Source organism: Actinoplanes aureus (assembly GCF_015704865.1).
In the GTDB taxonomy this organism is placed as follows: Bacteria; Actinomycetota; Actinomycetes; order Mycobacteriales; family Micromonosporaceae; genus Actinoplanes; species Actinoplanes aureus.
On the sequence record NZ_JADQTO010000008.1, the window covers coordinates 207317 to 262845 of the forward strand.

At 70.2% G+C, this 55529-nt stretch carries 57 protein-coding genes (1 of these 57 cut by a window edge); 33 read left to right on the forward strand and 24 right to left on the reverse strand.

Annotated elements, in window-relative coordinates:
• Positions 1–96: 96 nt before the first annotated feature.
• The 4 genes from I4J89_RS19210 to tkt all read right to left on the reverse strand — a co-directional run bounded on the left by I4J89_RS19210 (position 97) and on the right by tkt (position 5965).
• Positions 97–1080, reverse strand: a complete 984-nt coding sequence (locus tag I4J89_RS19210) for a glucose-6-phosphate dehydrogenase assembly protein OpcA (protein ID WP_196415361.1) — start codon at positions 1078–1080, stop codon at positions 97–99.
• Positions 1077–2594 carry a glucose-6-phosphate dehydrogenase gene (gene zwf, locus I4J89_RS19215; RefSeq protein WP_196415362.1) on the reverse strand — a complete coding sequence of 506 codons (1518 nt, stop codon included), beginning with the start codon at positions 2592–2594 and terminating at the stop codon, positions 1077–1079. Before zwf ends, I4J89_RS19210 begins: the two co-directional genes overlap by 4 nt.
• 78 nt (positions 2595–2672) lie before the next feature.
• Positions 2673–3809, reverse strand: coding sequence for a transaldolase (tal, locus tag I4J89_RS19220; protein ID WP_196415363.1), 1137 nt, complete (start codon positions 3807–3809; stop codon positions 2673–2675).
• 38 nt (positions 3810–3847) lie between these two features.
• Positions 3848–5965, reverse strand: coding sequence for a transketolase (tkt, locus tag I4J89_RS19225; RefSeq protein ID WP_196415364.1), 2118 nt, complete (start codon positions 5963–5965; stop codon positions 3848–3850).
• 264 nt (positions 5966–6229) lie between these two features.
• Between tkt and I4J89_RS19230 the strand changes: the two genes are divergently transcribed.
• The 3 genes from I4J89_RS19230 to I4J89_RS19240 all read left to right on the forward strand — a co-directional run bounded on the left by I4J89_RS19230 (position 6230) and on the right by I4J89_RS19240 (position 8545).
• Positions 6230–7174, forward strand: coding sequence for a heme o synthase (locus tag I4J89_RS19230; RefSeq protein WP_196415485.1), 945 nt, complete (start codon positions 6230–6232; stop codon positions 7172–7174).
• Positions 7175–7373: 199 nt separating this feature from the next.
• The gene (locus I4J89_RS19235) at positions 7374–7667 is read left to right on the forward strand and encodes a hypothetical protein (protein ID WP_196415365.1); all 294 of its coding nucleotides are present in this window, start codon (positions 7374–7376) and stop codon (positions 7665–7667) included.
• Positions 7667–8545 (forward strand): ATP-grasp domain-containing protein, encoded by an 879-nt coding sequence (locus I4J89_RS19240; RefSeq protein ID WP_196415366.1) that lies wholly within the window; start codon positions 7667–7669, stop codon positions 8543–8545. Before I4J89_RS19235 ends, I4J89_RS19240 begins: the two co-directional genes overlap by 1 nt.
• A 261-nt stretch (positions 8546–8806) precedes the next feature.
• Here I4J89_RS19240 and I4J89_RS19245 read toward each other — a convergent pair whose 3' ends face one another.
• The gene (locus I4J89_RS19245; protein ID WP_196415486.1) at positions 8807–9733 is read right to left on the reverse strand and encodes a COX15/CtaA family protein; all 927 of its coding nucleotides are present in this window, start codon (positions 9731–9733) and stop codon (positions 8807–8809) included.
• 195 nt (positions 9734–9928) lie between these two features.
• Between I4J89_RS19245 and I4J89_RS19250 the strand changes: the two genes are divergently transcribed.
• From I4J89_RS19250 to I4J89_RS19290, 9 genes are all read left to right on the forward strand, one after another.
• Positions 9929–10663, forward strand: coding sequence for a helix-turn-helix transcriptional regulator (locus I4J89_RS19250; protein ID WP_373688141.1), 735 nt, complete (start codon positions 9929–9931; stop codon positions 10661–10663).
• Positions 10656–12077 (forward strand): Fe-S cluster assembly protein SufB, encoded by a 1422-nt coding sequence (gene sufB, locus I4J89_RS19255; protein ID WP_196415367.1) that lies wholly within the window; start codon positions 10656–10658, stop codon positions 12075–12077. Before I4J89_RS19250 ends, sufB begins: the two co-directional genes overlap by 8 nt.
• A 45-nt stretch (positions 12078–12122) precedes the next feature.
• A complete protein-coding gene (gene sufD / locus I4J89_RS19260) occupies positions 12123–13250 on the forward strand; it encodes a Fe-S cluster assembly protein SufD (RefSeq protein ID WP_196415368.1) in 1128 nt (375 codons plus the stop codon).
• Complete coding sequence (locus tag I4J89_RS19265) at positions 13250–13582, forward strand: non-heme iron oxygenase ferredoxin subunit (protein WP_196415369.1); 333 nt, start codon at positions 13250–13252, stop codon at positions 13580–13582. The genes sufD and I4J89_RS19265 overlap by 1 nt, the downstream gene beginning before the upstream one ends.
• The gene (sufC, locus tag I4J89_RS19270; RefSeq protein WP_196415370.1) at positions 13579–14337 is read left to right on the forward strand and encodes a Fe-S cluster assembly ATPase SufC; all 759 of its coding nucleotides are present in this window, start codon (positions 13579–13581) and stop codon (positions 14335–14337) included. The genes I4J89_RS19265 and sufC overlap by 4 nt, the downstream gene beginning before the upstream one ends.
• Positions 14338–14351: 14 nt before the next feature.
• Positions 14352–15581, forward strand: a complete 1230-nt coding sequence (locus tag I4J89_RS19275) for a cysteine desulfurase (protein ID WP_196415371.1) — start codon at positions 14352–14354, stop codon at positions 15579–15581.
• Positions 15581–16036 (forward strand): Fe-S cluster assembly sulfur transfer protein SufU, encoded by a 456-nt coding sequence (gene sufU / locus I4J89_RS19280; protein WP_196415372.1) that lies wholly within the window; start codon positions 15581–15583, stop codon positions 16034–16036. Before I4J89_RS19275 ends, sufU begins: the two co-directional genes overlap by 1 nt.
• A 43-nt stretch (positions 16037–16079) precedes the next feature.
• Positions 16080–16589, forward strand: a complete 510-nt coding sequence (locus I4J89_RS19285; RefSeq protein WP_230859193.1) for a metal-sulfur cluster assembly factor — start codon at positions 16080–16082, stop codon at positions 16587–16589.
• 69 nt (positions 16590–16658) lie between these two features.
• The gene (locus I4J89_RS19290) at positions 16659–17411 is read left to right on the forward strand and encodes a maleylpyruvate isomerase family mycothiol-dependent enzyme (protein WP_196415373.1); all 753 of its coding nucleotides are present in this window, start codon (positions 16659–16661) and stop codon (positions 17409–17411) included.
• Between the two features lie 170 nt (positions 17412–17581).
• On the opposite strand, the gene I4J89_RS19295 is transcribed toward I4J89_RS19290, so the two are convergent.
• Positions 17582–18472, reverse strand: coding sequence for an alpha/beta fold hydrolase (locus tag I4J89_RS19295; RefSeq protein ID WP_196415374.1), 891 nt, complete (start codon positions 18470–18472; stop codon positions 17582–17584).
• A 513-nt stretch (positions 18473–18985) separates the two neighbouring features.
• Between I4J89_RS19295 and I4J89_RS19300 the strand changes: the two genes are divergently transcribed.
• On the forward strand, positions 18986–19717 hold the full coding sequence (locus I4J89_RS19300; RefSeq protein WP_196415375.1) for a bleomycin resistance protein: 732 nt from the start codon (positions 18986–18988) through the stop codon (positions 19715–19717).
• Positions 19718–20035: 318 nt separating this feature from the next.
• On the opposite strand, the gene I4J89_RS19305 is transcribed toward I4J89_RS19300, so the two are convergent.
• Together I4J89_RS19305 and I4J89_RS19310 are read right to left on the reverse strand one after the other, a co-directional pair.
• Positions 20036–21277, reverse strand: coding sequence for an MFS transporter (locus I4J89_RS19305; protein WP_196415376.1), 1242 nt, complete (start codon positions 21275–21277; stop codon positions 20036–20038).
• A 5-nt stretch (positions 21278–21282) separates the two neighbouring features.
• Positions 21283–21972 carry a histidine phosphatase family protein gene (locus tag I4J89_RS19310; protein WP_196415377.1) on the reverse strand — a complete coding sequence of 230 codons (690 nt, stop codon included), beginning with the start codon at positions 21970–21972 and terminating at the stop codon, positions 21283–21285.
• A gap of 227 nt (positions 21973–22199) precedes the next feature.
• Here I4J89_RS19310 and I4J89_RS19315 point away from each other — a divergent pair, with 227 nt between their 5' ends.
• The gene (locus I4J89_RS19315; RefSeq protein WP_196415378.1) at positions 22200–22799 is read left to right on the forward strand and encodes a LysE family transporter; all 600 of its coding nucleotides are present in this window, start codon (positions 22200–22202) and stop codon (positions 22797–22799) included.
• Between the two features lie 4 nt (positions 22800–22803).
• Here I4J89_RS19315 and I4J89_RS19320 read toward each other — a convergent pair whose 3' ends face one another.
• A complete protein-coding gene (locus I4J89_RS19320; protein WP_196415379.1) occupies positions 22804–23484 on the reverse strand; it encodes a DNA alkylation repair protein in 681 nt (226 codons plus the stop codon).
• Between the two features lie 32 nt (positions 23485–23516).
• Here I4J89_RS19320 and I4J89_RS19325 point away from each other — a divergent pair, with 32 nt between their 5' ends.
• On the forward strand, positions 23517–24152 hold the full coding sequence (locus I4J89_RS19325) for an acVLRF1 family peptidyl-tRNA hydrolase (RefSeq protein ID WP_196415380.1): 636 nt from the start codon (positions 23517–23519) through the stop codon (positions 24150–24152).
• Here the strand turns inward: I4J89_RS19325 and ypfJ are convergent.
• The gene (gene ypfJ, locus I4J89_RS19330; protein WP_196415381.1) at positions 24149–25048 is read right to left on the reverse strand and encodes a KPN_02809 family neutral zinc metallopeptidase; all 900 of its coding nucleotides are present in this window, start codon (positions 25046–25048) and stop codon (positions 24149–24151) included. The genes I4J89_RS19325 and ypfJ overlap by 4 nt on opposite strands.
• Positions 25049–25309: 261 nt before the next feature.
• Here ypfJ and I4J89_RS19335 point away from each other — a divergent pair, with 261 nt between their 5' ends.
• From I4J89_RS19335 to I4J89_RS19360, 6 genes are all read left to right on the forward strand, one after another.
• The gene (locus I4J89_RS19335; protein ID WP_196415382.1) at positions 25310–26914 is read left to right on the forward strand and encodes an ABC-F family ATP-binding cassette domain-containing protein; all 1605 of its coding nucleotides are present in this window, start codon (positions 25310–25312) and stop codon (positions 26912–26914) included.
• 407 nt (positions 26915–27321) lie between these two features.
• Positions 27322–27549: a helix-turn-helix domain-containing protein gene (locus I4J89_RS19340; protein ID WP_014441759.1), complete on the forward strand. Its 228-nt coding sequence runs from the start codon at positions 27322–27324 to the stop codon at positions 27547–27549.
• Positions 27546–28337, forward strand: coding sequence for an enoyl-CoA hydratase/isomerase family protein (locus I4J89_RS19345; protein ID WP_196415383.1), 792 nt, complete (start codon positions 27546–27548; stop codon positions 28335–28337). The genes I4J89_RS19340 and I4J89_RS19345 overlap by 4 nt, the downstream gene beginning before the upstream one ends.
• A 95-nt stretch (positions 28338–28432) precedes the next feature.
• A complete protein-coding gene (locus tag I4J89_RS19350; protein ID WP_196415489.1) occupies positions 28433–30352 on the forward strand; it encodes an ABC transporter ATP-binding protein in 1920 nt (639 codons plus the stop codon).
• Complete coding sequence (locus I4J89_RS19355; RefSeq protein ID WP_196415384.1) at positions 30349–30567, forward strand: hypothetical protein; 219 nt, start codon at positions 30349–30351, stop codon at positions 30565–30567. Before I4J89_RS19350 ends, I4J89_RS19355 begins: the two co-directional genes overlap by 4 nt.
• 60 nt (positions 30568–30627) lie before the next feature.
• Positions 30628–31023, forward strand: a complete 396-nt coding sequence (locus I4J89_RS19360) for a RidA family protein (protein ID WP_230859194.1) — start codon at positions 30628–30630, stop codon at positions 31021–31023.
• On the opposite strand, the gene mug is transcribed toward I4J89_RS19360, so the two are convergent.
• The 3 genes from mug to I4J89_RS19375 all read right to left on the reverse strand — a co-directional run bounded on the left by mug (position 31020) and on the right by I4J89_RS19375 (position 33191).
• The gene (gene mug, locus I4J89_RS19365; RefSeq protein ID WP_230859258.1) at positions 31020–31559 is read right to left on the reverse strand and encodes a G/U mismatch-specific DNA glycosylase; all 540 of its coding nucleotides are present in this window, start codon (positions 31557–31559) and stop codon (positions 31020–31022) included. The genes I4J89_RS19360 and mug overlap by 4 nt on opposite strands.
• A gap of 110 nt (positions 31560–31669) precedes the next feature.
• Positions 31670–32431 carry an SDR family oxidoreductase gene (locus tag I4J89_RS19370; protein ID WP_196415385.1) on the reverse strand — a complete coding sequence of 254 codons (762 nt, stop codon included), beginning with the start codon at positions 32429–32431 and terminating at the stop codon, positions 31670–31672.
• Positions 32412–33191 carry a helix-turn-helix domain-containing protein gene (locus I4J89_RS19375; RefSeq protein WP_196415386.1) on the reverse strand — a complete coding sequence of 260 codons (780 nt, stop codon included), beginning with the start codon at positions 33189–33191 and terminating at the stop codon, positions 32412–32414. The genes I4J89_RS19370 and I4J89_RS19375 overlap by 20 nt, the downstream gene beginning before the upstream one ends.
• 86 nt (positions 33192–33277) lie before the next feature.
• Here I4J89_RS19375 and I4J89_RS19380 point away from each other — a divergent pair, with 86 nt between their 5' ends.
• The gene (locus tag I4J89_RS19380; RefSeq protein WP_196415387.1) at positions 33278–33634 is read left to right on the forward strand and encodes a nuclear transport factor 2 family protein; all 357 of its coding nucleotides are present in this window, start codon (positions 33278–33280) and stop codon (positions 33632–33634) included.
• 75 nt (positions 33635–33709) lie between these two features.
• On the opposite strand, the gene I4J89_RS19385 is transcribed toward I4J89_RS19380, so the two are convergent.
• Positions 33710–34288, reverse strand: a complete 579-nt coding sequence (locus tag I4J89_RS19385) for a TetR/AcrR family transcriptional regulator (RefSeq protein WP_196415388.1) — start codon at positions 34286–34288, stop codon at positions 33710–33712.
• A gap of 163 nt (positions 34289–34451) precedes the next feature.
• Here I4J89_RS19385 and I4J89_RS19390 point away from each other — a divergent pair, with 163 nt between their 5' ends.
• Positions 34452–35099, forward strand: coding sequence for an HAD family hydrolase (locus I4J89_RS19390; protein WP_196415389.1), 648 nt, complete (start codon positions 34452–34454; stop codon positions 35097–35099).
• Positions 35100–35251: 152 nt separating this feature from the next.
• Positions 35252–36169: a serine protein kinase RIO gene (locus I4J89_RS19395; protein WP_373688142.1), complete on the forward strand. Its 918-nt coding sequence runs from the start codon at positions 35252–35254 to the stop codon at positions 36167–36169.
• Positions 36170–36194: 25 nt separating this feature from the next.
• Here I4J89_RS19395 and I4J89_RS19400 read toward each other — a convergent pair whose 3' ends face one another.
• Together I4J89_RS19400 and I4J89_RS19405 are read right to left on the reverse strand one after the other, a co-directional pair.
• A complete protein-coding gene (locus I4J89_RS19400) occupies positions 36195–36440 on the reverse strand; it encodes a DUF2630 family protein (RefSeq protein WP_196415390.1) in 246 nt (81 codons plus the stop codon).
• Positions 36441–36453: 13 nt separating this feature from the next.
• Entirely contained in the window at positions 36454–37164 is a 711-nt protein-coding gene (locus I4J89_RS19405) for a hypothetical protein (protein WP_196415391.1), read from the reverse strand.
• Positions 37165–37264: 100 nt separating this feature from the next.
• On the opposite strand from I4J89_RS19405, the gene I4J89_RS19410 reads away from it, so the two are divergent.
• Both I4J89_RS19410 and I4J89_RS19415 read left to right on the forward strand, forming a co-directional pair.
• Positions 37265–37855 carry a sugar O-acetyltransferase gene (locus tag I4J89_RS19410; protein WP_196415392.1) on the forward strand — a complete coding sequence of 197 codons (591 nt, stop codon included), beginning with the start codon at positions 37265–37267 and terminating at the stop codon, positions 37853–37855.
• On the forward strand, positions 37855–38250 hold the full coding sequence (locus I4J89_RS19415) for a VOC family protein (RefSeq protein ID WP_196415393.1): 396 nt from the start codon (positions 37855–37857) through the stop codon (positions 38248–38250). Before I4J89_RS19410 ends, I4J89_RS19415 begins: the two co-directional genes overlap by 1 nt.
• 151 nt (positions 38251–38401) lie before the next feature.
• Here the strand turns inward: I4J89_RS19415 and acnA are convergent, their stop codons facing one another.
• Positions 38402–41188, reverse strand: a complete 2787-nt coding sequence (gene acnA, locus I4J89_RS19420) for an aconitate hydratase AcnA (RefSeq protein ID WP_309238371.1) — start codon at positions 41186–41188, stop codon at positions 38402–38404.
• A 206-nt stretch (positions 41189–41394) separates the two neighbouring features.
• Here acnA and I4J89_RS19425 point away from each other — a divergent pair, with 206 nt between their 5' ends.
• The 3 genes from I4J89_RS19425 to I4J89_RS19435 all read left to right on the forward strand — a co-directional run bounded on the left by I4J89_RS19425 (position 41395) and on the right by I4J89_RS19435 (position 45705).
• Positions 41395–41784: a DUF6841 family protein gene (locus I4J89_RS19425; protein WP_196415394.1), complete on the forward strand. Its 390-nt coding sequence runs from the start codon at positions 41395–41397 to the stop codon at positions 41782–41784.
• Positions 41785–41839: 55 nt separating this feature from the next.
• Positions 41840–45118, forward strand: coding sequence for a pullulanase-type alpha-1,6-glucosidase (gene pulA / locus I4J89_RS19430; protein WP_196415395.1), 3279 nt, complete (start codon positions 41840–41842; stop codon positions 45116–45118).
• Between the two features lie 83 nt (positions 45119–45201).
• The gene (locus I4J89_RS19435) at positions 45202–45705 is read left to right on the forward strand and encodes a hypothetical protein (RefSeq protein ID WP_309238372.1); all 504 of its coding nucleotides are present in this window, start codon (positions 45202–45204) and stop codon (positions 45703–45705) included.
• Here the strand turns inward: I4J89_RS19435 and I4J89_RS19440 are convergent.
• From I4J89_RS19440 to I4J89_RS19450, 3 genes are read right to left on the reverse strand one after another with little or no spacing between them, the layout of a single operon-like run.
• Positions 45702–46184, reverse strand: a complete 483-nt coding sequence (locus tag I4J89_RS19440; RefSeq protein ID WP_196415397.1) for a hypothetical protein — start codon at positions 46182–46184, stop codon at positions 45702–45704. The two genes, I4J89_RS19435 and I4J89_RS19440, sit on opposite strands and share 4 nt — an antisense overlap.
• 32 nt (positions 46185–46216) lie before the next feature.
• A complete protein-coding gene (locus I4J89_RS19445) occupies positions 46217–47668 on the reverse strand; it encodes an aminopeptidase P family protein (RefSeq protein WP_196415398.1) in 1452 nt (483 codons plus the stop codon).
• A 34-nt stretch (positions 47669–47702) separates the two neighbouring features.
• Positions 47703–48275 (reverse strand): superoxide dismutase family protein, encoded by a 573-nt coding sequence (locus I4J89_RS19450; protein WP_196415399.1) that lies wholly within the window; start codon positions 48273–48275, stop codon positions 47703–47705.
• A gap of 128 nt (positions 48276–48403) precedes the next feature.
• On the opposite strand from I4J89_RS19450, the gene I4J89_RS19455 reads away from it, so the two are divergent.
• On the forward strand, positions 48404–49342 hold the full coding sequence (locus I4J89_RS19455) for a carbohydrate kinase family protein (RefSeq protein WP_196415400.1): 939 nt from the start codon (positions 48404–48406) through the stop codon (positions 49340–49342).
• A gap of 173 nt (positions 49343–49515) precedes the next feature.
• Here the strand turns inward: I4J89_RS19455 and I4J89_RS19460 are convergent, their stop codons facing one another.
• Genes I4J89_RS19460 through I4J89_RS19475 form a run of 4 tightly spaced genes read right to left on the reverse strand, consistent with a single transcriptional unit; the run spans position 49516 to position 52361 of the window.
• Complete coding sequence (locus tag I4J89_RS19460; protein ID WP_196415401.1) at positions 49516–49908, reverse strand: thioesterase family protein; 393 nt, start codon at positions 49906–49908, stop codon at positions 49516–49518.
• Between the two features lie 9 nt (positions 49909–49917).
• Complete coding sequence (locus tag I4J89_RS19465; protein ID WP_373688143.1) at positions 49918–51603, reverse strand: PH domain-containing protein; 1686 nt, start codon at positions 51601–51603, stop codon at positions 49918–49920.
• The gene (locus I4J89_RS19470; protein ID WP_196415402.1) at positions 51600–52112 is read right to left on the reverse strand and encodes a PH domain-containing protein; all 513 of its coding nucleotides are present in this window, start codon (positions 52110–52112) and stop codon (positions 51600–51602) included. The genes I4J89_RS19465 and I4J89_RS19470 overlap by 4 nt, the downstream gene beginning before the upstream one ends.
• 9 nt (positions 52113–52121) lie before the next feature.
• Positions 52122–52361, reverse strand: coding sequence for a hypothetical protein (locus tag I4J89_RS19475; protein WP_196415403.1), 240 nt, complete (start codon positions 52359–52361; stop codon positions 52122–52124).
• Positions 52362–52674: 313 nt separating this feature from the next.
• On the opposite strand from I4J89_RS19475, the gene I4J89_RS19480 reads away from it, so the two are divergent.
• From I4J89_RS19480 to I4J89_RS19490, 3 genes are all read left to right on the forward strand, one after another.
• The gene (locus tag I4J89_RS19480; protein ID WP_196415404.1) at positions 52675–53898 is read left to right on the forward strand and encodes an AAA family ATPase; all 1224 of its coding nucleotides are present in this window, start codon (positions 52675–52677) and stop codon (positions 53896–53898) included.
• A gap of 76 nt (positions 53899–53974) precedes the next feature.
• Complete coding sequence (locus tag I4J89_RS19485) at positions 53975–54964, forward strand: DUF58 domain-containing protein (RefSeq protein WP_196415494.1); 990 nt, start codon at positions 53975–53977, stop codon at positions 54962–54964.
• On the forward strand, positions 54961–55529 hold the 5' portion of the coding sequence (locus tag I4J89_RS19490) for a VWA domain-containing protein (protein WP_196415405.1). 382 nt of this gene lie beyond the right edge of the window; the window shows 569 of its 951 coding nt (coding positions 1–569); its start codon is at positions 54961–54963; its stop codon lies off the right edge, out of view. The genes I4J89_RS19485 and I4J89_RS19490 overlap by 4 nt, the downstream gene beginning before the upstream one ends.

A 55529-nucleotide genomic window follows, 5' to 3' on the forward strand; every position in this document is an offset into this window, starting at 1 on the left:
CACCCCCCCCCCCCCCGGCCCCCCCCACAGCGTTCACTCCGAAGGACGGGCCCGCCCGCCGCGGTGCGGCGGGCGGACCTGTAGGTATTTCTGTTGTCAGGCGGGCGAACCGGCGATCGCGGCGAGCGTCGGGTCCTTCCAGACGTGGACCCGCATCGGGTTCCGCTGGTCCAGGCCGCCCACCCCGGCCATGGCGCCGAGCGCGTCCGCGTAGATCTGGTCGGCGTCCAGCCGGCGCAGCTCCTCGGCGAGCTCGTCACCGACCGGCCGCTTCGGCAACGGCATGTACCGATCCTCCTGGCCGGTACGGCTGAACAGCGCCGTGCCCTCCTCGCGGGTGACCCGGACACAGTCGCCGTTCTCGCACTGCAACTCCACCGAGTGCATCCGGGGAGCCCGGTCGGTGTGCTCCAGTACCGGCTCGATGCCGAGGCGGGACTTGAGCCAGCCCAGCATCAGCCAGGCGGTGGGGTCCTTCTCCGGCGCCACGATCCGGGCGCCGGTGACCCGGGCATCGGCGGAGTCGAACGCGCCGGCCACCAGGGTGCGCCAGAGCGTGATCCGGGTCCAGGTCAGGTCGGTGTCGCCGGGGGCGTAGTCGACCGCCCGCTGGCGCAGCGCGGCCACCGGGTCCGGCGACTGGGCGGAGTCGGTGATCCGCCGGTCGGCGACGACACCGAGGAAGTCGTTGGCGATCATGTCCGGCGGTTCCTCGTGCCACCACGTCACCACCGGAACGTCCGGCGCGAGCAGCGGCATCACCACCGACTCGGCGTGCAGGGCGAGCCGCCCGTACATCCGCATCACGACCGCCTCGGCCGGGCCGAGACGCCCGCCCACGACGATCTCCGCGTCCAGCCGGCTGCGGCCGTCCAGATCGGAGCGGACCACGATCAGCAGCCGGCAGGGGTGCGCGGCCGCGGCGATGGTGGCCGCCGCCTCGGCCTCGCGTACCTTCTTCTCCTCGACGATGGAGACGAGTGTCAGTGCCAGGCCGGAGGCCACGCCGCCGGCGCTGCGCCGCTCGGCCGCCAGGGCCTTGACTACCTCGTTGCCGGTGGTGTCCCAAAGACCGATCATGCCCGCCTCCAAGCGCGACCCTCGCGTGCCAGCAACTCGTCGGAAGCCCGCGGGCCCCACTCACCGGCCCGGTACGGCTCCGGTGTGGTGCCCGCCCAGGCGGCTTCGAGGGGGTCGATGACCCGCCACGACTGCTCCACCTCGGCCGCGTCCGGGAACAGCGTCCGGTCGCCGATCAGGACGTCCAGGACCAGCCGCTCGTACGCCTCCGGGCTGGACTCGGTGAACGCCTCGCCGTACTGGAAGTCCATCGCGATGTCGCGGACCTCCATCGAGGTGCCGGGCACCTTCGACCCGAATTTCAGCACCACGCCCTCGTCCGGCTGCACCCGGATGACCAGCTGGTTGTTGCCCAGCATCTCCACGTCGGCCGGGTCGAACGGCAGGTGCGGTGCCTGCTTGAAGAGGATCGCGATCTCGGTGACCCGGCGCGGCATCCGCTTGCCCACCCGCACGTAGAACGGCACACCCGCCCACCTGCGGTTCTGGATGCCGAGGCGGACCGCCGCGTAGGTCTCGGTCCGGGAGTCCGGCGGAATGTTCGCCTCCTCCAGGTAGCCCGGAGCGCGCTCGCCGGCCACCCAGCCGGGGAGGTATTGCCCGCGGACGGAACCGGTGGCGATGTCCGCCGGGAGGCTGATCGCCTTGAGGACCTTGAGCTTCTCCGCGCGTACCTCCTGCGGGTCGAAGCTCGTCGGCTCCTCCATGCCGACCAGCGCGAGCAGCTGAAGCAGGTGATTCTGCAGCACGTCGCGTGCGGCGCCGGAGGCGTCGTAGAACGCCGCCCGGGTGCCGATGCCGACGTCCTCGGCCATGGTGATCTGGACGCTGTCCACGTACTTCGAGTTCCACACCGGCTCGAACAGGCTGTTCGCGAAGCGAAGCGCCATGATGTTCTGAACCGTCTCCTTGCCGAGGTAGTGGTCGATCCGGAAGACGTCCTGCGGAATGAACACGTCGTCGACGAGCTCGTTGAGCTGCACAGCGCTCTGGTAGTCGTGACCGAACGGCTTCTCCACCACCACCCGGCGCCAGCCACCGGACTTGGCGCTGTCCGCCATCCCGGTGCGGTTCAGCTGGTTGAGCACCAGCGGGAACGCAGCCGGCGGGATGGAGAAGTAGAAGGCGGCGTTACCCGTGATGCCGTTGCGCTCCTTCAGCTCGTCCAGGGTGGCCGCCAGATTGTCGAAGGCGGCGTCGTCGTCGAACGAACCGGGAATGAAGTGGAACTGGCTGTTGAGACGTTGCCAGACGTCCTCCCGCCACGGGGTGCGGGCGCCCTTCTTGGCGGCGGCGTACGCCAGCGACTCGAAGTCGCCGTCGCCCCAGTCCGGGCGGGCGAAGCCGACAACCACGAAACCGGGCGGCAGCAGACCACGGTTGGCCAAGTCGTACACGGCCGGGATGAGCTTCTTTCGGGACAGGTCACCGGTGACCCCGAAAATCACCAGAGCGCAGGGCTCCGGGATCCGCGGAAGCCGTCGGTCCTGTGCGGTACGCAGCGGATTACCCACGGTGCCATCCTGCCAGTTTTTCGAGGGAAGAACGGCCTGTCGCGGTAGACCCCGCGACAGGCCGCAGATGGCGCTACGTCACGCGGCGTCGCTCGGGTGCTCCGAGCCGGACGCGGCTGCCTTGAGCGACTTGCCGACGCCCTCCAGCAGCTCGTTCCAGCTCGCCTCGAACTTGTCGACGCCCTCTTCCTCGAGGACCTTGACGACGTCGTCGAAGTCGACACCGATCGCCGCGAGGTCGGCGAAGACCTTCTTGGCGTGGTCGTAGTTGCCGGTGATCGTGTCGCTCTTGGTGGTGCCGTGGTCCTCGAACGCGAAGATCACCGACTCCGGCATGGTGTTCACCGTGCCGGGCGCGATCAGCTCCTCGACGTAGATCGTGTCGGGGAAGTCCGGGTTCTTCGTGGACGTGGACGCCCAGAGCGGCCGCTGCGGGTGCGCACCGGCGTCCTTCAGGGCCGTCCACCGGTCACCGGAGAAGACCTCCTCGTACGCCTCGTACGCCAGCCGGGCGTTGGCGATGGCTGCCTTGCCCTTGAGCGCCTTCGCCTCGTCCGAACCGATCTTGTCGAGCCGCTTGTCCACCTCGCTGTCCACGCGGGAGACGAAGAACGACGCGACCGAGCCGATCTTGGACAGGTCGTGGCCGTTCGCCTTCGCCTGCTCCAGGCCGGCCAGGAACGCCTCCATGACCGCCCGGTAGCGCTCGAGCGAGAAGATCAGCGTGACGTTGACGCTGATGCCCTCGGCGAGGGTGCTGGTGATGGCGGGCAGGCCGGCCAGCGTCGCCGGGATCTTGATGAACAGGTTCGGCCGGTCGACCAGCCACCAGAGGGTCTTCGCCTCGGCGACGGTGGACTCGGTCTCGTGCGCCTTGCGCGGGTCGACCTCGATGGAGACCCGGCCGTCGACGCCGGCGGAGCGGTCGTACTCCGGCCGCTCGACGTCGCACGCCCAGCGGACGTCCCTGGCGGTCATCAGGCGTACGGCCTCCTCGACCGTCACCTTCTGCGCGGCCAGGTCACGCAGCTGCGCGTCGTACGCGTCCGCGTCCGAGAGCGCCTTCTGGAAGATGCTCGGGTTCGTGGTCACACCGACCACGTGCTGCTCGCGGCGCATCTTGTCCAGCGATCCGCTGGTCAGACGTACCCGGGAGAGGTCGTCGAGCCATACCGCGACGCCCGCGGCGGACAGCTCGGCCAGCCTGTCGGTCATTTCCCTCAACTCCTGAATGAATGTCGCAGAAATAGAAGTCAGTTACCGGTCTTGTGGCCGGTGATCGCGCCGACCCTGGCGAGGGAGGCGTTGGCCTTCGCGACGACGTTGTCAGCGGTGAAGCCGAACTGCTCGAAGAGGATCTTGGCGGGGGCGCTGGCGCCGTAGTGCTCGATGCTCACGGCCTCGCCGGCGTCGCCGATGATGCGGTCCCAGCTCATCCGGATGCCGGCCTCGACGCTGACCCGGGCCTTGACGCCGTTCGGCAGCACCTGCTGCTGGTACGCCGTGTCCTGCTGGAAGAACCACTCCTGGCAGGGCATGGACACGACGCGGGTCGGGGTGCCCTGAGCCTCCAGGCGCTCCTGGGCGGTCAAGGCGATCGACACCTCGGAACCACTCGCGACCAGGATGACCTTGGGGGTGCCGGTGGACGACTCGGAGAGGATGTAGCCGCCCTTGAGGGTGCCCTCGGCCGACGCGTACTTCGAACGGTCGATGGTGGGCAGGTTCTGCCGGGACAGCGCCAGAGCGGTCGGCCGGTCGTTGTGCTCCAGGGCGCCGCGCCAGGCGTACACGGTCTCGTTGGCGTCGGCCGGGCGGACCACGTCGAGGCCGACGATGGCGCGCAGCGCGGTGAGCGTCTCGATCGGCTGGTGCGTCGGGCCGTCCTCGCCGAGGCCGATCGAGTCGTGCGTCCACACGTAGATGACCGGCGCCTTCATCAGCGCGGAGAGCCGGACGGCGCCGCGCATGTAGTCGCTGAAGACCAGGAACGTGCCGCCGTACGGGCGGGTGCGGCCGTGCACCGTGATGCCGTTGAGGATCGAGCCCATGCCGTGCTCGCGGATGCCGAAGTGCAGCGTGCGGCCGTACTCGTGACCGGGGAACTCCTTGGTCGCGTACTCGGCCGGGATGAAGGACGGCTCGCCCTTCATGGTGGTGTTGTTGCTCTCCGCCAGGTCGGCGGAGCCACCCCACAGCTCGGGCAGCACCGGCGCGAGCGCCTCCAGGACCTTGCCGGACGCGGCGCGGGTGGCCAGGCCCTTCTCATCGGCCGGGAACTCGGGCAGCGCGGCGTGCCAGCCGTTCGGCAGGGTACGGGTGTCGAGCCGGTCGAGCAGCGCCTTGCCCTCCGGGTTGCCGGCGGCCCAGGCGTCGAAACCCTTCTGCCACTCGGCGCGGACGGCCTTGCCGCGCTCCACGACCTGCTGCGCGTGCTTGAGGACCTCGTCCTCGATGGCGAACGGCTCGTCGGCGAAGCCGAGGATCTCCTTGGTGGCGGTGATCTCGGCGGCGCCCAGCGCGGAACCGTGGATCTTGCCGGTGTTCTGCTTCTTCGGTGCCGGCCAGCCGATGATCGTCTTGAGCACGATGAACGACGGCTTGTCGGTCACCGCCTTGGCGGCCTGGATCGCGTTCCAGAGCGCCTCGACGTCCTCGTTGTAGGTGCCGTCGTCACCGCGCCAGTTCACCGTCTGGACGTGCCAGCCGTACGCCTCGTAGCGCGCGCCGACGTCCTCGTTCTTGGCGATCCGGGTGTCGTCCTCGATGGAGATCTCGTTGTCGTCGTAGATCAGCACGAGGTTGCCGAGCTTCTGCACCGCGGCGATGGCGCTCGACTCGTGGCTGACGCCCTCCTCGATGTCGCCGTCCGAGGCCATCGCGTAGACGTAGTGGTCGAACGGCGACTCACCGGGTGCGGCGTCCGGGTCGAACAGACCGCGCTCGCGGCGGCCGGCCATCGCCATGCCGACCGCGTTACCCACGCCCTGGCCCAGCGGGCCGGTGGTGACCTCGACGCCCGGCGTGTGGCCGTACTCCGGGTGACCCGGGGTCAGCGAGTCCCATTGCCGCAATGACTTCAGGTCATCGAGGGACAGGCTGTAACCATTGAGGAACAACTGAATGTAGAGGGTGAGGCTGGAGTGACCACAGGACAGTACGAAGCGGTCGCGTCCCGCCCACTCCGGATCCGTCGGGTCGTGCCGCATTACGCGGTTGAACAGCAGGTAGGCGGCCGGGGCCAGGCTCATGGCCGTACCGGGGTGGCCGTTGCCGGCCTTCTCCACGGCGTCCATGGCCAGCACCCGGGTCGTGTCCACCGCCTTGCGGTCGAGGTCGGACCAATTGAGAGCGGGATCTGTGGCAGCCACGTCGGTTGTGCTCCTCGGGCAAAATAATGGAACCCTTTTCGGCTTGACCCTATCCAGTCGGGTTAAACACGTGCGCAGTGAACGCCCTAGGCACATACGCTGTGAGCGGACACGGCGGTTCAAGACGTGTGACCGCCTGCACCTGAACCGGGTGCCCCGAGCAGCGGAGACGGCTGCGCGTAGGCTGTCCGGGCGGGCCGCCGGGTAGATCCCTGGCTACGGCCGCGAGTCAGAGCCGATGCCGGAAGGTGGCTGTCCGTGAGCATGATCACCGAGCGTCCCGTCCCCGGACGGCCGCCCGGCGTGGCGGAGCGTGCGCCACGTGTCGAAAATCGCCGCGACCGGGCCGCCGTGTTCCGGGCGTACCTGGCGTTGACCAAGCCGGCGATCGTCGAGCTCCTCCTGGTCACCACCGTCCCGACGATGATCCTGGCGGCCGGTGGCTGGCCGGACCCGGTGACGTTCTTCGTGGTCCTGGTCGGCGGTGCGCTGGCCGGCGGCGCGGCGAGCGCGCTGAACTGCTACATCGACCGCGACATCGATCAGCTGATGCGCCGGACGAAGCGGCGGCCGCTGCCGGCGCACGAGATCACGCCGCGGGCCGTGCTGATCTTCGGTCTCACCCTGTCGGTGGTCTCGGTCGTCCTGATGGGCGCGTTCACGAACTGGCTGGCGACCGCGCTCACCGCCGCGTCGATCTTCTACTACGACGTCGTCTACACGATGTGGTTGAAGCGGCGGACCCCGGCGAACACCTTCTGGGGCGGCGTCTGCGGCGCGGCTCCGGTGATCATCGGCTGGGCGGCGGTCACCGGCACCATCGCCCCGATGGGGTGGGCGCTTTTTGCGGTTGTCTTCTTTTGGCAGATGCCGCACTTCTACGCGCTCGCTGTGAAGTACAAGGACGACTATGCGCGGGCCGGCATTCCGATGCTCCCGGTAGTGCGGTCGATGGACCGGGTGAACTTCGAGATCCTCGTCTACACCGTGCTCACCGTGATCGCCTCACTGGCGGCCTGGCCGCTCGGCCTCGGCCCGATCTACGGCGTCACGGCGATCGTGATGGGCGCGGTCTTCCTCGGCGAGGCGATCCGGTTGGTCTATCGCGCCAAGGTGGGTTCGCCGGTCAAGCCGATGCGGCTGTTCCACCTGTCGATCACATACCTCACCGTCGTCTTCATGGCGATCGCGGTCGACGCTCTGCTCTGAGGTGTCGCACAGGATGCCCGGATTGCGACGGGTGTCAGTTACTGTCCGTCACCCGTTGGCTTGATTCCCGAGGCGGGCGCAATTCGGACCTAATCGGCGTATAGCAATGCGCCACACTTTGAAACCCGCAGGTAATTGGAGTCACAAAAAGGTAGCGGGAGCCCCCGCGCGGCGGGGCTGACTGCTTAGGCTTCGCTCCATGGCAGAAGGTTCCGTTACGACACTGACCTCCGAGATCAAGTCTTTCGCGGCCGAGCACGGTGGCGCGAAGGCGGTGGTCGAGTACGTCGGTAAGCGCGGCGCCCGCATCGTCCTCGTCGGCGAGGACGGCGAGTGGTCCGACCAGTTCGCCCAGGACACCAACCAGGCCCGCACGGCCTGTCAGCACGCCGGTGTCGAGGTGGAGAACGAGTGGGAGCGCGAGCTTCTCGAGCAGATGCGGCCCAGCAATGACCTGTGGCGTTCGATGGCGCGCCGGAGCATGGCCCGCTAGTGAGTCACGACTTCCGGGTGGCCCTGGTCACCTGTGCCAACTTTCCCGACCTCTGGGATGACGATCACCCGTTGCGAGACGCGCTGCGCGAGCGCGGGGTGATCGTCGACGCGGTCCGCTGGGACGACGCGAGCGCGGACTGGTCTCGCTACGACCTGACGGTTCTTCGCTCGCCGTGGGACTACGTGGCCCGGCGCGACGCTTTCGTCGAGTGGGCGCGCGGCGTACCCCGCCTGGCCAACCCGGGCGACATCGTCGCCTGGAACACCGACAAGCGATACCTGAGCGACCTCGCCGCGGCCGGCATCCCGATCATCCCGACTGAGTTCGTCGCTCCCGGCGAGGCATGGACCGCGCCCGCCGAGGGCGAGTGGGTGGTCAAGCCGACGATCAGCGCGGGCAGCCAGGACACCGGCCGCTACGCGCTGCCCGCCCAGCGCGCCCTGGCGGAGGCCCACGTCGAGCGCCTCACCGCCGGCGGGCGTACCGCGATGATCCAGCCGTACCTCGCGGCGGTCGACACCTCCGGCGAGACCGCGGTCCTCTGCACCCCTGACGCGACCGGCGAGCTGACGTTCAGCCACGCCATCCGCAAGGGCGCGATGCTCAACGCTCCGGGCCAGGGCGCCAAGGACCCGGGCGCCGAGACCATCACCACCCGCACCCCGGCACCCGCCGAACTGGAACTCGCCGAACGGGTACTGGCGACGATCCCAGGCGGCGCGAAGCGCCTGCTCTACGCCCGCGTCGACATGATCCCCGGCCCGGACGGCTCACCCATGCTGATCGAACTCGAGCTGACCGAGCCGTCGCTCTTCCTGCGTACCGCCCCGGGAGCCGCCGGCCGCCTGGCCGACGCCATCCTCAACCGCCTCTGACGCACTGACGCATCCCGACAGCGGGCCGCCGGCACTCAGCCGGCGGCCCGCTGCCGTTCGGCACAGGTGGATGGCTGATGGCGCGGAGTGCCCGACGTTGCCACGTGCATGGGCCCGGCGGCCGCGCTGCGGCCGCGAGTGGCTGCCGGCCGCGCGGAGGTGGCGGGAGGTGTGGTCCGGCGGTACGGCGTGGCGCGTACCGATGACGGTGTTGCCTTTGCCGGTCAAGAAGCGTGCGGCGAGTGCTCAGGTCTCGCCGTGCTAGGCGTTGATCGGCTCGTTGAGCGGGCGCGAGGTGCCGGAGGGTGCGCGGCCGGGCTTGGCCGGGACTTCGGGGCGCTTGCGGAGCGACCAGAGCACCGCGAGGGTCGACGTCCAGACCAGGCCGGAGCCGAGCATGTGCGCGGCCACCAGGATCACCGGCAGGTGGGTGAAGTACTGGACGAAACCGATCAGGCCCTGGCTGAGTTCGACGGCGATCAGGACGGCGGCGGCGCGGACGGCCGTGGCGGGCGCGCCGGCCGCGCGCAGGGCGAACCAGAGCGCGACGCTGAGTCCGACCAGCAGGAAGACCAGGTCGGCGTGGACCTGCGAGACGGTGGCCGGGTCCAGGCCGTTGCGCTTGGCGCCCTGGTCGCCGGCGTGCGGGCCGCTGCCGGTGACGACCACGCCGGCGGCGATGACCGCGAAGCTGGCCGCGACGGTGATCCAGGTCAGCTGGCGCAGCGGGACGGGTACCAGCAGGACCGGCTCGCCGTCGCCCTCGTCGACCCGGCGCCAGAGCGCGAAGCAGGCCGCGATCAGCCCGATGGAGAGGATGAAGTGCAGGCCCACCACCCACGGGTTGAGGTTGGTGAGCACGGTGATGCCACCGACCACGCCCTGGCCGGGGACGCCGAGCGCGACCAGGACCGAGAGCCGGATCAGCGAGCGGCGGCGCCGGTTCAGGGCGCCGAGGAAGCAGGCCACGGCCAGGCCGACCAGCACCCAGGTGAGCATCCGGTTGCCGAACTCGATCACGCCGTGGACGCCCATCTCGGGCGTGGTCGTGTACGAGTCCTGGGTGCACTTCGGCCAGGTGGGGCAGCCGAGACCGGAGTTGGTGAGCCGGACGGCGGCGCCGGTGACGATCAGCGACACGTTGGCGACCAGCGAGGCCAGCGCCAGCGGGCGCAGGGCCGACCCCATGCGCCCGGCGAGGCGGGTACTGCCGAGGCGCCACAGCAAAGCGGACACCGGGCTCAGCCGGCGCGGCTGGGAGGACTTCACCCGCTGCATCGTACGCTCGTACTGGATCTTGGTTTTCCCAGCTCCGTCGACCGGTGTGATGGATCACCGGGGATCGGTTTGCAGGCACCTGCCGAAATACGTAACGTTGGCGTTGTGAAAAACGAGGTGCTGATCCAGACCGGTGTGGTGGCGTCCGCCACCGCGTCGGACGGTCGCACCCGTGACCGGGTCGCCCAGCTGCTCCTGATGCGCGGCGCCACCACGGCCGCCGAGCTCGGAGCCGAGCTGGGGCTGAGCCCGGCCGCGATCCGCAAGCACCTCGACGCGATGCTCGCCGAGAATCTCGTCGAGACGCGCGAGCTGCGCAGTGACAAGCCGCGTGGCCGGGGCCGCCCGGCCAAGGCCTTCGTGCTCACCGCCGCGGGCCGCGAAGATCTTGACAACAACCCGCACCACTACGACGGCATCGCCACCGCGGCGCTCCGCTGGATCGTCGAGCAGCACGGGCCGGAGGCGCTGAGCGCCTTCGCCGCCTCCCAGGTTCGGGCCCTCGAGCAGCGGCTGGAGGCCGCGGTCGTGTCGGCCGGACCGGATCCGATGACACGGGCGGAGGCGCTCGCCGAGGCGCTGACCGCGGAAGGCTACGCTGCCAACGCGACCACGATCGCGTCCGGCGGGCAGCTGTGCCAACATCACTGCCCGGTGGCGCACGTGGCTGCCGAGTTTCCTCAGCTGTGCGACGCCGAGACCGAAGTCATCTCCCGGCTCATCGGCACCCACGTGCAGCGCCTCGCCACCATCGCGCACGGCGACGGGGTGTGCACCACGCACATCCCAGCCCCGCAGTGTGTACCCGCCGCAATCACGGTAAGGACAGATAATGACTGACCAGATCGTCACTCAGGAAGAGCACCTTGCCGCGCTCGGCAGGTACGAGTACGGCTGGGCCGACAACGACACCGCGGGCGCGACCGCCCAGCGGGGCCTGTCCGAGGCCGTGGTGCGCAACATCTCCGGGCTGAAGAGCGAGCCGCAGTGGATGCTCGACCTTCGGCTCAAGGGCCTGCGCCTGTTCGACCGCAAGCCCATGCCGAACTGGGGCGCCGACCTCACCGGCATCGACTTCCAGAACATCAAGTACTTCGTGCGCTCCACCGAGAAGCAGGCCGCTTCCTGGGAGGACCTGCCCGAGGACATCAAGGCGACGTACGACAAGCTCGGCATCCCGGAGGCGGAGAAGCAGCGCCTCGTCGCGGGTGTCGCCGCGCAGTACGAGTCCGAGGTCGTCTACCACGCGATCCGTGAGGACCTCGAGCAGCAGGGCGTGCTGTTCCTCGACACCGACACCGCGCTGAAGGAGCACGAGGAGCTCTTCAAGGAGTACTTCGGCACCGTCATCCCGGTCGGCGACAACAAGTTCGCCGCGCTGAACACCAGCGTGTGGTCCGGCGGCTCGTTCATCTACGTGCCGAAGGGCGTGCACGTGGACATCCCGCTGCAGGCCTACTTCCGGATCAACACGGAGAACATGGGCCAGTTCGAGCGGACCCTGATCATCGCCGACGAGGGCAGCTACGTGCACTACGTCGAGGGCTGCACCGCGCCGATCTACTCGTCCGACTCGCTGCACTCCGCGGTCGTCGAGATCGTCGTGAAGAAGAACGCCCGGGTGCGTTACACGACCATCCAGAACTGGTCGAACAACGTCTACAACCTGGTCACCAAGCGCGCCACCTGCGAAGAGGGCGCGACCATGGAGTGGGTCGACGGCAACATCGGCTCCAAGGTGACGATGAAGTACCCGGCGGTCTACATGACCGGCGCGCACGCCAAGGGTGAGGTGCTCTCGATCGCCATGGCCGGCGAGGGTCAGCACCAGGACTCCGGCGCCAAGATGGTGCACGCGGCTCCGCACACCTCCTCGACGATCATCTCGAAGTCGATCGCCCGGGGTGGCGGCCGGACCTCGTACCGGGGCCTGGTTCAGGTTCTGGAGGGGTCGTCGAGCTCGAAGAGCACGGTCAAGTGCGACGCGCTCCTGGTCGACACGATTTCCCGGTCGGACACGTACCCGTACGTCGACATCCGCGAGGACGACGTGAACATGGGTCACGAGGCGACCGTCTCCAAGGTCAGCGAGGACCAGCTCTTCTACCTGATGAGCCGGGGCCTGACCGAGGACGAGGCGATGGCGATGATCGTGCGTGGCTTCATCGAGCCGATCGCCAAGGAGCTCCCGATGGAGTACGCGCTGGAGCTGAACCGCCTGATCGAGCTGCAGATGGAGGGCGCGGTCGGCTGACCGCCCCCTCTGGTTCTTGATCGACTTCTTTAGAGCTAGGAAGAGATGACTACCGAGGCCATCGCCCCGCCGAGCACCAAGTCGCAGGTGCTGCGCTCCTTCGACGTCGCCGACTTCCCGGCCCTGAACGGGCTGGAGGAGGAGTGGCGCTTCACCCCGCTCAAGCGGCTGGGTGACCTGGTCAAGTCCACCTTGCTGACCGGCGCGGCGCCGTCGGTCGAGTACGGCGACCTGCCGGCCGGCGTGACGGTTTCCTCCGCCTCCTCGGTGGAGGACGTGCTCACGCCGTTCGACCGGATCAGCGCGCTGGCCTACGGCTCGGCCGCCGGAGTCACCCTCATCGAGGTGGCGGCCGAGGCCGAGCCGGCCGAGGCCGCCGTGATCCGGCTGGTCGGCAAGGGCGGCGACGCCGCGGCGGCGCGCACCTTCGTGAAGGTCGGCAACTTCGCCAAGGCGACGATCATCCTGGAGCAGAGCGGTTCGGTCACCCTCGCCGACAACATCGAGGTCGTGCTCGGCGACAGCGCTCAGCTGACGTTCGTCACGCTCGCCGAGTGGGACCGCGACGCGGTCCAGGCGCAGCACGTCAAGTTCCGGGTCGGCAAGGACGCCCGGGTCCAGCACCTGCAGGTCACTCTCGGCGGCGACCTGGTCCGGCAGTTCACCAGCGTGGAGTACGCGGGACGCGGCGGCGACGCCGAGCTCTGGGGTCTGTACTTCGCCGACTCCGGCCAGCACCACGAGCACCGCCAGCTGGTCGATCACAGCGCGCCGGACTGCCGCAGCTACGTCGGCTACCGCGGCGCGCTGCAGGGCGCGTCGGCGCACACCGTCTGGGTCGGCGACGTGCTGATCCGGGCCACGGCGACCGGCACCGACACGTACGAGATCAACCGGAACCTGATCCTCACCGACGGGGCGCGCGCCGACTCGGTGCCGAACCTGGAGATCGAGACCGGCGAGGTGGCCGGTGCCGGCCACGCCAGCGCGACTGGCCGTTTCGACGACGAGCAGCTGTTCTACCTGATGGCACGCGGCATCCCCGAGTCCGAGGCCCGCAAGCTCGTGGTCCGTGGCTTCTTCGCCGAGCTGATCAACAAGATCCCGGTCGAGGAACTGCGCGAACGGCTCGGCGAATTGATCGAATCCCGGCTGGTCGAGGCGGGCCAGTAGTGGACTTCGAGTACGTCGGTCCGCTGACGGACGTGGCCAAAGGCACCGCGCTCCAGGTGGAGATCGACGGGGTCGAGGTCGCAGTCGTGCACGCTGACGACGACAACTTCTACGCGGTGCGTGACGAGTGCAGTCACGCCTCCGTGGCCCTGTCCGAGGGCGAGGTGGACGGGTGCACGCTGGAGTGCTGGCTGCACGGGTCCCGCTTCGACCTGCGTACTGGTGAGCCTTCCGGACCGCCCGCCATCGAGCCGGTGGCGACCTTCGCTGTCGAGATCCGCGACGGCGACATCTACGTTTCGACGACACCGAGTAATGGAGTAGAGCCGTGAGCACCCTGGAGATCCGCGACCTGCAGGTTTCGGTGAAGCTGCCCGAGGGCGAGCTGAAGCCGATCCTGTCCGGTGTCGACCTGACCGTGAAGGCCGGCGAGACCCACGCCATCATGGGTCCGAACGGCTCCGGCAAGTCGACCCTGGCCTACTCGATCGCCGGCCACCCGAAGTACGAGATCACCGGTGGCTCGGTGACCCTCGACGGCGTCGACGTGCACGAGCTGACCGTCGACGAGCGCGCCCGGGCCGGCCTCTTCCTGGCCATGCAGTACCCGGTCGAGGTGCCCGGCGTCTCGGTGGCGAACTTCCTGCGTACCGCGAAGACCGCGATCGACGGTGAGGCGCCGAAGCTGCGTACCTGGGCCGGCGAGCTGCGCGGCGCCATGGAGAAGCTGCAGATGGACCCGGCGTTCGCGCAGCGCAACGTCAACGAGGGCTTCTCCGGCGGTGAGAAGAAGCGGCACGAGATCATGCAGCTCGAGCTGCTCAAGCCGAAGATCGCGATTCTCGACGAGACCGACTCCGGCCTCGACATCGACGCCCTGCGGGTCGTCAGCGAGGGCGTCAACCGGGTCCGCGCGACCGGGACGACCGGTTTCCTGCTGATCACCCACTACACGCGGATCCTGCGCTACATCAAGCCGGACTTCGTGCACGTCTTCGTCGGTGGCAAGATCGTCCAGGAGGGTGGCCCGGAGCTCGCCGAGCAGCTCGAGGCCGAGGGCTACGAGAAGTTCCTGACCCGCGCCTGACCTAAGGATTGATCGTGAGCTTCGACGTCGCACGGGTGCGCAAGGACTTCCCGATCTTCGATCGGGAGGTCAACGGCTACCCGCTGGTCTACCTGGACAGTGCCAACACCTCGCAGAAGCCGGTTCAGGTGCTCGACGTCATGCGCGCGCACCAGGAGCGATACAACGGCAACGTGTCCCGCTCGGTGCACACGCTCGGGACCGAGTCGACCGAGGCGTACGAGGGTGCGCGGGCCCGCATCGCGTCCTTCATCGGCGCGGCGAGCCCGGACGAGGTGGTGTTCACCAAGAACTCCACCGAGGCGATCAACCTGGTCGCCCACTCGGCCGGGCAGATGCTCCGCCTCGGGCCGGGGGACGAGATCGTGATCTCCGAAATGGAGCATCACTCGAACATCGTCCCCTGGCAGCTCCTCTGCGAGCGGACCGGCGCCACGCTGCGCTGGTTCGGCATCACCGATGAGGGTCGCCTCGACGAGTCCCAGCTGGACTCGTTGATCACTTCGCGGACCAAGATCGTTTCGGTCGTGCACATGTCCAACGTGCTCGGGACGATCAACGACGTGTCCCGGATCTCGGCCCGGGCGCGCGAGGTCGGCGCGTTGCTGATGCTCGACTGCTCGCAGTCGGTGCCGCACCTGCCGATGGACGTCCGGTCGCTCGGCGCCGACCTGATCGCCTTCACCGGGCACAAGATGCTCGGCCCGACCGGCATCGGCGTGCTCTGGGGTCGTTTCGACCTGCTCGCGCAGCTGCCGCCGTTCCTGGGCGGCGGCTCGATGATCGAGACGGTCACGATGACCGGGACGACCTACGCCGCGCCTCCGGCGCGGTTCGAGGCCGGCACTCCGCCGATCACCGAGGCCATCGGTCTCGGCGCGGCCGTCGATTACCTGACCGGGCTGGGCATGGAGGCGATCCACCAGCACGAGCAGGACATCACGCGGTACGCGCTGGAGCAGCTCACCGCTGTCCCGGGCGTACGGATCTACGGGCCTGCGTCGGTCGAGGGACGGGGCGGCACCGTGTCGTTCGGCGTGGACGGGGTACATCCGCACGACGTGGGACAGGTGCTCGATGCGCTCGGTGTCGAGGTGCGGGTCGGCCACCACTGTGCGCGGCCGGTCTGCTCCCGGTTCGGCGTGCCGGCGATGACCCGCGCGTCGTTCTACCTTTACACGACCACGGACGAGATCGATGCCTTGGCGCGTGGTCTCGACCAGGTGCGGAAGGTCTTCGGCTGATGATGCTCGACGGTCTTTACCAGGAGATCATTCTCGATCACTACAAGAATCCGCACGGGCGTGGTCTTCGGGATCCCTTCGACGGGGAAGCGCACCACGTCAACCCGACGTGTGGTGACGAGATCACCGTACGGGTCACATCTGATTTGACCGATATTTCGTATGATGGCCTTGGTTGTTCGATCAGCCAGGCGTCCGCGTCCGTGCTGCACGAACTGGTGCAGGGCAAGGACCCGGCGGCGGCCGCGGAGATCCACCACGCGTTCGTGGAGCTGATGCAGAGCCGTGGCCAGATCGAGCCGGACGAGGAAGTGCTCGGCGACGGCATCGCCTTCGCCGGGGTGGCGAAGTTCCCGGCCCGCGTCAAGTGCGCGCTGCTGCCGTGGATGGCATTCAAGGACGCGGCCGCGCGTGCTGGTGTGGATGTGGGCGCGAGCCCTGAGGTGAAGGCGTGACCGCCTGTACCCAGCGACAGGGCATGCCGAAGGAGGGCACTGTATGACCGACAAGACTGATGAGGTCAAGACCGTGGCGACCGCTCCGGCTGTGGCTCCGGCCGCGGGTTCGGAGGACGAGGTGCCGTCGTGGCTCGCGGCCGAGCGGGCCGAAGCCGCCGAGGCGGGAGAGCCGGTCGAGGCGCCGGACGTGAGCGTCTCCGCCGCGGCTGACGCGCCGGCGGTGAAGAAGGCGTCGACCGCCGACGTCGAGGAGGCGATGAAGGACGTCGTCGACCCCGAGCTCGGCATCAACGTGGTCGACCTGGGCTTGGTCTACGGGACCCACGTGGACGACGACAACGTGGTCACCCTCGACATGACGCTGACGTCGGCGGCCTGCCCGCTGACCGACGTGATCGAGGACCAGACCCGGCAGGCGCTCACCACCGGACCCGGCGGTGGGCTGGTCCAGGACTTCCGGATCAACTGGGTGTGGCTCCCGCCGTGGGGTCCGGACAAGATCACCGACGAGGGGCGCGACCAACTGCGGGCCCTCGGCTTCAACGTCTGAGGTACGCCGAGAGGGCGGTGCGCGATGAGCGTGCCGCCCTTTGTCGTACCCCGGTGGTAGAAACCGGGGATGACTGCGATCCCGCCGTTCCCGGAGCTGCTGTCCCTGATCGTGGGCCGGTCGGCCGCCCTGCGCGACGCCGCCGCGGCCGGCGACCTGACGGCGCGTGTGCCAGGCTGCCCCGACTGGTCGGTCCATGACCTGGTCGCCCATCTCGGTGCCGTCCAGCGGTTTTGGGCCGTGACCGTGGCGCTTGGCGACGACTCCGGGCCACCCTCGGCGGAGCAGCGCGGCGATCGGGAGCCGCACGGTGACCTCCTGGAGTGGTTCGAGGAGTCCACCCGCGCCATGGTGACCGCCTTGCGCGCCGCCGGGCCGGAGGCGCCGAGCTGGGCCTGGTGGGGCACGTCCGGGGCGCCGCTGACCGCTGGGGCGGTGGCCCGGCACCAGGTGCAGGAAGCGGCCGTGCACGCCTATGACGCGCAGGACGCCCTGGGCAAACCGGAGCCGCTGCCGGCCGCCGTCGCCGTCGACGGGGTGGCCGAGTTCCTGTCCGTCGGCCTCGGCTCCCTGGGCGCCTGGCCGCACCGCCCGGCCCGCGTGCAGTTCCAGGCCATCGAGGGCCCGTCCTGGACGCTCGACCTCTCCCCGGCCGGCGCAACCGCCGACCCGGCGGCGAGCGGCGAGCCGGTCACCCGCATCCAGGGGACGGCGAGTGATCTCGTGCTGGCGCTGTATCGGCGGATCCCGCTGGAGGACGTCCGGGTTGACGGAGATCGTTCGGTCGCCGAGCAGCTCCGGGAGTGGAGCAAGGCGGACTGATTCAGCTGAGGCCGGCGGTGCGGTGTCGCTGGGGAGGTGGCCGGCTGGGCTGGGCCGGGGTGCTGGTGGGGAGGCGGCGAGCCGGGCTGGGCCGAGGAACGGCGCCGGTGGGAGGTGGCGATTTGGCTCAGGCCGGGGCACGGTGCCGGTGTGGGAGGCGGCGAGCCGGGTTAGGCCGGGGGCACGGTTTCCGTTAGGAAGGTGACGAGCAGGGGGTTCGTCCGGTCCGGGCTTTCCAGGTTGGGCAGGTGTCCCGCCCAGTCCAGGTGCAGATGCCGGGCGTGGGGCAGCTCGCCGGCAAGATGGACGGCGATCTCCTGGAAGTCCGGCAGATCGTGCGCACCGGAGACGATCAGCGCCGGCGCGGTGATCGAGCTGAGGTCGGGTCCGCTGTTGGGCTTCGCCTCGTCTTCAGCTTCGTCCTTCGCCCCGTCGTCCGCCTTGCCGGTCCCGCCGGCAACTTCTGCCTCACCGGCGCTGCGTCGCGCCTCGTCGCCGGCTGCTTCCCCGGCTTCCTCAGACGGGCTCTGGCCACCCTCTTCGGCAGCGAGCTGCACCTCGAAGGCGTGGCGCTGCATCATGCGGACCTTCGCACGGGTCGCGTCGTCCGCTTCCGGGCCCAGCCAGAGATCGACGTTGAGATCGGTGGCGCCGGCGACATCGCCGGCCTCCAACAGCGCGTCCTCCTGCTCGCCGAACTTGCGCAGCTCGGCGCTCGGCTCGTGCCCCCGCAGAGCGGTGCAGAGCAGCAGGAGCGCATCCACCCGGCCCGGCCACCGCGCGGCGAACTCGAGCGCCGCCCGGCCACCACCGGACGCCCCGACCACGGCGGCGTGCTCGATCCGGAGATCATCGAGCAGGCCGGCGACGTCGTGCGCGTCGTCATGCGGCCCGTCGGGCATCGGCGAGTCGCCATAACCGCGTAGGTCGCATCGCACGACCCGGTATCCAGCCGCGGTCAGGGCGGGTATCTGCGGATCCCACATCCTGCGGTCGCCGACGGTCGAATGCAGCAGAAGCACGGCCGGCCCGGAGCCGGTCACATCATGAGCGAGAGTCATCCCGGCGACCGTAGACACCTTCGGCCGGTTTGCGCATCCAGTTTTCCCGGATCCACCGACGAGTCCGGCGCGATTGCTGCCTGGCGCGCGGGTAGCTCGGCACGGTTGGCGATGGTCAGTCCGGTATGTGCAGCGCGATGCCGTGCTCGGCACGTTGGTTGTGTTGTGCGATGCCGTGCTCGGCACCTTGGCTGTCCGGCACGGTCAGCCCGCCTTGCCCGGCGCGTTGTTGTCCGGCACGGTCGCTGCCTGGCGCGCTGGCTGTCCGGCGCGATCGCAGCCGGCGCGATTGATGTGTCGGGCCGGCGCGATAGCCGGGTGGGTGGGCGACCGGCTGCGTGGGCCCGGCGGTCGCGGTGGGGCCGGGAGTGGGCAGCCGATCGCGCGGTGGTTCGGGGACGGGCCGAATCGGCGGTGCGGCCGTAACGCGTACCGAAAAGGGTTGGCCCAGCTCAAGGCCCTGATGTGCCAATCCATGGGCGCTGATCGCTGGGACCTGGGTGAATGGACGGCATGGCCGACGAGATTGCTATACCGCTACTGCCGTGCGCTTCCATCGATGTGATTGCCGATTTCTATGAGGCTCTCGGTTTCCGGATCGTCTATCGCCAGACCCGGCCGAATCCGTATGTCGGGCTCCAGCGGGAGGATTTGCAGTTGCACTTTTTCGGCATGCCGGAGTTCGAGCCGGAGAACTCCTACGGGACGTGCGCGGTGCTCGTGCCGGATATCAAGGCGCTGTATCGGGCGTTCGCGGATGGGCTGCGGGTTCGCTACGGCCGGGTCCCGCTGTCGGGGATCCCTCGGATGACGCGGCCGCGGGCGCGGAAGAACAACGAGGGCGTGACCGGTTTCAGCGTGATCGACCCGGGTGGGAACTGGATTCGGATCAGTGCGTTGCCTTCGGCCGAGGCTTCGCCTCCGGTTGAGGCGCCGAAGGCGGCCGGGCGGCTGGCGTCCACGATGGAGAACGCGGTGGTGCTGGCTGATTCGCACGGCGACCATCGGCAGGCGGCCCGGATTCTGGACTCCGCGCTGCGCAAGGTGGATGCCGGCGAGGATCCGGTCGTGGTGGTCGAGGCGCTGGCGTATCGGGCTGAGCTCGCGGTGACGCTGGAAGATCCGGAGGCGGCCCGGGCGGCACTGGCCCGGGTGGACGAGACGGAACTCACCGTGGAGCAGCGGGAACGGGCGGCGGAGGCATTGGCGAACGCGGCCGAGCTGCGGGCCGGGCTGCCGGGCTAGATGTGCCTTCGCGGTCAGGACTTGTCCGGCCCAACGTGGGTGCTGTCTGACGGCCGTCGAGACAGCACTGAGCGTGGGTCAAGCAATTCCGGCCCAACGTGGGTGTTGTCTGGCGGCCGTTGAGACAGCATTGAGCTTGGGCCAAGCAAGATCACCGCTTGGGACCCTGACTACGGAAGCCCTCTAGCTGGGCCTGCTTTCTGCTGGCCGCGTTGCGGGGATGCCGGGCTGGGCGAGCCCGGCATCCCTTGCCCTTCTGCTGGTCGCACTGCGGGCTGACGGGCTCAGGGGCTTGTTCTTTTGCGGTCGCGCTGCTGGCTAGGCGGGCACTACGGCCTTGGTTTTCTGCCGGTCGAGGGCCTGCCAGGCCGGGAAGAGGAAAGGCGCGACCGTGACCGCCAGGTATCCGATCGCGGCCAGCAGGGCCGCCGTGTGCAGGCCGAGCTGGTCGGTTGCCCAGCCGCCGAAGACGCTGCCGAAGGGGATGCCGGCCCAGGAGACGGCGATCAGGACGCTCATCACCCGGCCGTGCATGTGTACCGGGATGCGCCGGTAGACCGCGGCCAGCAGGATCGGGTTGACCGTGGACATCAACGCCCCGGCGATGACCGCGGTGGCCAGCATGATCCAGACGCGGTCGGTGAGGGCCAGCGCGAGCAGCTGGGCTGGGCCGCCCAGGAAGAAACAGATGCCGAAGGTACGGCGGCGGGGCAGGCGTGGGGCCAGGACCGTGTAAAGGATGTTTCCGGCGACCGCGCCGAGGCCGAAGGCGGTGCCGACCACTCCGAGGGCGGCGGGGCCGTGCGCGCCATCGCGGACCCAGACCGGTACGAACACGGTCGCGAACGCCTGGTCGAACATGTTCGTCATGAACAGCATCGACATGATGCCGAGGATCAGCCGGTCCTCGCGTACGTAGCGGAAGCCGTTGCGGAGTGCGGCCGCGTACCCGGGTTCCTCGTCCTGTTGGGCCGCGACGTCGGCCGAGCCGATCCGGACCAGCCCGCCCAGCAGCAACGCGCAGACACCGAACGAGGCGGCGTCGAAGAGCAGCACGATCGCCGGGCCGTGCGCCGCGATCAGCGCCCCGGCCAGCGGTAGGCCGATCAGGGTGGAGGCACGGGAGATGCCGTCGTAGAGCGTGGTGCCGCGTTCGGTGGAGAGGCCGGAGGCCGCGATGGTGCGGGGCAGCAGGGCGCGCTTGGCCGCGTCGCCGAAGCCGCGCAGGGCTCCGGCCAGGGCGATCAGCGCCAGCAGCACGCTGAGCGACACGTTCTCGGAGTACGCGAGCACGGGGATGCCGGCCACCGCGAGCACGCTCGCCGCGTCCGCGGCCACGGCGGTGGGGCGCGGGCCGACCCGGTCGACGATCGGGCCGCCGATCAGGCCGGCCAGGACGTACGGGAGCATCTCGGCGAATCCGGCCAGGCCGGCGAGCAGCGCCGAGTCGGTGCTGGTGAGCACCAGCCAGGGGAGCGCCACGAAGGTGATCCGGCTGCCGAGCATCGAGATGGCCTCGGCGGTGAGGAGAACGGCCAGCTGGCGGTGGGGGGCGGCCATCGGGGTCAGGCCGGCGGTAGGTGATCGATGACGTTGTAGCGGTCCAGGACGAGAGTTCCGGACGAGCCGTCGAAGCGGGTGATCGACGCGTTGCGTACGCTGCCCGCCTCGGCCTCCACTGCGAGCACCTCCTCCCAGGAGAGCTGCTCGATCACCGCGCGCATCATCAGCACCACCGCGTCGTGCGCGACCACGACCACCCGCCGGTCGGCGTGGTCGCGGTTCAGGTCGTCCAGAAAGGACTTGAGGCGTACGGCGATGTCGGCGAAGGACTCGCCGCCCGGGGGTGCGTAGTCGTACTCGCCGGCGGCCGCCCGCCGTGCCGCCTCGTCGGGGAAGCGCGCCTCGACCGCGGCCCGGGTCAGCAGCTCCAGGTCACCCATGAGCCGGTCCACGAGCCGGTCGTCGGTACGCGGCTCGGGCAGCTCCAATCCCGACGACGCGGCCGCGATCCGCCACGTCTCGCGTGCCCGCAGGTACGGCGAGGTGATTACCACTTGTGGACGGTGCGGCTCTGGAAGCGCGGCGAGCCAAGCGCCGAGAGCCCTCGCCTGCTCCTCGCCGGTCTCGGTGAGCGGCACCTCCGCATCCCGTCCACTGACCTCTGCTTCCAGGAGATTCTCCGCATCCGCCGCGGGGAACGCGACGTTCGCCAGGCTCTGCCCGTGCCGGACCAGAATCAGTTCAGCGACCATGATCGGACCCTACGAGACCGGACGCCGCCGGTCACGCTTCGGGGTCGTCATGGAGCACGATGTGATCAATTCCGGGCGGAATATTGAGTGGCCGCCGGAAGAGTGCGGCGCCATGATGGCCGGGTGACCAAGCTGAAGCCGTATCTCGCCGTCTCTGTCGCTGTGGCCGATCGGGCCGCGCGACAGCAGGCGCGCGCCGGCGGAACGGCGGTCACGCAGCAGCTGTCATGAGCGCGCCGTTCCTGGCCGGTGTGGTCGCCGGCTACGGCATCGCTGTGCCCGTGGGCGCCATCGCCGTGTTGATCGCGGGTCTCAGTGCCCGCACGTCGCTGCGGGTCGGTGCGGCAGCGGGTCTGGGCGCTGCGACCGCTGACGGCCTATACGCGCTGGTCGCGGTCGCCGGGGGAGCGGCGGTGGCGGGCGCGATCGCGCCGATCGCCGGTCCGTTGCGCTGGGTGGGCGCGTTCGTCCTGCTGGGTCTGGCCGCGTGGACGGCCTGGGGCGCGGTACGCAGCACCGGTGTGACCGAGCGGTCCGAACGGCCGACCACGCCGTTGCGGGCCTACCTCGGGGTCCTCGGGTTGACGCTGCTCAACCCGGCCACCGTCATCTACTTCGCCGCGCTGGTGCTCGGCAACGGCGGAGCCGGGGGCGGGGTGTGGTTCGTGGCCGGGGCGTTCCTGGCGTCGGCGAGCTGGCAATTGCTGATCGCTGGTGGCGGGTCGCTGATCGGACGGGTGCTCACCGGCGGGCGTGGCCGCCTGATCACGGCACTGGTGTCCAGCGCGGTGATCGCTTTCCTGGCCGTCCGCTTGCTGATCGGCTGAGGCGTTACAGATGCTTGGCGGCCTCCCGGACGGAGAGCGCCGACAACCGCCCACCGTGCTCGGCAAGAAACGCCCGGACAGCCGCAGGATCGGTCCGCGCGTACTGCCGCAGGGCCCAGCCGATCGCCTTTCGCACGAAGAAGTCGCGGTGGCCGGCCTGGGCGACGCAGTAGCCGAACAACCGGTCCGTGTCGGTTTCCGCCCCATAGTTCAGCTGGTGCAGGATCGCGGTCCGCACCAGCCACATATCGTCCTCTCCTGACCACTCGTCCATCCGGGCGACCAGGGCCGGGTGCCGTGACACCAGGCCGCCGACGACCCGGGTGGCGAGTGGGTCCACAGTGTCCCACCAGGACTTCGTGGTGATCAGCTCGGCCAGGGTGGTCAGGAACTCCGGCCCTGGAACGCCACCGTGCCTGATCAGGTAGTCGCAGGCGAAGTGCTGGAACTCCCGCTCGTCGCGGGCCCAGCAGGCCAGCGCGATCTCGCGCAGGTCGGTCTCGGCAGGTTTGGGGAGGCCGGCCAGGGCGGTGCGGGCCAGCGATCGCCGCATCGGCGCGGTGAGGCCGAGGAAGGGAAACTGATCTCGCATGTACGCCGCCGCGCCCACCGCCCGCACCGGATCACGGCCCGACTCGAAGGCGTCGGTGAGGCGCTCCATCAGGATCCCGGCAAGGTCGCTCATGAGGCGGATCCTGCCACCGTAGTCTGACAAGAATGGGCGAACGAGCAGCCGCCGGCGGCGGGAAATGGGTGGATGTCCCGCCGGAGCGGCTGGCCCGCTGGCTGGAGAACTTCGCGACGCGTCATGGGGCGTACACCGAAGAGGGGTTGACCTTGATCGCCGCGGACGGCGCGTCCGCGACGCTCCAGCCGCCGCCCGGTGCCGGCCCGGCCACGACGGTGGCCGAGCTGATCAGCGAGGCGCGGGCGCCGCGCCGGCTCGGCCTGCTGCTGGCGCGCAAGGGCGCGGTCGCCGTCGGCGTCGCCGACGGCCCGGAGCTGATCGCGTCCAAGGTGGACACGCACTACGTGCAGGGCCGGACCGCGGCGGGTGGCTGGTCGCAGCAGCGCTTCGCGCGCCGCCGGGACAACCAGGCCAAGGCAGCCGCCGCGGACGGCGCCGGCATAGTGGGGCGCATTCTCCTTCCGGAGGTACGCGTAATCGCCGCTCTCGTGACCGGCGGGGACCGCACGGCCGTCGACGCCATCCTCGCGGCTCCTCAGCTGGCGCCGCTGGCCGCGCTGCGTACCGGAAGGTTGCTGGACGTGCCCGAGCCGCGGCACGCGGTGCTGGTCACCGCGGTGGCCGCGGCCCGTGCGGTCCCGATCCTGATCCGCGAGCCGGCCTAGCTGACCGCGCCCGCCTTGAAGGTGTCGCACTGCTTCGGGTCGCCGGACTCGTAGCCGACCCGGAACCACTGCTGCCGCTGTGCGGACGTGCCGTGGGTGAACTGCTCCGGGTTGACCTTGCCGCCGCCGCGCTGCTGGAGCGTGTCGTCACCGATCTGGCCGGCTGCCTGGATGCCTTCCTGGATGTCCTGTTCGGTGAGGCTCGTGAAGATCTTGTCGCCGTCCGCGTCGGTGGTGTTCGCCGCGGCGTTGGCCCACGCGCCGGCGTAGCAGTCGGCCTGGAGCTCCAGCTTCACCGACTCCTGGTTGGCCGAGTCCGGGTCGCGCTGCTGCCGGCGGCGCATCTCCGCCTCGGTGCCGAGCACGTCCTGCACGTGGTGGCCGTACTCGTGGGCGAGCACGTACGGCTGGGCGAACTCACCCGACGCGCCGAGCTGCTTCGCCAGCACCTGGTAGAAGGAGAGGTCGATGTACACCGCGTCGTCGGCGGGGCAGTAGAACGGACCGACGCCCGAGTCGGCGGAACCGCAGGCGGTGTTCACGCCGCCTTCGAAGATGTTCGTGTCGGCCGGCTGGTACTGCTCGCCGAAGGACTTCGGCAGCTCGTCGCGCCAGTAGGCCTGGATCGAGTTGACGTAGAGCGTGTTGCGGCACTCCAGGTGCTGCAGAGCGTTGGGCTGCTCACACTCCGCCAGCGCGGAGCTGGGCGCGCTGTTCTCCCCGCCGCCGCCCATGGTGTTGATCCCGAAATAGCCGCCGACCAGTGCGACCACCAGGGTCACGACCAGCCCGGCCAGGCCACCGCCGCCGATGGGCAGCCCTCCGATGCCGCCGCCCGAGCCCCGGCGGTCGTTGACCTGACTGGTGTCGATATCGGCGCGTTCGTTCAATTCCATGTCGTCCTGCCTTCGCCACGGTTGCCGGGCGATTACCCGTTGATCTTTTGAACGAACCCTCCTGACCCGGCGCCGGCGCTGACGCCCTGGCCACGTGGGAAGGGTCCGATTAATCGGGTGGGAGGTGCCCGGGCGAGCCCGGTAGTATGGCCGGGTGCTGCTCTGCGAAGGCTGACCTGCCCAGGCGCCGACCATCCCCAGCCGATGGCCGGCGCTTTCTTGCGCCCTGAGTCAGCCCGATCACCGAGAGCGAGAAATTTCATGATCACCGCCACCGGACTGGAACTTCGCGCCGGCGCGCGAATCCTGATCTCTCCGACCACCCTGCGGGTGCAGCCCGGCGACCGGATCGGCCTGGTCGGCCGCAACGGCGCGGGCAAGACCACCACGCTGAAGGTGCTGGCCGGCGAGGGGATTCCGTACGCGGGGACCGTCGAGCGGACCAGTGAGATCGGCTACCTGCCGCAGGACCCGCGTACCGGCGACCTGAACGTGACCGGCCGCGACCGGGTGCTGTCGGCCCGTGGCCTGGACGCCATCCTCGCCGAGATGCAGAAGCTCGAGGTGCAGCTCGAGGAGAGCTCCGACGACAAGCTGGTCCGGCGCTACGGCCAGCTGGAGGACCAGTTCTCCGCCCTGGGTGGGTATGGTGCCGAGGCCGAGGCGGCGCGGATCTGCGCGAACCTCGGGCTGCCGGACCGGGCCCTGGCCCAGACGATCGGCACGCTCTCCGGCGGTCAGCGCCGCCGGATCGAGCTGGCCCGCATCCTGTTCGCCAACTCCGGGCAGAACGGCAAGGGCATCCTGCTGCTGGACGAGCCGACGAACCACCTCGACCACGACTCCATCGCCTGGCTGCGTGGCTACATGGCCCAGCACAAGGGTGGGCTCATCGTGATCAGCCACGACGTGGAGCTGCTCGACGCCGCCGTCAACAAGGTGTGGTACCTCGACGCGAACCGCTCGGTCGTCGACATGTACAACATGGGCTGGAAGACGTACCTCGAAGCGCGGGAGACCGACGAGCGCCGCCGCCGCCGGGAGCGTGCGAACGCGGAGAAGAAGGCCGGAGCCCTGATGGCCCAGGCCGACAAGATGCGGGCGAAGGCCACCAAGACGGTCGCCGCGCAGAACATGGCCCGCCGCGCCGAGAAGCTGCTCGGCGGCCTGGAGGAGACCCGCGCCTCGGACAAGGTGGCGAAGGTCCGGTTCCCGAGTCCCGCACCGTGCGGCAAGACTCCGCTGACCGCGTCCGGGCTGTCGAAGTCGTACGGGTCGCTGGAGATCTTCACCGACGTCAGCGTGGCGGTCGACCGGGGCTCCCGGGTGGCCATCCTCGGCCTGAACGGCGCCGGCAAGACCACCCTGCTGCGGATGCTGGGCGGTCTCCTCGAGCCGGACACCGGCGAGGTCCGCGCGGGCCACGGCCTGCGCCTGGGCTACTACGCCCAGGAGCACGAGACGCTCGACGTGGACCGCACGATCCTGGAGCACATGCGCAGCGCCGGATCCGAGCAGACCGACACCGAGCTGCGGAAGATCCTCGGCGCGTTCCTCTTCTCGGGTGACGACGTCGACAAGCCGGCCGGGGTGCTCTCCGGCGGGGAGAAGACCCGTCTGGCCCTGGCCACGCTGGTCTGCTCCGGCGCCAACGTGCTGCTGCTGGACGAGCCGACGAACAACCTCGACCCGGTGAGCCGGGAGCAGGTGCTCGACGCCATCGCCAACTACCCGGGCGCGATCGTGCTGGTCACCCACGACGCCGGCTGCGTGCAGGCGCTCAAGCCGGACCGGGCGATCCTGTTGCCGGACGGCGACGAGGACGCGTGGAGCGACGATCTCCTGGAGCTCGTCGAGCTCGCTTGAGCCTCGCATCGTCAGTTGTCAACTGGTGCCCACACAGACAGTGCGATGTTCGGGCGTTTGGGGGCAGGTCGGGCGCGCGAACGGGCGTCGCGTCCTAACCCCTTGGAGCGATCTCGTCACTCTCCGGAGCGGTCATCGCCCCCACCTGCGGGTTGCCTCGATCGAGTGTTTCCGCAGGTGATCGATGGTCTTGGCGGAGCGAGGGCGGGAGTCGCGCTCCGCTGGAATTGCCGCGCAGTGTGCTGTCTACAAACTGTCTGACATTGATGCCCGTGGTAACCGTCAAGTTCCTGACAGTAATAAATGGGCACGTTCACGCGGGCCGGATGCCTGGCGCATGATCGTTGGAGACGGTGTAATAGGTGGGACCGTATCTGACCGCACTGTCTGCGACGTGAGGATTCAAGATGGCAGCCACTGGCACAGCTACCAGTACTGAGAAGGGTCGTCGAATCGTCGGTAGCGAGCGGCAGTCGCTCGCCAAGGACCTGGTGAAGCGATACACCTCCGGCGAGAGCATCCGCGCACTGGCCGCTTCCACCGGACGTTCCTACGGATTCGTACACCGGGTGCTCACCGAATCGGGCGTGCAGTTGCGCCAGCGTGGTGGCGCCCGCCGCCGCAAGAAGGCGTGACGGCCGCCGACGCCCGGCCGGCAACCGCCGACGAGGTAGGCGTTCGCTACGAACAGGATGGGCCGGTCGCCACGGTGACGTTGGACCGGCCCAACGTTCTCAATGCCCAGACTCCGGCCATGTGGACGGAGCTCGGCAACATTTCACAGAAATTAACGGGCGACGTCCGCGTCGTCATTGTCCGCGCCGAGGGACGCGCGTTTTCGGCCGGCCTGGATCTGTCGGTGGCGCGCGGCGACGGCGATTCTTCGCTGGCCCGGCTAGCACAGTTGTCCGCCTCGGAGTGCGCGGATCAGATTGCCGTGTTCCAGACCGCGTTCACCTGGTTGCGCAGTCCGTCCATTGTGACGATCGCGGCTGTGCAAGGGCACGCGATCGGGGCCGGCTTTCAGCTCGCGCTGAACTGCGACATGCGAGTTCTCGCGGACGACGCGCGGTTCTCGATGGCCGAGGTGGCCCTCGGTCTGGTGCCCGATCTGGGCGGAACGAAGCGGCTCACCGAGCTGGTCGGTCCGTCCCGGGCGTTGGAGATCTGCGTGACCGGCCGGCGGATCTCGGCGGACGAGGCGGACCGGATCGGTCTGGCCACCGCGGTGGTGCCACGAGCCGAGCTGGACGCGGCGGTGGCCGATCTGGCCGCGGCCGTGCTGGCCGGTGACGCGGGTGCCGTGTCGGAGATCAAAGCCCTGCTCACGGGTGCGTCCGCCCGGACGTACGCGGAGCAGGACCGGGCCGAACGTGAGGCCCAGACCCGCCGGCTCAGCGAACTGCTGGGCTCCGGGGAGTAGTCGAGGAATAGCGTCCTTACCTCCCGGGTTGTCGTACCCACGCGGCAGACTCTGTCCTGCCCGTCGAGCGACGCCCCGGGAGGTGACGCATGTCCATGCCCAGCTGGAGCATGCTGCGTTCGATCCAGAATTCCGACCAGGTGAACAAACACCAGGTCAAGAGCGGTACAGCCCGGCGGATCGTGCGGTTCGCTCAGCCCTACCGGCGAGACATCTCGGTCTTCCTGGTGACCGTGGTGATCGCGGCCGGCATCGGGGTGGCCACGCCGCTGCTCGCCGGTCACGTGATCAACGCGATCACCGGCGGCGGTCCGGACGCGGCCGACACCGTGGTGCGCGTCGCGCTGCTGATCGCCGCCCTGGCGGTCGCCGACGCTCTGCTCTCCCTGGCCCAGCGGTGGTACTCGGCGCGCATCGGCGAGGGGATCATCCTCGACCTGCGGACCCGGGTCTACGACCACGTCCAGCGCATGCCGCTGCAGTTCTTCACGCGGACGCAGACCGGTGCGCTGGTGAGCCGGCTCAACAACGACGTGGTGGGTGCCCAGCGGGCGTTCACCTCGACGCTGTCCGGCGTGCTGAGCAACGTCATCCAGCTGGTGCTCACCGCGGTTGTCATGCTCAGCCTCTCCTGGCCGATCACCGTGCTGTCGCTGGTGCTCCTGCCGGTCTTCATCATCCCGGCCCGCCGGGTCGGCAAGCGGCTCGCGGAGATCACCCGGGAGTCGTACAACCTCGACGCGAAGATGAACGCGACGATGACCGAGCGCTTCAACGTCTCCGGGGCGCTGCTGGTCAAGCTGTTCGGCCGGCCCGACGCCGAGGCGGCCCGGTTCGGCGAGCGCGCCGAGCGGGTCCGCGACATCGGCGTGCAGCAGGCGATGTACTCGCGGACCTTCTTCGTGGCGATGCTGCTGGTCGCGTCACTCGCGCAGGCGCTGACGTACGGTCTGGGCGGCTGGCTCGCCGTCCGCGGTGAGGTCTCGGCCGGCACCGTCGTCACCCTCGCGCTCCTGCTCACCCGGCTGTACGGTCCGCTCACCGCGCTGAGCAACGTCCGGGTCGACGTGATGAGCGCGCTGGTCTCCTTCGACCGGGTCTTCGAGGTGCTCGACCTGAAACCCGGCATCGCCGAGAAACCGGATGCCACGCCCATTCCGGCCGGGACCGGCCGGATCGAGTTCCGCGACGTCCGGTTCCGTTACCCGAGTGCGGACGAGGTCTCCCTGGCCACCCTCGAGGACGTCGTGACCCTCGATCGGCGGGAGAACGAAACGGTGCTCGACGGACTCGGCTTCACCGTCGAGCCCGGGCAGATGGTGGCTCTCGTCGGCCCGTCCGGTGCGGGCAAGTCGACCACGTCGATGCTGGTCTCCCGGGTCTACGACGTGACGAGCGGCGCGGTGCTGATCGGCGGCGTGGACGTGCGGGACGCGACCCTCGAATCGTTGCGCGACACGGTCGGTGTGGTCACCCAGGACTCGCACCTGTTCCACGAGACGATCGCCGAGAACCTGCGGTACGCGAGACCCGGCGCGACCGAGGAGCAGATGTGGGCGGCCTTGGAGGGCGCCCAGGTGGCCGGCCTTGTCCGGGCGCTGCCGGACGGTCTCGACACGGTGGTGGGTGAGCGCGGCTACCGGTTCTCCGGCGGCGAGAAACAGCGCATCGCGATCGCCCGGCTGCTGATCAAACAGCCGTCGATCGTGATCCTCGACGAGGCGACCGCGCACCTGGACAGCGAGTCGGAGGCGGCGGTGCAACGGGCGCTCGCCGAGGCGTTGCGCGGCCGGACCGCGCTGGTGATCGCACACCGGCTCTCCACGATCCGCGAGGCCGACCAGATCCTGGTGCTGGACCACGGCCGCATCGTCGAGCGGGGCCGGCACGACGACCTGGTGGCGGCCGGCGGGCTCTACGCTGAGCTGTACCGGACGCAGTTCGCGGTGAGCCCGCCGCGCTACGAGGGCGAGGTGGAGATCGTCACCGTTCCCCCGGCTACCGTGGAGCCGTGATGGAGTTCCTGGTTCTGATCGTGGTGGTGGCGCTGCTGCTCACCGCGCTGATGCGGTTCGCCGTCTGGGCTCGCGGTAAGGGCATCGGCGGTGGCCTGATGGGCCCGATCGACGAGGCCTGGCACCCGTCGGCCGATCGGTTCCGCCGGGAGACGGTGATCCACGAGCAGCGGGTCCTCCCACCCCGGCCCGGCGACGACCTGTATCGCGACTGACCAGGTTCACTGACGGAAATGAGATCGCGGTCGGCGGGCCGGTCCGTTCATCCTGGCCGGATGAGCGGAATGGAGTTGGTTACGCACAATCCCGTCGACGGGGTCTATCCGGCCACCGGCGACTACGTCCACGCCGTGGAGGTCCGCGGGGCCCCGCGGATGCTCTTCATCTCCGGCACCATGGGCCTGGATCCCGCCGGGCGGCCCGGTGCGACGCTGACCGAGCAGCTCGAACTCGTCTGGGACAACATCCGGGCCATCCTCGCCTCGGCCGGGATGACGGTCGACAACATCGTCCGGCAGACCAGTTACCTGCGTGACGTGGCGTACGCGGAGGAGAACGCCGCGGCTCGGGTGGCCGCGCTGGGCGGCCGGGCGATCCCGACGACCGCGATCGTGGTGCAGACCCTGGAGAAGGACTGGCTGATCGAACTGGAGATCGTCGCGGCCGGTTAGAGGGCGGCCCGCAGCCGGGCGAACTCCTCGGCGAGGTCGGCGAGCTGGAAGTGGGCGTTCAGGCCGCTCGGGTTGGGGAGCACCCACACCGGCACCCCGGCGATCGTCTCCGGCTGCGGGCCGATCCGCGCTTTCGGGCGGCCGAACGCCGTCCGGTAGGCGGTCACTCCGAGCACCGCGACGTGGTGGGGCGCTATCCGGCGTACCAGATCGGTGAGAAGGTCTCCACCTTTGACCAGTTCGTCCGGGGTGAGCTCGTCGGCGCGGGCGGTGGCCCGCGCCACGACGTTGGTGATGCCGAGGCCGAGGGCGGGCAGCAGATGCTGTTCGGAGGGGTGCAGCACGCGGTCGGTAAAGCCGGCGGCGTGCAGCGCCGGCCAGAACCGGTTGCCGGGCCGGGCGAAATGGTGCCCGGTGGCGGCCGAGTACAGGCTGGGATTGATTCCGGAGAAGAGCACCTTCAGGTCGGGCCCGATCAGATCCGGAATGGTCCGCCCGGCCGCTGCCGCGATCTCGGCCGGGGTCGGCTTGCGCAACGTTCCGGCCGGACCGGGGGCGTGCTGCGCACTGCCTGCGGCGTGCTGGGCGTTGCCTGCGGCGTGCCGGGCATCGCCGGCGCGGTTGGTGGGGGTCGGGCGGTGAGTGGTCACAGGCCGCGCAGCGAGCCGCCGTCGACGGACACCGCGACGCCGGTCATGTAGCTGGCCGCCGGGGAGAGCAGGAACGCCGCCACCCGCCCGTACTCCGGGGGTTCGCCGATGCGGCGCAGCGGGATCGCCTCGGCCACCTCAGCCGCGGCGGTCGCCGGGTCGCCGGTGGCGGCGAAGAGTTCCCGGTTGCGGTCGGTCATGAACCGGCCCGGCAGGATGCTTAGTACCCGCACGCCGCGCGGGCCGTACTCGTCCGCCATGTCCTTGGCGGCCATCGCCAGGCCCGGCCGCAGGCCGTTGGAAAGTCCGAGCCCGGCCAGCGGTGTCTTCACCGAGGTGGAGAGCACCAGACCGATCGCACCGCCCTCGGGCAGCGCCGACGCGAACGTGCGGGCCGCCCGCATGGAGCCGAGGAAGACGGTCTCGAACGCGGCGCGCCACTGGTCGTCGGTCATGCTGGCGGCGGTGCCCGGCGTCGGGCCGCCGACCGAGATCAGGGCGCCGTCGAGCCGGCCGAACCTCTCCTGTGCGGTGTCGACCAGCTCGCGCGGGGTTGCCGGGTCGCCCAGGTCGGCCGTCACGCCGACGGCGTGCTCGGCACCGCCGAGATCCTCGACCGCTTCGGCGACCCGGTCCTCGGAGCGGGACGAGATCACCACCCGGGCGCCGTCGGCGACGAGCGCCTGCGCGGTGGCGAAACCGAGCCCGCGCGAGGCTCCGGTGAGGATGTAGACGCGATCAGCCAGCCCGAGATCCATGCACCGATCCTGCCATCTGAAACCGCAACGCGTCCGCTGTGGCCGGGTCGGCCGGCAGGAACGCCTCGATCGCCAGTTCGGAGAGGGTGACGTCGCGCGGGGTGCCGAGCACCGAGGTGATGCTGAAGAAGCTGAGCTCCTCGTACTTCAGCGGGACGACCAGGCCGTCGGGCCGATCGGCTACCAGACCGCCGGGGTAACCGGTGAGCTCGGTGCGCAGGTCCCGCAGCACCGGGTCGCCGGTGGCGGCGGCCTGCCGGTCGAGGCGGTGCAGGATGTGCGTACGCCACTCGGCCAGGTTGCCGATCCGTGGCGCCATGCCGTCCGGGTGCAGCGCGAGCCGCAGTACGTTGACCGGTGGTTCGAGCAGGTGGGGCGCGCACCCGGCGGTGAACCGGGCCACCGCGGTGTTGGCGTCGACCATGGTCCAGTGCCGGTCCACCAGCACCGCGGGGCAGGGATCGTGTCCGGCCAGCACGTTGCGGAGTGCGGCCAGGACCGTCGACAGCGGTGTCGCGTCCAGTTCGGACTCGGAGTAGGCGGGCGCGTACCCGCCGGCGAGCAGCAGCTCGTTGCGGGACCGCAGCGGGACTTCGAGCTCCTCGGCGAGCCGCAGGATCATCTCGCTGGTCGGCCGGGAACGCCCGGTCTCCACGAAGGACAGATGGCGGGTGGAGACGCCGGCCCGCACGGCCAGGTCGAGCTGGCTCATCCGCCGGTCGTCGCGCCAGGTCCGCAGCAGTCGTCCCACGTCACTCATGCCCGGACTGTAGGCAGCACCGGCCCGCGGCCGCCATGACCTCTGAGGTAATCGACGCCCTTACCCGGGACGGGCACGGTGGAGCCATGAGTGATTTCGACACGACAGTGCAGCGTTATCTGGCGATCTGGAACGAGACCGAGCCGCAGGCCCGCCGCGCCGGCATCGACGACGTCTTCACGGCGGACGTGCGCTACTCCGACCCGATCGCCACGGTCGAGGGCCGGGACGCGCTGAGTGCGCTGATCGGCGAGGTGCACCAACGGTTCCCCGGCCTGGTCTTCAGCCCCGGCGGGCTGCTCGACGCCCACCACGACCAGGCGCGATTCACCTGGCATCTGGGCCGACCCGGCGAGGAGCCGCTGGTCATCGGCTTCGACGTGGCCGAGCGGGACGCCGACGGCCGGATCAAGCTGGTCCTGGGCTTTTTCGACAAGGCCTGATCCGCTCCGAGTCGATCCGGAGGATGCGCCCGCCACCCCGGGGGCGGCGCATCTCCGGCGCCTCGCAGCGAGCGGTCAGTGGCGGCGGACGGCCTCTTCGACGACGTCGAGGACGTGGAGCAGCTCGCCGGGCGGGCGGCCGGTGGCCAGGTGCAGGACCAGGCCGTCGTAGGCCAGCTCGAGGAACTGGGTGAGCACCTCGACCGGCACGTCCTTGCGCAGCACCCCGGCGTCGTGCTGGCGTTGCAGGCGCTCGCGGGTGGCGTCGGCGATGGCGGCCGAGCGCTGCGCCCAGCGCTTGGCGAACGCCGGGTCGGTCCGCAGCCGGTGCGAGACCTCCAGCTGGGTGCCGAGCCAGCCCGCGGTGTCACCCTCGCTGTTGCCGGCCCGCGCCAGCAGGTCGCGCATCACCTGGACGAGGCCGTTGCGGGTGACCGTCTCGACCATCGTGGCGGCGTCGTCCTCGGCCACGGCGAGGAACAACGACTCCTTGTCGCGAAAATGGTGGAAAATCGCACCACGGGACATGCCCGTCGCCTCCTCGAGGCGGCGGACCGTGGCGCCCTCGTAGCCGAACCGCGCGAAGCAGGCACGAGCCGCGCTGAGGATCTCGTGGCGACGCGCGTCTAGCTGGTCCTGACTAACCCGGGGCACGCGCTGATCGTGTCACGGTGCCCCGGTCCGTTGCAATCCGTACGTACGGCTTCTTAAGCTGGTCCGTCCCCCGAACGGATGATGCGAATTTCGTCATCCCGCCCGCATTTTGTTAACACTCCTGGACTGTTCGGTTCCGTCACCGCTCACGTAAAGTGCCCGGGTGCCCCTCGTCTTCCTGGCTTTGGACGACACCCTGCTCGACCGCAGCGGTGCGTTCCGGCTGTGGGCGAAAGGTTTCCTCGACGAGATCGCGGCACCCCAGGACGACCTGGACTGGCTGGTCTCGGTCGACGCCGACGGGCTCACCTCCCGGTGGGATCTCGCGGACCTGATCCGGGACCGATACCAGCTCCGGATCCCCTCCATCGACGTGGTGGACGAGCTGAACGAGGGGCCGCTGACGTTCGAGCGGCTGGACCCGATGGTGGGTTGCGCGCTGGAGATCGCCGGGGACGCCGGGCTGGTCCCGGTCGTGGTCACCAACGGGCCGAGGGAGCAGCAGGAGGCGCGGATCCGGCGTACCGGGCTGGACCGCTACGTCGCCGACTGGGTGATCTCGGAGGAGTGCGGGGTCAGCAAGCCGAACCCGCGGATCTTCGCGCTCGCCGCCCAGCGGGTGCGGATGCGCCTGGCCGGCGCCTGGGTGGTGGGTGACAGCCCCGAGGCGGACATCGGCGGCGCGGCCGCGATGGGCCTGCGCAGCGTGTGGCTGCACCGCGGGCGGGAGTGGGTGGACAACCGGTTCGCCCCGACGCACGTGGTGGGCAACGTGATCCAGGGCATCTCCGCGATCATGGCGACCCGCTGAGATAAATAGGTTGCGCGGGTCAGGGCGATCCGCGAGAGTCGACCGCGCACGAACGACCCGACGAGAAAGAAGGGGGTGGACCTAATGGCCGTCTTTGTGATGCCTGCTGTCCGGCCTTCCCTGTTTACTTCTTTCTCCGAGGAGACCCTCCAGTGCGCGAGCACGATCCTTACAGCTCCACCACCATGCGCCGCGGCCGTCGCAAGTTCGATGACGACGACGCTGACTTTCTGAAGATCAGTCGGCTCGAGCCGGCTCTGCACGAGGACCCGGACCTGCCCGAGGAGGGCGACCGCTGGTCCACCTGGGACGGTGCACTGCACGGTCCCGATCCACGTCCCGACTGGGTGCGCACCGAGCACGGTGCCGTCGATACCGAGCTGGGCATGCTCAAGACCGGCAAGGAAGCCGACGTCTTCCTCGTCCGCCGGGAATTGCCAGCGACCGGGCAGGTCAGCATGCTGGCCGCGAAGCGGTATCGCGACGGCGAACACCGGCTGTTCCACCGCGACGCGGGATACCTGGAAGGACGCCGGGTGCGGCGGTCCCGCGAGATGCGGGCCATGACGAACCGTACGGCGTTCGGCAAGGAGCTCATCGCCGGGCAGTGGGCGGCCGCCGAGTTCGGTGCGCTGGGCCGGCTTTGGGAGATCGGTCAGGAGAGCGGGCTGGTCAACGTCCCGTACCCGGTGCAGCTGATCGGCACCGAGCTGATGATGGAGTTCATCGGGGACTGGGAGACCGGGGAGGCCGCGCCACGGCTCGCCCAGGTGCGTACCGACTCGGATGGGCTGGCCGACCTGTGGCGGCAGATGACCGACGCGCTGTCGGTGCTGGCCCGGGCGCAGGTGGCGCACGGTGACCTGTCGCCGTACAACACGATGGTTCACGACGGCCGGCTGGTGCTGATCGACCTGCCGCAGATCATCGACGTGATCGCCAATCCGCGCGGGGGCGAGTTCATCGCCCGCGACGTCAACAACGTGGCGAACTGGTTCCGTTCACGCGGGCTGCCGGTCGACGCGGAGGGGCTGATCGAGCGTCTGCATCACGAGGCGGGACTGCGCTGACCGCGCGTCCCAGACCCGGCCCGCGTCACTGGAGGTAACCCTCCACCTCGCCGATCCCGTGGGCCTGCTCGGCGTCCGGGTCGAGTCCGGCCGAGCGGGCCGCCCGGCGCCGGCGCAGCAGGTCCCAGCACTGATCCAGCGACTCCTCGAGCTCCTTGAGCCGGGCGTGCTCCTCGTCCGAGGAGATCTTTCCCTGGCTCAGCTGCTGGCGCAGCGTGTGCTCTTCCTCGACCAAGCCGCTGATCCGGCTCAGCACAGTCTTGTCATCCATTCCCGAAGCCTATTCACCACGCGGGCTCGGGTGGCGTACCGAGTGGCGTGTCCGACAGGCCGAGCTTCGCGCGGGTGTCGGTGATCTCGTCCGCCAGCCGCCGGTAGAGCGCCGGCGGATCGTCCGCCATCGCGCTGAGGGCGGCCGCCCGGCGGCCGAGTTCGCGCTCCCAATCCACGGCCAGACGGTCGGGGCGGATCCGGTCGAAGTGCTTGCGGGCCAGCTCGGCGTCCCCGCTCAGGCCGGCCGCCGCGCCGGTGTGGAACGCGTGCCACCACGACGTCGCGCCGACCCTGCTCTGCGGGGCGGACAGCGAGCGAGCGACGTCGGCCGGCGTCCCGATCTCCTGGCGCACCTCGACGACCCGTCGCCGGGCGATGCCGGTGATCTGGTCCAGGTCGGCGGCGAACTGGTCGTCTCGGACGTGCCGGATGTTCTGCACCCACACGTGGCCGTCCTCGGGGCGTTCGGTGGCGAAGTCGCCGGTGTCTTCCCGCCAGTACAGCTTGCCGCCGTAGTCGTAGCTGAACTCGCGGATCGGGCCCCAGAGGAAGGTGGCGCCGACACCCAGCCGGGTATCGGCGCGGGCCCGCTCGAACTCCACGAAGAGCAGCCACCAGCCGCGATCCTCGACCCAGATGCGGGTGCGCTTGTGGCGGCGCAGACCCAGCGGACGCAGCTCCGTCTGAGCCGCGGCGACGATCATCTGTTCAGGTGTGGGCACCGGGCGACCCTAACCCGCCGGCGGTGTGTTCGCGGTGACGCCGGAACGGTTGTGGGGCAGGGTGTATCCGGCGGGACACCATCGACGATCAAGGAATGCCGTGACGCTTGAAGCCCAGCGGGAGCACATGCTCACCGGCCGGATGTACAACGACCTCACCGATGAGCTGGTGCGGGCGCGGCAACGGACCGTGCTTGCGACCACTGAGTACAACCACAGCTTCGGGCAGGCGCCGGCGACCCGCGAAGCGATCCTGCGGCGGCTGCTCGGTGCGGTGGGTGAGAACTGCTACTTCGAGCCGACGTTCCGGTGCGAGTTCGGCTTCAACATCCGCATCGGCCGCGACTTCTACGCCAACTTCGACTGCGTGATGCTGGACGGTGGAGGCATCACCATCGGGGATCACGTGCTCTTCGGGCCGAAGGTCGGCATCTACACCTCGAACCACGCGATCGACGCGGCCGAGCGGGTGGCCGGCGGGTGTTACGCCAAACCGGTCGTCATCGGCGATCGCGTGTGGGTCGGCGGTGGCGTCACCATCAACCAGGGCGTGACCATCGGCGATGACACGATCATCGGCTCCGGGAGTGTGGTGACCCGGTCGATCCCGGCCGGGGTGGTCGCGGTCGGGAACCCGGCCCGGGTGCTGCGCGAGATCACCGATGCCGACAAGACGGGATACCAGCCCTGATGCACGTCGACCTGGTAGCGGTGATCGTCGAGGAGTACGACCCGGCGATCGAGTTCTTCACCGAGGTGCTCGGTTTCGCGCTGACCGAGGACTCGCCGTCGCTGACCAACGACGGTCGGCCGAAACGCTGGGTGGTGGTCCGCCCGCCGGGTGGCGGGACCGGACTGCTGCTGGCCCGGGCCGACGGCGAGCGGCAGGTGGCGGCGGTCGGCGACCAGATGGCCGGGCGGGTGGGCTTCTTCCTGCGGGTCGACGACTTCGACGCGACCTATCAGCGGATGGTCGCGCACGGCGTGCGTTTCCTGAAGGAGCCGCGAACCGAGTCCTATGGCGAGATCGCCGTCTTCCTGGACATCGCCGGCAACAAGTGGGACCTGCTCGGACCCGCTGCTTGAGCCCGGCGGCCGCGCTGCGGCCTGGAGTGGCACCCGGCTCGCGTCGTAGCCCGGGTACCTGTTCGTAGGGCGTACCACGAAGGGGTTTGAAAAGGGTGACGCCCTGCCTTCCGGAACCGGAAGGCAGGGCGTCGGGATGATCTGGAAGAGATCAGCCGCGGAGCATCTTGCGGAGGACGTACTGCAGGATGCCGCCGTTGCGGTAGTAATCCGCCTCGCCGGGCGTGTCGATGCGGACGACCGCCTCGAACTCGATGCCGGTGTCCGTGGTGACCTTGACCGTGCGCGGCGTGCGGCCCTCGTTGAGCTCGGTGACGCCGGTGAACGAGAAGGTCTCGGTGCCGGTGAGGCCGAGCGACTCGGCGTTCTGGCCCTGCGGGAACTGCAGGGGCAGGACGCCCATGCCGATCAGGTTGGAGCGGTGGATGCGCTCGTAGCTCTCGGCGATGACCGCGCGGACGCCGAGGAGCATGGTGCCCTTGGCGGCCCAGTCACGCGAGGAGCCCGAGCCGTACTCCTTGCCGGCGAGGATGACCAGCGGGATGCCGGCCTCCTGGTAGGCGACGCTCGCGTCGAAGATGGTGGTCTGCTCGCCGGTCAGGTGGTTGACCGTGAAGCCGCCCTCGACATCGTTCAGCAGCTGGTTGCGCAGCCGGATGTTGGCGAAGGTTCCCCGGATCATGACCTCGTGGTTGCCACGGCGCGAGCCGTAGCTGTTGAACTCGGCGCGCGGGACGCCATGCTCGGCGAGGTACTTACCGGCGGGGGAGTCCGGCTTGATCGAGCTGGCCGGGGAGATGTGGTCGGTGGTGACCGAGTCGCCCAGCTTGGCCAGGACGCGGGCACCGGCGATGTCGGTCACCGGCGACGGGTCGGCGGACATGCCCTCGAAGTACGGGGGCTTGCGCACGTAGGTGGAGTCACCTGCCCAGGCGAACGTGTCACCGGTCGGGGTGGGCAGCGACTGCCACTGCTCGTCACCGGCGAAGACGTCCGCGTACGCCGTGCTGAAGCCCTCGGCGCCGATGGCCTGCGCGATGGTGTCGTCGATCTCCTTGGCGGACGGCCAGATCTCGTTGAGGTAGACCGGCTTGCCGTCCGAGCCGGTGCCGAGCGGCTCGGTGGTGATGTCGATGTCCATCGAGCCGGCCAGGGCGTACGCGACGACCAGCGGCGGGGACGCCAGGTAGTTCATCTTGACGTCCGGGTTGATCCGGCCCTCGAAGTTCCGGTTGCCGGAGAGCACGCTGACCGCAGTCAGGTCGGCCTCGTTGATCGCGGCCGAGATCTCCTCGGGCAGCGGGCCGGAGTTGCCGATGCACGTGGTGCAGCCGTAGCCGACCAGGTTGAACCCGATCTTGTCCAGGTACGGCGTGAGGCCGGACCGGTCGTAGTAGTCGGAGACGACCTTGGAGCCCGGGGCGAGGGTGGTCTTGACCCACGGCTTGCGGGTCAGGCCACGCTCGACGGCCTTCTTGGCGAGCAGGGCGGCACCGATCATGACCTGCGGGTTCGACGTGTTCGTGCAGGACGTGATGGCGGCGATCACGACCGCGCCGTGGTCCAGCTCGTACTCGTTGCCGTCCTCGCCCTTGACCAGGGTCGGCTTGGACGGGCGGCCGTTCGCGCCGGCGGCGGCGCTGAAGACGTGCGGCTTGTCGGCCGGGTCGTCGACGCCGTTGGCCGGCGAGTCGCTGGCCGGGAAGGACTCGTCGCTGGCTTCGTCCGCGTGGCCCTGCGGCTGCACGTAGTTCTTGAGGGCGTCGCGGAACATCGGCTTGGCGGCGTTCAGCGGGACGCGGTCCTGCGGGCGCTTCGGGCCGGCCAGCGACGGGACGATCGTGGAGAGGTCCAGCTCGAGCTTCTCCGAGTAGTCCGGCTCGGCGTTCGGGTCCAGCCAGAGGCCCTGGCGCTTCGCGTAGGCCTCGACGAGCGCGACCTGCTGCTCGGTGCGACCGGTGAGCTTGAGGTAGTCGATGGTCTGCTCGTCGATCGGGAAGATCGCGACGGTCGAGCCGTACTCCGGCGACATGTTGCCGATGGTGGCCCGGTTCGCCAGCGGCACGGCGCTCACGCCGGGGCCGTAGAACTCGACGAACTTGCTGACCACACCGTGCTTGCGCAGCATCTCGGTGATGGTGAGCACCAGGTCGGTGGCGGTGGTGCCGGCCGGCGCCTCGCCGAACAGCTTGAAGCCGACGACCCGCGGGATCAGCATGCTGACCGGCTGGCCGAGCATGGCGGCCTCGGCCTCGATGCCGCCGACGCCCCAGCCCAGCACGCCCAGGCCGTTGACCATCGTGGTGTGCGAGTCGGTGCCGACAACCGTGTCCGGGTAAGCCTGCCCGTTGCGCTCCATGATCGTCCGAGCCAGGTACTCGATGTTCACCTGGTGCACGATGCCGGTGCCCGGCGGTACGACCTTGAACTCGTTGAACGCGGTCTGGCCCCAGCGCAGGAACTGGTAGCGCTCGCGGTTGCGCTGATACTCCAGGTCCACGTTGCGCTGGAAGGCGTCCGCGCGGCCGAACAGGTCGGCGATGACCGAGTGGTCGATGACCAGCTCGGCGGGAGCCAGCGGGTTGACCTTGGTGGGGTCGCCGCCCAGTTCCTTGACGGCCTCACGCATGGTGGCCAGGTCGACCACGCAGGGAACGCCGGTGAAGTCCTGCATCAGCACCCGTGCCGGGGTGAACTGGATCTCGACGCTGGGGTCGGCGTTCTGGTCCCAGCTGCCGAGCGCGTTGATGTGGTCGGCGGTGATGTTCGCGCCGTCCTCAGTACGCAGCAGGTTCTCCAGGAGGATCTTCAAGGAGTAGGGCAGGCGATCGTGCCCCTTCACCTTGTCGATCGTGAAAATCTCGTAGCTCGCGTCTCCGACGCGCAGCTCGCTCTTCGCACCAAAGGTGTCGAGGCTGGCCACCGTCATCTCCTTCACACCCAGCGACTGGAAGTCAAGTCTTTCGCACCGAAAGGGCGACCTTCGGGTTAGGTATGCCTAACTCTCGGTTCACATCTCTTGGTAAACCGTACGTCCGTCTTGCTAGCCATCGCAAGGCGGGGTCCACCTCCCGATCCTCTCAGTCCGGGCTGGTCGCGCGGGCCGAGGTTTGCGGGCGTCGATCGGTGGGAATGCGCGGCGCCATGACTGCCCCGGCCGAACTCGACCAGCTCGCCGACTTCTTCGGGCGTTACGGCACCGCCCTCACCACGGGCGACGTCGCCACCATCGCCGGCTGTCACACGCTGCCCGGACTCGTCGTCTCCGACTCGTACAGCTTCACGTTCAGCTCGCCCGCGGCGGTGGCCCTGTCGTTCCTGGGCGCGGCGCCCGCGTACCGGGAGCAGCGGATCGTGGCCGCACACGCGAAGGTGCTCGACGTGCTGCCGCTGTCCGCCATGTTGTCCCTGGTGTCGGTCGAGTGGGAGTACCTCGACGACGCGGGCGACGCGGTACCCGGCGAGCACTACCGGTACCTGATCCGGACCGATGCCGACGGGCCGCACATCACCGCGGTCATCACCACCCGCTGAGCCTCTATTCACCAGCCGCGCTGAAAAGGTCACAGGCCGGTGCGACCATGGTCCGGTGACGACGATCGAGATCACTGCGACCGCCCCGCCGCACCACCGGACCAGTCCGCAATGGCTCATCGTGCACTACCACCGCGCCGACGGCGATTACGCCGACTGGGCGCTGCACGCCTGGGGAGACGTCGCGCCCGGGGAGGAGACGACCTATCCCGCGGGCACGCCGTTCGCCGGCGAGGACTCCTACGGCCGCTTCGCCTGGGTGCGGCTCGCTCCGGAGGCGCGCGAGGTGGGGTTCCTCGTGGTGCACCGCTACGGCGCCAAGGACGTCGACCTGGATCGGTGGGTCGATCTGCGGCAGACCTCGGAGATCTGGCTGCGGGCCAACGACCGGCGGGTCGCGCTCGAGCCGCCGGCGCCGGCCCCGGCGCCGGATCCCGGCTTCGCCGTGATCCATTACCGGCGGCCGGACGGTGACTACAGCGGCTGGGGCCTGCACTGCTGGGAGGGCGTCGAGCGCACGGACAAAACCCGTTGGAGTACGCCGAAGCCACCCACCCGCTTCGACGAGTACGGCGCGGTTTTCCAGGTCCCGGTGCGGCCGGACGCCGTGGGCCTGCGCTTCGTCGTGCACCGCGGCGACGACAAGGACCTGCCCGACGACCAGCGTCTCGACCTCACCACCTGCCGTGAGGTGTGGATGCTCGCCGGCGTCGCCGCCCCGGTCCGGCCCGACCTGGGCACGCTCGGTCCCGAGCTGGACCCGGCCCGGTCGCTCGCGGTCTTCCTCGACCGGGGCACCGTCGCGCTGCCCGAGTGGTTCGCGGCCCGGGCGGCCACCTTCACGCTGGTCGCCTCCGCCGACGGCAAACTGCGCCGCGACGGCACCGACCTGACCGGGGAGGACGACGAGCTGGCCCTGGTGCCGCGGCCCGGCGGGCTGTTCCAGGCGCAGAGCCGGCGGTTTCCGCACCTGCGGGCGTACCGGGCTTTCGCCGTGCGGGAGCTGGGCGACGCGGTCCTCGGCGACCTGCTGCGCGGGCAGCTCCTGGTCGCCGGGCGGGACGCCGCCGGCCGGGTGACCGCGCTGACCGGAGTGCAGCTGGCCGGCGTCCTCGACGATCTGTACGCGGAGGCGGCCGACGCCGAGCTCGGCCCGCTCCCGGCCGACGAGGACCGCCCGCAGCTGGCGGTCTGGGCACCGACCGCCCGCCACGTGCGGCTGGAACTGTTCCGGGAGCCCGGCGAGGAGCCCCGCCTGGTGCCGATGGACCGGGACCCGGTGACCGGTGTCTGGTCGGTCACCGCCAAGCGCAAGTGGCTGGGGCGCTACTACCGGTTTCAGGTGGAGGTGTGGCATCCGGCCGCGCAGCGGGTGGTCACCACCAGCGTGACCGATCCGTACTCGGTGTCGCTGGCCACCGATTCCACGCACAGCCAGCTGGTCGACCTCGCCGACCCGGCGCTCTGCCCGCCGGGGTGGGACACCCTGGTCAAGCCGCCCGCGGTGGCCCCGGCCCGGATGCAGATCGCCGAGGTGTCGGTCCGCGACTTCTCCATCTTCGACAGCTCGGTCCCGGCCGCCGAGCGCGGGACCTTCCTGGCGTTCACCCATCCCGGCTCGGACGGGATGCGGCACCTGCGGTCGCTCGCCGATGCCGGGCTCACCCACGTGCACCTGCTGCCGGTCAACGACTTCGCCACCGTGCCGGACCGCCGGGCCGATCAGGCGCAGCCCGCCTGCGACCTGGCGTCCTTCCCGCCGGACTCGCCGGAGCAGCAGCGCGCGGTCATGGCGGTCGCCGACGAGGACGGCTACAACTGGGGCTACGACCCGTGGCACTGGACGACGCCGGAGGGCGCCTACGCCACCGACCCGGCCGGCTCCGCACGGATCCTCCAGATGCGATCGATGGTCGCCGCGCTCAACGCGGCCGGCCTGCGGGTGGTCCTCGACGTGGTCTACAACCACACGATGGGCGACGGACTCGACCGGGACAGCGTCCTGGACCGCATCGTGCCCGGCTATTACCACCGGTTGCTCGCCGACGGCAGCACCGCCGAGTCGACCTGCTGCCCGAACACGGCCACCGAGCACATGATGATGAGCAAGCTGGTGATCGACTCGGTGGTGACCTGGGCCCGGGAGTACCGGATCGACGGCTTCCGGTTCGATCTGATGGGCCACCACCCGCGGGCCAACATCCTGGAGGCCCGGATCGCGCTGGACCGGCTCGGCGAACACGGCCGGGACATCTGCATCTACGGCGAGGGGTGGAACTTCGGCGAGGTGGCGTACGACGCTCGGTTCGCGCAGGCCACCCAGGTCAACATGGCCGGCACCGGGATCGGCACGTTCAACGACCGGCTGCGGGACGCGGCCCGCGGCGGCGGCTCGTTCGGCGACGATCCGGGCGTGCAAGGGTTCGCCACCGGGCTCGGATCGCGGACCCCGCTGTGGCTGCACGACCGGATCAAGGTGGGTCTGACCGGCGCCCTGTCGACGTACCGGTTCGTCACGCACACCGGCGCCGAGCAGAGCGGCGCGCAGATCGACTACAACGGCTCCCCGAGCGGATACGCGCACTCGCCGGGCGAGACGGTGAACTATGTCGACGCGCACGACAACGAGATCCTCTACGACGCGATGGCGTTCAAGCTGCCGATCGGCACCCCGCCGCTGGACCGGGCACGGATGCAGGTGCTGGCGCTCGCCCTCGTCGTACTCAGCCAGGGTGCCGGGTTCGTCGCGCTCGGCAGCGAGCGGCTGCGTTCCAAGTCGCTGGACCGTAACTCGTTCAACTCCGGTGACTGGTTCAACCAGATCCGCTGGGACCCGGCGCTCGGCAACGGTTTCGGCCTGGGCCTGCCACCGTTCGCCGACAACGGCGACAAGTGGGAGTACGCCCGGCCCCTGCTCGCCGAGCCCTCGCTGGTCGCGCCGCCGGACGCGATCACGTTGACCGCGGAGCGGTACCGGGAACTGCTCCGCATCCGCAGTTCGTCGCCGGTCTTCGGCCTGCCCACGACCGAGGAGGTGCAGCGCCGGGTGACGTTCCCGCTCGGTGGCCCGCACGAGACCCCCGGCGTGATCGTCATGTGTCTGGACGGGACCGGCCTGGATCCGCGGTGGCGGTCCATCGTGGTGGTGTTCAACGCCACCGAGGAGGGCACCCGGCAGCGCGTTCCGGAGGCGGATCTGCGCCCGCACCCGGAACTGGTGGAGTCGGCGGACCCGGTGCTGCGCGAGGCCGGTGCCGAGCCGGATCAGGAGGGCGTGTCGGTGCTGGAGGTTCCGGCCCGCTCGGTGGCCGTCTACGTCAGCGATCTCGCTTGACCGGTCCACGAGGTGCGTGCGGCGCTGCGCTACATTGCGCCGCGGGGCTGCCGAGGAGCGGCGGCCGGGGAGCGGAGGTCGTGGTGCGGGTCGAGCGTGCCCTGGGAGCGTTGCTACTGGTGGGGCTGGCCAGCGGCTGCACATCGTCCAATCCGGAGGAGAAGCCCTCGTTCACGGACCCTTCGGTGGCACCGTCGGTGAGGGCGTCCGCGCCGGCCTGGACCGAGCCGGCAGCCTATTCGTACGCGCTGGCCTTCGGGTGTGACGAGAGCGCACCGTTCGGCCGCTACCAGGTGACCGTGTCCGGCGGGGCGGTGACGAAGTCCGAGCGGGTCGGCGGGTCGGCGCTGCCGTCGGCGTCCGCGGCGGTCGACCTGGGACCGGTCACCGGACAGGAGGGCGAGGAGATCGAGGTGCCGACCCTCGGCCAGCTGACCGAGATGGCGCGGACCGCTACCGAGGACGGCGCCGAGGTGAACACCACGTTGGACACGGCCGACGGCCACCCGGTGAAGGTGACCATCAACGTGACCGACACCCCGGACGGCGCGCAGTGCTGGACGATCTCGGACTACCGGACGAGCTAGTCCGGCATGTGACCGAGCAGGTCCAGCAGCATCACCAGGAAGAAGTTCGCGCCGGTGCCGAAGGCCGCGGCGAGCGCGTAGCCGATCGCCAGGTCGGTGGCCTTGGCCGTGATCCTGGCGTCCGGCTCCCAGTCCACCCGGACCACGCCGTCAACGATCTTGAAGTCACCCAGCCGGAAGCCGTCCCGGTGCAGCCGGCTGGTCTCCGGGTCCTTGGGCCGCAGCAGGTACTCCGCGCCATCGTGGATCGCCCGCACCTTGTACGACCCGCGCGTGTACCGCCCCGCGCGGGGCCGCAGGACCGCCGGCACGCCGTCGACCAGCATTGTCAGGTGACGCCGGTCCCGGGTGCCGATCGGCACGTGCTTGCGAGCCGCCGGGTCGCCGATCCTCTCGATCACGACGATCCCGCCGGCCCGGACCAACACCCGGCCGTCGGTCACCTCGACATCGACCGGCGTCTCCTGAAGATCCTCCATGCACGGAGTGTGCCGGAGCGGGGCAACCGGCGTCAGCCGGGCAGGCGCGGCCCGGCCTCACGCTGCGCGGCCAGCCACTTCTCCACCTCGTCGGAGGACCGCGGCAGGCCGGCCGACAGGTTGCGGCAGCCGTCCGCGGTCACCAGAACGTCGTCCTCGATCCGGACGCCGACGCCGCGCAGCTCCGCCGGGACCAGCTCGTCCTCGGCCTGGAAGTACAGGCCCGGCTCGACGGTCAGCACGTAGCCCTCCTGGAGCTGCCCGTCCCGGTAGGTCTCGCTGCGCGCGTTCGCGCAGTCGTGCACGTCGATGCCGAGCATGTGGCCGAACCCGTGCAGCGTCCAGCGCCGGTAGACGGTGCTCTTCTCGCTCATCGCCTCGTCCACGCTGACCGGCAGCAGGCCCAGGTCGTGCAGCCCCTCGGCGAGCGCCCGCATGCAGGTCCGGTGCACGTCCTTGAAGGCCACACCGGGCTTGATGGCGTCCATCCCGGCCTGCTGCGAGGCGTGCACGATGTCGTAGACCTGCCGCTGGAGCGGGGTGAAGGTCCCGGAGACCGGCACCGTACGCGTCACGTCCGCCGTGTAGAGGTTGTGACCCTCCACACCCATGTCCATCAGCAGCAGCTCGCCCGGCGTGGTGACGCCGGTGTTGCGGATCCAGTGCAGGATCGTCGCGTGCGGCCCGGACCCGACGATCGAGCTGTAGCCGACGTCGTTGCCGTCGTGCCGCGCCCGCAGCCCGAAGACGCCCTCGAGGAGCCGCTCCTTCACGCTGCGGTCGGCCGGCAGGACCCGGGCCACGTCCTCGAAACCGGACACCGTGGCGTCGATCGCGGCCTGCAGCTGAGCGATCTCCCACTCGTCCTTGACCAGCTTGAGCTCGGAGACCACCCGGGCCAGCTCACGGTCGCGGGGCTTCTCCCGGTCCGGCTCGTAGGCCAGGACGGCCCGGTCCACGTTGGCGTCCAGGCCGCGCAGCACCCGGGTCCGGCCCGGCGCCGAGTGGGCCAGAACCGGGCCCAGGGCGCCCAGCGACGCCGTCTCCAGGCCCAGCTCGGTCGACTTCTCGGCGAGCGTGTGCGTACGCCCGATCCAGAGCTCACCGTTGCGATCCCGGAAGAACCGGTCGGTCTCCTTCGAGTTGCGCTCCCGGGTGAAGAGCACCGCGTCGTGACCGGAGCCGCTCGGGCGCAGCACCAGCACGCTGTCCGGGTCGCGATCGCCGGTCAGGTAGAAGAAGTCGCTGCCGGGACGGAACGGGTAGTCGGTGTCGTTCGCTCGCACCTTCTCGTTGCCGCTCGGGATGATCAGCGTCTCGCCGGGGAAGGCCTCGGAGAGCGCTGCCCGGCGCTTCGCGTAGTTGGGCACCTCCGGCAGCGGACCGACCACGAGCGGCTCGTCTCGCCAGCCACTGCGCATGAACTGCAGAAACGCCTCCGGGAAGTCGGGGTCGTGCGACTCCGTCTTGGGCTGCTCCGACATGGGGGGTGCCTCCGTTCTCCGCTCGCCTGCGACGTTACAGCCTCCCGCCGGTCTTCTCGTACGCGGAGACGGCCGTCCGGGTCAGGCAGGCCAGCCGGGCGCCGGCCGTACCCGCCTCGCCGGGTTTGGTGTGCGTGCGCTCGGCGTGCAGGACCATCGACCACGGCGGCCGCGAATTGTTGAAGTGCCACCGCTGCACGCTTGTCGCGCGGCCGGTCCCGTCGGCGCCGGCGGTGAAGTCCAGCCAGACCTCGTTGCGCGGGTTGGCGTACCGCGGGTCGACGGAGGGCTGCACCGGGTCGATCTTGTGCTGGTAGTGCGGGCCGGCCTCGGCCGGCTTGTCGGTGCACGGGTTGACGTGCAGATGGGCGCCGTAGGCCCGGCCGGGCACGAGTCCGGTGACCTTGAGACGGACCGTGGTGCCCTTGACGGTCAGCTTGCCGGTGGCGCCCTCCGGGACCGCGGCGGTGTCATAGGTGACCGCCGGGGTGGCCTCGCTCCAGGCCCGGAAGGTGCCGACGGTGACCGGGCCGGGCTGGTACACCGGAGGCGGCGGTGCCGGTGTGCCGGCGGTCAGTGCGGCGAGAAGCAACAGAAGACTATTCATTCCTAAATCTTGACAAATACGTTTATATCGGGTGGGAGATCGGACGACTCCGGTGCATCGAAGGCGGATGGGAGGCTGTAGCCGGAGACACCGGATGGCACGCTGATGCCGGACGAGAGGGGATCGGCATGGGCTACGCGATGGTGATGGGTGAAGCGCTGATCGACCTGCTCGAAGCGGAGCTCGACGGCGAACTGATCTACCGGCAGGCGATCGGCGGCGCACCGCTCAACGTCGCTGTCGGGGTGGCCCGCCTCGGCGGCGAGGTCCAGTACGCCGGCGCCCTCAGCGACGACGTGCTCGGCGACCGGATCGCGGCTTTTCTGCGCGACACCGGGGTCGGGCGGACCGGCGTGAAACGGGTGCCGGTGCCGACCACGCTCGCGGTCACCACGTTCGAGGGCGCCGAGCCGACCTTCACGTTCTACGGCGAGCCGCCCTCGTACGCACTGCTCGGCCCGGACGACCTGGATCTCGCCGCGGTCGGCGGCGCCGCCGTCCTCTACACCGGGTCCATCTGCCTGCTCCGGGAGCCGTTCCGGGCGGCGGCCCGCGCCGCCTGGGCGACGGCCGGCCCGGTACGCGTCTTCGACCCCAACGTGCGGCCCACCCTGCTGCCGGACGCTGCCGCCACCGACGCGCTCCGCGACCTCGTCGAGGAGTTCTTCGCCACCGCCGACCTGGTCAAACTCAGCGCCGCCGACGCGGTGCTGCTCTACGGCGAGCACGACCCGGCCGCTGCGGCGGACCGGATCCGCGGCCTGGGCGCCGGCGCGGTGGTCGTCACCTGCGGCTCGAAGGGCGCGCACGTCGCCTCCGCGGACGGCGCCGCCATGCTGCCGGCACCGTCGGTGGCCGCGATCGACGCCACCGGCGCCGGCGACTCGGTGATGGGCGCCCTCATCCGCCGCCTCCTCGACGACGGCCTGCCCGCCGACCTCGCCGGCTGGCAGCGCCACGTGCGCTTCGCGCTCGCCGTCGCCGGCCTGGTCTGCGAACGCAAGGGCGGCGCCACCGCCATGCCCACCCCGGCTGAACTCACGGCCCGCTGGGGCGCCCTTCTCTGAGCACACCGGTGGTCGAGGCCGGCATTCCGGTCCCGCTCATTCGGGGTACGCGTTTCCGCAGTCCCGCCATTTCGAGATCGCCCCCGGGCTCCCACGCGGCCGGGTGCCCACCCCCGGGCCCCAGCGCGACCGCCGGGCCCGGGCAGGCCGTCGCGCTCAACCCCCGCCAGGGGTCAGTCGCCGAGTGCTCGGGCGATGAACTGCTGCCGGTCCAGCACCACCCGCTCGATCCGGACCTCGGCGACAAGCGTCTCGCCGTCGTGGACGGCGACCTCGAACAGGAGTTTCCGCCCGTCCACCTTGGTCAGCGTGGCCTGCGCGGTGACCCGGCGCCCGACCAGGGTGGGCGCCCGGTGCTCGATCTCGGCTCGGCTGCCGACCGTGGTGACGCCGCCGGGAAGCTGCCGGGCGGTCGCCGCCACGGTCGCGGTTTCGGCCAGGGCCAGCACCCGGGGCGTACCCAGGACCGGCACGTCACCGGAACCGAGGGACTGGGCGGTGTCGGCGTCGGTGACCGTCAACTCGACCCGGGCGCTGAGACCGGGCGCGAACTCCGGAAGCTCCATTGGCAAAGCTTATGACGGCGAAGGCCGCTGCCAGTACGCCTCATCGTCCGGCGCACCCGGCCCGGAGGGCGGGTACCAGCCCGCCGGCGCGATGGCACCCGGCGCGACGGCACCCGGCGGGACGGGGGCCGGGGGCGAGGCGGAGGCGACCGGAACCGGCGGCGGTGTGGCTGGGCCGGTTGCCGGGGGTGCGGTGGTCAGGCCGCGGGCCTGGCGGGCGCGGACGGCCAGCTGCTCGGCCAGTGCCCACGCTTCGGCCAGGTCGCGATCACGGGCAATTCCGGCGCGGCCGCCGGCGGTGTCCGCGTAGACGGTGGCCAGACCGAGCCGGCGTTGCAGCGGGCCCTGCACGACCCGGACGCTCTGCAACCGGGCGTACGGCACCATGCTCAACTCCCGCGTGACCCGGCCCCACCGGCTGACGAAGACGTCCGGCGTGAGCCCGGCACCGTGGAACCGCAGAGCGAACGGGTGCAGCCAGCGGGCCCGGGCCGGCGGCGGGGAGGTGGCGAGGGTGGCCAGGTCGACACCGGGCAGCACGGCCGCGACCAGGGCGCGGGCGGTGCCGATGTCGCCGACCGGCATCAGGCGGTCGGAGCTCTTGTCGTCGCCCGGTTCCGGGCCGGAGTAGCCGGCGATGTCGAGGCGCAGGTTGAGCCAGCGCTTCCGGCGCCAGAGCAGCGGCCAGATGACGCGTACCGTCTGCACGCGGTGCAGCGGCACCACCTGGTTGCGGGTCTCGAGCAGGCCGTAGTGCAGCACCAGCCGCCGGTCCTGGTCGTGTGCGGCCCGGAAGTTCCAGTCCTGCAGGACCCGGCGGATCGGCTGGAGGAGCACACCGGCCATCGCGGTCACCGTGCTGGCGATGCCGATGAACGTCCACGAGCCTTCCATCAGGAACTGGGTGCTCACCCAGGCGATGCCGACCGGCAGGAAGAGCGCCTGCGGCGTCAGCAGCTGGCTGATCAGCAGATCCTGGTTGCGGACCCGGTAGAGCGGGGCCTCGGCGGGTGGCGCGGCGGCGTGCGCCGCCGGGTCCGCGGTGGTCGCGCCGGGATGCGGAGCCGGGGTACGCCCGGACAACGCGAGCAGCCGCTCCCGGAGGATCGCGGCTTCCCGGACCGTGAGGTAGGCCAGCGGCGCCTCGGTCTTGCCGCCGCCGACCACTTCCAGGCGGAGCTCGGCCAGCCCGGTGAGCTGGGCGAGCAGCGGGCGGCGCAGCTCCACCGCCTGGAGCCGGTCGAGCGGGATGGCCCGGTTGCGACGCCACACCAGGCCTTCGGCGATCCGGAGTTCACGGCCGACCACGTGATACCCGGTGTTCCACCAGCCGACCGCCGAGAAGATCACCACGCCGACGGCCAGCACCGCCACCACGATGGCGAAGTGTGCCGCGCCGAGCTGCCCGTAGGTCTGCCAGGAAAGGGCGGCGATGATCACCACGATGCTCTTGGCGCCGTTCAGCAGCGGGCTGAGCGGGTGCAGCCGCTGCCGGCTCTCCAGCCCGGCCGCCGCAGCCGGTGGTGGCTCACCAGGCGCGTCACCGGGTGCGGCGGCCACCGGCAACGGCTGCGGAGATTGCGGAGCACCGGAGTAGGGCTGGCCGGGATGCGGGTGCCCGGCGGGAGCGGCCCATTCGGGCGGCTGGGAACCCGGCGGGGGTGGCGTGGCAGGCGGGTAGCCGGGGCTGCTCACAGGCCCTCGGCCCGGTCCTCGCCGAGGGCGGTCAGCCGGTCCCGCAGGCGGGACGCCTCGTCCGGCGGCAGCCCGGGGATCCGGGCGTCGCTCGCCGCGGCGGCGGTGTGCAGCTGGACGGTGGCCAGCCCGAACGCGCGCTCCAGCGGGCCCGCGGTGACGTCGACGTACTGCATCCGCGCGTACGGAACGATGGACAGGTGGCGGACCAGGAGCCCGTGGCGGACCAGCAGGTCCTTGTCGCGTTCCGCGTACCCCCAGGCACCGACCGCGCGGGCCTCGATCACCGCGCGCCAGACGCCCAGCAGGACCACCGCGGCGATCGCGATCGGCCACCAGGACTGGCCGCCGATCACCCAGCCGACGCTGAGCCCGGCCACCAGGAAGGCGATCCAGGCGCCCAGCCCGATCAGCTCGACGATGATCAGCTTCGGGGAGACGGGGCGCCACGCGACCGTGTCCGGCCACGGTTCGAGGGCATCGACAACGGTACGGGACGGCTCGCTCACATCTGAAGCCTAGGAGATGACGGCATCTCCCGCCGCAGTGAAGGGTTTGACCTCACGCAGGAAACCACGCGCGTCGAGGAAGGAACCGAGCGTCTCGCGGTGATCGACGCAGGCCAGCCAGGTTTTGCGGTACTCCGGGGTGTGCAGTTTCGGATTGTTCCAGAGCAGCTGCCAGGCGGCCGCCGCACGGCAGCCTTTGGCCGAGCACTGGGGCTGGAGCACCGCGGGGGAGAACAGATCCTCGACCATGCCGGAAAGCCTACGGCTGGGAGTTGATGAGCGCCGGGCGGCCACGGGGGAAGCCGCCCGGCGACGAGCCAAATGCTACACGGTTCCCGGGTTCGCGTATCCACCCGGTGACCGTGCCCGATCCGGCGGATCGCGCAGAAAGATCAACACGACCGGCCTATGGCGTGCGGGACGACGGCGGTAACCCCGGGTTGCGACGATGGTGAGGGCACCGGCTCCTAGCAACCTCTCAGCCGTGTGCTGTTGTGTGTCGTGTAAGTCTTGAACGTCGGCATCCGCGCCGGCGCATCACGACCGTTGTGGAGGACGACCGGTGGCGCAGCCGAGCATGCCCGAGACCGAGACCAGTCCCGACGCCGGAGCGCCGGTGCCGCACGCGCAGGACCCGTCACAGCTGGATCGGACGACGTCCGTCCCGCCCGCGCAGGACGCGTCCCAGCTGGAGCGGGCGATGTTCGAGGTGAAGAGGGTCATCGTCGGGCAGGACCGGATGGTCGAGCGGATGTTCATCGCGCTGCTGGCGCGCGGCCACTGCCTGCTCGAGGGCGTGCCCGGCGTGGCCAAGACACTCGCCGTGGAGACCCTGGCCAAGGTGGTCGGCGGCACGTTCTCCCGGGTGCAGTTCACCCCGGACCTGGTTCCGGCGGACATCGTGGGTACCCGGATCTACCGGCAGTCCAGCGAGAATTTCGACGTCGAGCTCGGCCCGGTGTTCGTCAACTTCCTGCTCGCCGACGAGATCAACCGGGCACCGGCCAAGGTGCAGTCGGCGCTGCTCGAGGTGATGGCCGAGCACCAGGTGTCGATCGGCGGCAAGAGCTATGAGGTGCCGGACCCGTTCCTGGTGATGGCCACGCAGAACCCGATCGAGCAGGAGGGCGTCTACCCGCTGCCGGAGGCCCAGCGCGACCGCTTCCTCATGAAGATCCTGGTCGGCTACCCGACCGACAGCGAGGAGCGGGAGATCGTCTACCGGATGGGGGTGAGCGCGCCGGAGCCGAAGCAGGTCTTCACCCCGGAGGACCTGCTCGCCCTGCAGCGCCGCGCCGACCAGGTCTTCGTGCACAACGCGCTCGTCGACTACACGGTCCGGCTGGTGCTCGCCACCCGGGCGCCCGCGCAGCACGGTCTGCCCGACGTCGCCCAGCTGATCCAGTACGGTGCCAGCCCGCGCGCCTCGCTCGGCATCGTCCGGGCCACCCGGGCGCTCGCCCTGCTCCGCGGCCGCGACTACGCCCTGCCGCAGGATCTGACCGACGTGGCGCCGGACATCCTGCGGCACCGGCTGGTGCTCAGCTACGACGCGCTGGCCGACGACATCCCGGCCGACCACATCGTGGCCCGGATCATGCAGACCGTCCCGATGCCGTCGGTCGCCGCCCGGCAGGGCGCCTCGCCGAACGGGCAGCACGGCGCCGCGGTGATCCCGGGCGCGCCGCCGCCCGGTGGTGTGCAGCCGACCAGCGGTGTCCCGGCCGGCGGCTTCGACAACCGCCAGCCCTATCCGCAGGCCGGCGGCTGGCACGGCCAGCCATGACCCGTCGGACCGGGCCGGGCCGCTCCGGCCGCGATCAGGCGCACGAGGCGTCGCCGTGACCACGCCGGGCTCCGCGATGCCCCTGGCCCCGGACGAGTCGGCTCGGGCCGAGGCGGTGCTCGGGCGCCTGCAACTGCTGGTCACCCGTAAGCTGGACGGCCTGTTGCAGGGCGACTACGCGGGTCTGCTGCCCGGGCCGGGCTCCGAGGCGGGGGAGTCGCGGGAGTACCGGCCGGGTGACGACGTGCGCCGGATGGACTGGCCGGTGACCGCGCGTACCACGCAGCCGCATGTGCGCCGGACCGTGGCGGACCGGGAGCTGGAGACGTGGCTGGCGGTCGACCTGTCGGCCAGCCTGGACTTCGGCACGGCACGCTGGCTGAAACGGGATCTGGTGATCGCCGCCTCGACCGCGATCGCGCATCTGACTGTCCGCGGCGGCAATCGGATCGGCGCGGTGGTCGGCACCGGCTCCGGCGTACCGGAGAAGGGTGGAAGCGCGAGTTGGTGGCGCCGCAAGGCGGCGACGGCGCCCGACCCGGTGGCCGGCCCGGTGGTCCGCCTGCCGGCGCGGCCCGGCCGCAAGGAGGCGCAAGGGTTGCTGCGGGCGATCGCCCGCACCCGGATCCGTCCGGGGCGCGCCGACCTGGGCGAGCTCATCGACATGCTGAACCGGCCGCCGCGGCGGCGCGGCGTCGCCGTGGTGATCTCCGACTTCCTGGCGCCGGTGGAGGGCTGGGCCCGTCCGGTGCGCAAACTGGCGGTACGCCACGACGTGCTCGCGATCGAGGTGGTCGACCCGCGCGAGCTGGAACTTCCCGACGTCGGCGTGCTGACCCTGGCCGACCCGGAGACCGGCGCGCTGCACGAGGTGCAGACCTCCGATCCGAGACTGCGACAGCGGTACGCCGAGGCGGCGGGGGAGCAGCGGGCCGCGATCGCCCGGTCGCTGCGTGCCGCCGGCGCGGCTCACCTGCGGTTGCGCACCGACACCGACTGGCTGCTCGACATGGTCCGCTTCGTGGCCGCTCAACGCCACGCCCGTACCCGAGGGACCACACGATGATCCGTTTCCTGGAACCTTGGTGGCTGCTGACGATCCTGCCGGTCCTGGCCATGGCCGGCGTCTACGTCTGGCGGCAGTTCCGCAAGCGTCAGTACGCGATGCGCTTCACCAACGTCGACCTGCTGCGCACCCTGGCGCCGAAGGGCCTGGGCTGGCGCCGGCACATCTCCGCCGCCGCGTTCCTGCTGATGCTGGGTGCGCTGGCGGCCGCGACCGCTCGTCCGTCGGTCGACACCGAGCAGCCCCTCGAACGGGCCACGGTGATGCTGGCCATCGACGTGTCGTTGTCGATGCAGGCCGATGACGTGGCGCCGAGCCGGATCGAGGCGGCGCAGGAGGCGGCGAAGGCGTTCGTCAGCGAGCTGCCGCCCACCTACAACCTGGGCCTGGTGTCGTTCGCGAAGGCGGCGAACGTGCTGGTCGCGCCGACCAAGGACCGGTCCGCGGTGATCGCCGCGATCGACGGGCTGACCCTGGCCGAGGCGACCGCGACCGGTGAGGCGGTCTTCACCTCGCTGGATGCGATCCGTTCGGTGCCGTCGGACGGCGCGGACGGCGCACCGCC

What these genes read in the sequence shown, in the direction of transcription:
- I4J89_RS19210 (WP_196415361.1), bottom strand. Translation starts at nt 1,080, where the DNA reads ATGATCGGTCTTTGGGACACCACCGGCAACGAGGTAGTCAAGGCCCTG.
- tal (WP_196415363.1), bottom strand. Translation starts at nt 3,809, where the DNA reads ATGACCGACAGGCTGGCCGAGCTGTCCGCCGCGGGCGTCGCGGTATGG.
- I4J89_RS19230 (WP_196415485.1), top strand. Translation starts at nt 6,230, where the DNA reads ATGATCACCGAGCGTCCCGTCCCCGGACGGCCGCCCGGCGTGGCGGAG.
- I4J89_RS19235 (WP_196415365.1), top strand. Translation starts at nt 7,374, where the DNA reads ATGGCAGAAGGTTCCGTTACGACACTGACCTCCGAGATCAAGTCTTTC.
- I4J89_RS19245 (WP_196415486.1), bottom strand. Translation starts at nt 9,733, where the DNA reads ATGGGGTCGGCCCTGCGCCCGCTGGCGCTGGCCTCGCTGGTCGCCAAC.
- sufB (WP_196415367.1), top strand. Translation starts at nt 10,656, where the DNA reads ATGACTGACCAGATCGTCACTCAGGAAGAGCACCTTGCCGCGCTCGGC.
- sufD (WP_196415368.1), top strand. Translation starts at nt 12,123, where the DNA reads ATGACTACCGAGGCCATCGCCCCGCCGAGCACCAAGTCGCAGGTGCTG.
- sufU (WP_196415372.1), top strand. Translation starts at nt 15,581, where the DNA reads ATGATGCTCGACGGTCTTTACCAGGAGATCATTCTCGATCACTACAAG.
- I4J89_RS19285 (WP_230859193.1), top strand. Translation starts at nt 16,080, where the DNA reads ATGACCGACAAGACTGATGAGGTCAAGACCGTGGCGACCGCTCCGGCT.
- I4J89_RS19290 (WP_196415373.1), top strand. Translation starts at nt 16,659, where the DNA reads ATGACTGCGATCCCGCCGTTCCCGGAGCTGCTGTCCCTGATCGTGGGC.
- I4J89_RS19295 (WP_196415374.1), bottom strand. Translation starts at nt 18,472, where the DNA reads ATGACTCTCGCTCATGATGTGACCGGCTCCGGGCCGGCCGTGCTTCTG.
- I4J89_RS19300 (WP_196415375.1), top strand. Translation starts at nt 18,986, where the DNA reads ATGGCCGACGAGATTGCTATACCGCTACTGCCGTGCGCTTCCATCGAT.
- I4J89_RS19305 (WP_196415376.1), bottom strand. Translation starts at nt 21,277, where the DNA reads ATGGCCGCCCCCCACCGCCAGCTGGCCGTTCTCCTCACCGCCGAGGCC.
- I4J89_RS19310 (WP_196415377.1), bottom strand. Translation starts at nt 21,972, where the DNA reads ATGGTCGCTGAACTGATTCTGGTCCGGCACGGGCAGAGCCTGGCGAAC.
- I4J89_RS19315 (WP_196415378.1), top strand. Translation starts at nt 22,200, where the DNA reads ATGAGCGCGCCGTTCCTGGCCGGTGTGGTCGCCGGCTACGGCATCGCT.
- I4J89_RS19320 (WP_196415379.1), bottom strand. Translation starts at nt 23,484, where the DNA reads ATGAGCGACCTTGCCGGGATCCTGATGGAGCGCCTCACCGACGCCTTC.
- I4J89_RS19325 (WP_196415380.1), top strand. Translation starts at nt 23,517, where the DNA reads ATGGGCGAACGAGCAGCCGCCGGCGGCGGGAAATGGGTGGATGTCCCG.
- ypfJ (WP_196415381.1), bottom strand. Translation starts at nt 25,048, where the DNA reads ATGGAATTGAACGAACGCGCCGATATCGACACCAGTCAGGTCAACGAC.
- I4J89_RS19335 (WP_196415382.1), top strand. Translation starts at nt 25,310, where the DNA reads ATGATCACCGCCACCGGACTGGAACTTCGCGCCGGCGCGCGAATCCTG.
- I4J89_RS19340 (WP_014441759.1), top strand. Translation starts at nt 27,322, where the DNA reads ATGGCAGCCACTGGCACAGCTACCAGTACTGAGAAGGGTCGTCGAATC.
- I4J89_RS19350 (WP_196415489.1), top strand. Translation starts at nt 28,433, where the DNA reads ATGCCCAGCTGGAGCATGCTGCGTTCGATCCAGAATTCCGACCAGGTG.
- I4J89_RS19360 (WP_230859194.1), top strand. Translation starts at nt 30,628, where the DNA reads ATGAGCGGAATGGAGTTGGTTACGCACAATCCCGTCGACGGGGTCTAT.
- I4J89_RS19370 (WP_196415385.1), bottom strand. Translation starts at nt 32,431, where the DNA reads ATGGATCTCGGGCTGGCTGATCGCGTCTACATCCTCACCGGAGCCTCG.
- I4J89_RS19375 (WP_196415386.1), bottom strand. Translation starts at nt 33,191, where the DNA reads ATGAGTGACGTGGGACGACTGCTGCGGACCTGGCGCGACGACCGGCGG.
- I4J89_RS19380 (WP_196415387.1), top strand. Translation starts at nt 33,278, where the DNA reads ATGAGTGATTTCGACACGACAGTGCAGCGTTATCTGGCGATCTGGAAC.
- I4J89_RS19400 (WP_196415390.1), bottom strand. Translation starts at nt 36,440, where the DNA reads ATGGATGACAAGACTGTGCTGAGCCGGATCAGCGGCTTGGTCGAGGAA.
- I4J89_RS19415 (WP_196415393.1), top strand. Translation starts at nt 37,855, where the DNA reads ATGCACGTCGACCTGGTAGCGGTGATCGTCGAGGAGTACGACCCGGCG.
- I4J89_RS19425 (WP_196415394.1), top strand. Translation starts at nt 41,395, where the DNA reads ATGACTGCCCCGGCCGAACTCGACCAGCTCGCCGACTTCTTCGGGCGT.
- I4J89_RS19440 (WP_196415397.1), bottom strand. Translation starts at nt 46,184, where the DNA reads ATGGAGGATCTTCAGGAGACGCCGGTCGATGTCGAGGTGACCGACGGC.
- I4J89_RS19445 (WP_196415398.1), bottom strand. Translation starts at nt 47,668, where the DNA reads ATGTCGGAGCAGCCCAAGACGGAGTCGCACGACCCCGACTTCCCGGAG.
- I4J89_RS19450 (WP_196415399.1), bottom strand. Translation starts at nt 48,275, where the DNA reads ATGAATAGTCTTCTGTTGCTTCTCGCCGCACTGACCGCCGGCACACCG.
- I4J89_RS19455 (WP_196415400.1), top strand. Translation starts at nt 48,404, where the DNA reads ATGGGCTACGCGATGGTGATGGGTGAAGCGCTGATCGACCTGCTCGAA.
- I4J89_RS19460 (WP_196415401.1), bottom strand. Translation starts at nt 49,908, where the DNA reads ATGGAGCTTCCGGAGTTCGCGCCCGGTCTCAGCGCCCGGGTCGAGTTG.
- I4J89_RS19475 (WP_196415403.1), bottom strand. Translation starts at nt 52,361, where the DNA reads ATGGTCGAGGATCTGTTCTCCCCCGCGGTGCTCCAGCCCCAGTGCTCG.
- I4J89_RS19485 (WP_196415494.1), top strand. Translation starts at nt 53,975, where the DNA reads ATGCCCCTGGCCCCGGACGAGTCGGCTCGGGCCGAGGCGGTGCTCGGG.